Below are 56040 nucleotides of genomic sequence, written 5' to 3'. Positions count from 1 at the left end.
GAACGCGGGGCTTTTTTGTTCTTGCTCCTTCCCCCGCCTGCGGGGGAAGGTCGGGATAGGGGCGAACGGTCAGTTCGCGAGTGATCCGGTCCAGGCGCGACGCCATGCGTTGAACCGGGATCTTTCGCGGGCGGACGTTTTGCCCCCACCAACCCTCCCCCGCGAGCGGGGGAGGGCTAGCAACAATCACTTCCCCGCCAGCGCCGCTTCCACCGCGGCGCGCACGCGCGGATCATCCGCCGTCACGTCGGGCGCGAACCGGTCCACCACGTGCCCATGCCGGTCGATCAGGAACTTCTCGAAATTCCACAGCACGCCCGGCGCCGGATTCGGCGGCGCAAAGGCGCGCAGCTTTTCGCGCATCGGGCCTTCGCCGGTCGCTTCGGGCTGCGCGGTCGTCAGCGCTGCATACAGCGGATGGATCGCCTCGCCGGTGACTGCGATCTTCGAGAACAGCGGAAAGCTGACGTCGTAGCTGAGGCTGCAGAACTGCTGGATCTCGGCGTCGCTGCCCGGCTCCTGGCCGGCGAAATCGTTGGCCGGAAAGCCCAGCACTTCCAGGCCTGCATCGCGCTTCTCGCGGTACAGCGCTTCAAGGCCTGCGTACTGCGGCGTCAGTCCGCACTTGGACGCGACGTTGACCACCAGCAGCACCTTGCCGGCATACGCGCCGAGCGTGGTGGTGGCGCCCTCGATGGTCTTGAGCGGGATGTCGGTCAGCGGTGCGGTCATGGCGGTGGCTCGCGGGTGGAAAGAGCCCCGATGTTAGCGCCGCACATTGACGTCTCGGCGCTCGTCGAGTGGATAGAGCGCAACGAAACCCGTCGAGCGTGCAGGCGTTGGACGTGTCTTCGCGCGCGAGCGCGCTCCTACACGGCGCGCGATGACTTACGGCGTCTGCGCGTCCTCGTTGTCCTCGTCACCCGCCACATCGTCGAGTGCCTCGCCCAGCAGCGCCTGCGCATCGGGGCCGGGCAGCGATTCCACGCCGCGCAGGCGGCGCTCGATCGTGCGGGTCTTGCGGCTGGCTTCGCCGAGGCTCTTGCCGACGGTGGTGATCTGCTTCTCGGCGCGCTCGAGGATGCCGGCGAACTTGCCGAACTCGCTCTTCACCGCGCCCAGCACCTGCCAGACCTCGCTGGAACGCTTCTCGATCGCCAGCGTGCGGAAGCCCATCTGCAGGCTGTTGAGCAGGGCGGTGAACGTGGTCGGGCCGGCCAGCACCACGCGATGTTCGCGCTGCAGCAGATCGACCAGACCGGCGCGGCGGATCACTTCGGCGTACAGGCCTTCGGTCGGCAGGAACATCACCGCGAAATCGGTGGTGTGCGGCGGGCACACGTACTTGTCGCTGATCGATTTCGCCTGCACGCGGATCGCGCGCTCGAGTTGCGCGGTCGAGGTCTTGATCGCATCGAGGTCGCCGTTCTCCTGCGCATCGATCAGGCGCTCGTAATCCTCGCGCGGGAACTTGGCATCGACCGGCAGCCACACCACCGTGTCGTCGCCGCGCCCGGGCAGGCGGATCGCGAAATCCACGGCCTCCGCGCTGTCGGGCTTCACCCGCACGCTGCGCGCGTACTGCTCCATGGTGAGCGTCTGCTCGAGGATGTTCTCCAGCTGCACTTCGCCCCAGCCGCCGCGGTCCTTGACGTTGGTCAGCACGCGCTTGAGATCACCCACGCCGGTCGCCAGCTGCTGCATCTCGCCGAGGCCGCGCTGCACCTGTTCCAGGCGCTCGGACACGATCTTGAATGACGCATCGAGGCGCGTATTGAGCGTCGTCTGCAGCTTCTCGTCGACGGTCGCGCGCATCTGGTCGAGCTTGCTGGCGTTGTCGGCCTGCAGGCGCTGCAGCTGCTGCTCCAGCGTCGTACGCATCTCGCCGATGCGCTGTTCGTTGCGCTGGGTGAGTTCGTTGAGGCGTGCGCCGAGTGCATCGGCGAAACGCTGCTGCTGCTCCGCGCCTTCGGTGCGCGTCTTGCGCGCGTCTTCGGTCAACGCCGCGCGCAGCACGCCGAGGCGCTCGTCGGTGGTACGGGTGAACGCGTCGAGTCGGGCATCGGTGCGCGTGGTGAATTCGTCCAGACGCTGGTCGGTGCGCGCGGCGACGGCCTGCAGCTGTGCGCCGAAGGCATCGATGCGCTGGGCCTGCGAGGCAGCGGACGCATCGAGTTGCTGGCGCAGTTCGCCGCGGCCGTCGCGCTGCTCCTCGCGCAGCACGCGCTCCAGAGCTTCGCCGCCTTGAGCGGGCCGGCGCAGCAGCAGGACGACGAGCAGCCCGGTCACGATGGCGACGAGCAGGAGGATCAGCGAGAGCAAGACGAGCGTGGGATTCATCCGGTGATTCTAGCGGGCGCCGTCTCAGCGGCTGCGCCTGCATGCGAAACTCGCATGCCTGATGGAGCGCGAGGCAACGACGATGCAGCGCAACCGGTCGATCGACGAGGCGAAGCGGCGATTCACCCGACCGGTGGTGATGGTCGGCCGCTGCCTGCTGCTGGTCGGCGCGGGCGTGCTGGCCGCGATCCATCTGTTCGCCACCGATGGCGAGGCGCGCGATCTTGGCCGCATCGTGGGCGGCGCCGTGGTGGTGGTCGGTCTGCTCGTCTACGTCTCCGGTCTCCTCGTGTCGACGCGCGCACGCCGCTGATCCTCGGCTTTTCACCGGAGACGCCGATGTCCGATCTGCCCCCATTGCCCGCCCTCGCGCCGGGCCGCTACCGCCACTACAAGGGCCGCGATTACGACGTCATCGGCGTGGCGCGACACAGCGAGACGCTGGAACCGGTCGTGGTGTACCGGCCGCTGTATGGAGAGGGTGCGCTGTGGGTGCGGCCGCATGCGATGTTCGTCGAGATGGTCAATGTTGATGGCCTCAACGTGCCGCGCTTCGCGCCGGTCGCTGCGCCGCCGCCGGATGTCCGCTGAGCCGGACTGCGCCTGGCCCGACGTGATGGACTATCGTGCGGATTCACGCACCGCACGGAGCAGCGACGCATGACCGGGAATACACTGAGAACCGCGACGCTGGCCGTCGTCCTTGGATTGCTCTGCGGCTGCGTCGGCAACGGTGGTGACCGGGCATCGACGGCCGCATCCGTCGGCGATGCAACGCCCGGCGTCGATACCGGCACGCTCGACGGCGCGCCGTACCGCGTCGAGATTCCCGTGGACTGGAACGGCGAGCTGGTCGTGCTGCTGCACGGCTACGAGCCGCGCGGCGTGTCGCGTGCCGACCCGTGGCCGGCGAACGAGGCGACGCCGCTGTTCCTCGCGCGCGGCTATGCGGTGGCCGAAAGCGGCTACGCATCCCAAGGCTGGGCAGTCGCCGACGCGATCGCTGACAGCGAGCGCCTCCGTGCGCACGTCGCAGAGCGTCACGCGCCGCGGCGCAGCTGGCTGGTCGGCTTCTCGATGGGCGGGCAGATCGCGCTCGCGAGCATGGAGCGTCACGGTGCGGCGTACGACGGCGCATTGTCGCTGTGCGGTGCGAACGTGCCGGCCACGCAGGTGTTCGACGATGCGCTGCGCTCGCTGGTGGCGTTCGATTACTTTTTCCCCGACGCGGGCCTGCCCGGTGCCGGCCTGTCCGATCCCGACGCGCCGCCGCTCAACGACCTGCCGGCCGATCAGATCGCTTTGATGCAGACAGTCGGCACGGCACTGGCGAGCGACCTCGCGGCCGCAGCTACGCTGGCGCAGGCGCTGGAAGTGCCTGCCGACGGTCTGGTCGGCGCACTCGGCCTGCATGCGTTGCTGTTGCGCGAGATGACCGCGCGGGCAGGCGGTCTGCCGGTCGACAACCGCGAGACCATCTACAGCGGGTTCGGAGACGATGCGGCGTTCAACGCCGGCGTGCGCCGGTATTCCGCGGATGCGGAGGCGGTGACGTACCTCGCCGGTGTCGCAGATCTGCGCGGGACGATCGGCAAGCCACTGGTCCTGCGCTACAACCAAGAGGATCCCACGATCCCGCCGCGCTATCACGGCGTCTACCCCGCGCTGGCCGCCGAAGCCGGCCGTGCAGACCTTGTTACCGTCATGCCGCCTGCAGGCGAGGGGCACTGCGCGTTCGCCCCGGAACAGATGCTCGAAGCTTTCGATCTGCTGCTCCGGACTGCGGGCTGAGCACGAACGCGGGCCCAACATCGGCGCGCAGATTTCCCAGCGCGCCGTGGATCGGCTTCCTGCGCGATCCCGACGGCAGTCTGGTGGGACTTATGAAAGAGAGACGCGGCAACGTGCCGCCCGCCGGCTGATCGCGCACCGCCCTGCCAGCGCGCTGTGCGCGCTGGCAGGAAGTCGACATCAGAAGTCCCAGCGCGCCGACAGGGTCACAGGAACGGAGAACCGGCTGCCGGTGTCGTTGATCGAGGCCAGGCCGAGACCACCGATCGCGCTGTCGTTGTCCTTGAGATCGGCGATGTAGCGGACGCCGCTGGCGAGGGTGACGCTGAAGCGCTCGCTGAGCGGCATGATCACGCCCGCATCCAGCCCGCCGGTGGCGATCCAGCCCGAATCGTAGAACGGGGCATCTGCGATGGTGATGCCCGCATCCGGGATCGAGAACGTCGCGCGGATCTCGTCGACGCGGGCGGCGCCGGCGCGCGCGCCGACGAACGGGCGTGCATAACCGGGCGTGCCGAAGTAGTAGCGGTACCCGATCTCGGCCGACACCGCCTTGTAGTCGCTGAAGGTGCCGAAGACCGGCAGCTCGGTGGCCAGCGCCGGCACGAAGGCCCCGCCCACCTGCACCGTCCCGTCGTCGGCCTCGGTCCGGCGCACCTGTCCGAACAGCTCGGAGCGGTCGTCGAACGCGTAGGCGAATTCCACGCCCACCGTTTGGGCCATGTCGTAGATGCGGTCGTGCTCGCGCGCGCCGATGCGCAGTTCGGCGTTCACGCCGGCCAGTGCCGGATTCAGGGGGCCGAGGTCCGGCACGGCGGCGACCGCGCCGTCGTGGACTTCGCCGTTGACCGGTATGTCCACGCCGCCGACCAGCGACATCGAGAAGCGACCGGCCTCAGGGCCGGCCGCGTGCGCCGTGGTTGCCATGAGAGCCGCGAGAGGTGCAGTGAGCCAGATGCCCATGGGAATCTCCGGATCAGGAAAGGGTGGCCACACGCCACTCGACATGTGGTTGCCGATTCCTACGCCGCAGCGAGACGTTCGGATTCCCTGGATGCAGAACAGCCGACGGCGATCTGCGTGGAGCCCCTATTCATGACATCGGCGGATACGCGTTCCGTGTCATCTGCCGCCGGCGGCATCACCATCGGGCTGTCTTCCGGGCCGGAGGCTGGCATCTCCGGCGCCGGGAGGTCCGCGCAATGTGCGGGCGCCGCCTGCGGCGGCTCGCGACGGAAGCGTCCGGCGCTGCGTTGCCGGACGCATCGCGCGTCTGGAATCAACCCGCGGTCGGGACAGGCGCGCTCGCGGTGATGATCTTCGCGTCGCGCAGATCCGACCACACTGCCGCCGGAATCGCGACCGACATCGATTCGATATTCGCGGCCACCTGCTCGGCATTACGCGAGCCCGGCACGATCGCCGAGACCACTTCCGGTGCATTGGCGAACTGCAGCGCGACGGTGCGCAGATCGACGCCGTGCGCGCGCACGATTTCTTCGGCCTTCGCACGCTTCTCTTGCGCGTCCGGCGGCACCGGCTGCGAGCCGTAGAGATAACGATCGCGACCGGCGAGGAAGCCGGCCAGCAGCGGTGAGCCGACGATCACCGAGATGCCGCGTGTGGCGAGGTTCGGGAAGGTGTGTTCGAGCGCCTGCGCGTGGTCGAGCAGGGAGTACTGGCAGGCGAGCAGGAAGATGTCAGGATCACTGACCTCGATCGCGCGCATCGCCGGGTCCGGCGTGTTGACGCCCATGCCCCAGGCCTTGATCAGGCCTTCCTCGCGCATCTTGGTTAGTTCCGGGAACGCACCGGTGCGCGCCTGCTCGAAGTATTCGAGCCAGCGCTCGCCCATGTCGCCGTTGTCGGGCGACAGGTCGTGCACGAGCACGATGTCGAGCGAATCGATGCCGAGGCGCTGCAGGCTGTCCTCGACCGAACGGCGCGTGCCTTCCGCGCTGTAGTCGTAGCGGTAGGCGAACGGCGGCGGATCCTTCCAGCTGACTTTCGGTGTTTCTTTCGTCGCGGTCAGCAGCCGGCCGACCTTGCTGGAGATGACGTACTCCTCGCGCGGTTTCTGCCCCAGCACGTGGCCGAAGCGTCGCTCGGAGCGGCCGAGGCCATACCAAGGCGAGGTGTCGAACAGGCGCATGCCGCCGTCCCAGGCGGCTTCGAGCGTGGCCTGCGCGTCGTCTTCGGTGACCACCGCCCAGTTGTTGCCGATCGGCGCGCCGCCGAGGCCGACACGCGCGGTCGGCCGGTACTTGCGGCCCCCTGCGGGATTGGTCGGCAACGGGCTGGCGCTGCGACGGCCCTGCGTCGGCAGGACGTCACCGGGCGTGGTCTGCGCGCTGGCGATCAATGGCGCGGCGGCGAGGGTGGCGGCGCCGAGCGCGGCGGCGGACAGGAAAGTGCGACGTGAATGCATGGGGATCTCCGGCGGCAGGGTTGCGACCATCGCCTCCCGGCCGTGTGGCCGCCCTGCGTCGATGCCCGCGAACGCACACCGTGCCAGTCGCGGCGACGAGGCCTTGTGAACCGGCATCCACACCGACGCGGGAATGCGCGCCGCGCGTGGGGGTCTGCGTACGATCTGCGCTCGATCCGCGGCGGTGACGACATGGGCTGGATGGGCATTTCCGATCTGCCGACCTTCGTGGTGGCGGTGCTCGTGCTCCTCGCGATTCCGGGGCCGGGCACGTTGGCGCTGCTGACCGCGACGGCGCGGGGCGGCGTGCGCGCCGGCTACACGGCATTCTTCGGCCTGGCGCTCGGCGACCAGATGCTGCTGTGGCTGGCCGCGTGCGGCGTGGCGGCATTGCTCGCCGCCAATCCGATGCTGTTCCGCGGCGTGCAGTGGCTCGGCGCGGCGTATCTGGTGTGGATCGGCGTGCAGCTGCTGCGCAACCGCGGCGACGGCGCGGGCATGGTGTCGCTGGGCAGCGGCCACTGGTTCCGCCAGGGCGTGCTGATCACCCTGCTCAATCCGAAGGCCGTGCTGTTCTACATGGCGTTCTTTCCGCTGTTCATCGACCCGGCGCAGCACCGGGGATTCGCGACGTTCGCGACGATGTCGGTGCTGATTTTCGTGCTCGGGTTGCTGTACTGCTCGCTGCTGATCCTCGCCGGCCACGCGCTGCGTGCGCGGGTGGCACGCGATCCACGGATTGCGACGTGGTTGCGGCGGGTGGCCGGTGCGTGCCTGGTCGGGTTCGGGGTGCGACTCGCGTTCAACTGAGGCGTGCGCAATGCATCGGAGTATTGAGTCGTGGCGCGGCTTCGCGCGCGAGCGCGCTCCTACAGAAGCCGGAGAATCACGTCGGCGAAACCTGTAGGAGCGCGCTCGCGCGCGAACGCACCGGCGCCGGGCGCGCTGCGGTCACGGACGGCACGCGATTCGCGAATTGCGACGGGCTACCGGGTGCGCTGGTCGGGTGTGGGGGGCGGCTCGGGTTACGGAAGGGCGCAATGCATCGGGGTAGCTATTTGCGATGCGGGTTCGCGCGCGAGCGCGCTCCTACCAACGGCGGGCAATCACGCAGGCGAACACTGTAGGAGCGCGCTCGCGCGCGAATGCACCGAGCGCCGGCGCAACTCCACCTGCATGCGCATGCGCATGGGCGTTCGCTGCAGACGTGGTGTAGCTAGGCACCCGTCTGCGTCGCCGGACGCCTCAACGCAATTCCCGCTCCAGCCAATCGACGACCCGCTGTTGCAGATCGACCTCATGCGCCTGTTCGTGGAACCAGTGCGGACCACGTGGATAGGTGACAAGTTGGACCGGCGTGCCATTGAAGCGCAATGCGCGATGGAACATCTGCGCCTGCGACAGCGGCACGCGCGCGTCGGCTTCGCCGTGCAGCAGCAACACCGGGACGCGCACATCTGCTGCGTGCTGCGCCGGCGACTGCGCGTCGTAGGTCCTGCGTTCGCGCAGCGGATCGCCGAAGTAGCCGGGCAGGTAATCCGGCACGTCGTTGGTCAGCGCCGCGCTGGCGAGGTCGAGCACGCCGGCGCCGACGATCGCAGTGCGGAACCGGTCGCTGCGCGCGACCGCCCAGGCGGACAGATAGCCGCCATAACTCCAGCCGCCGATCGCGAGGCGTGTCGGGTCGATGAGGCCTCCCGCTTCCAGCATGTCGATGCCGTCGAGCACGTCCTGCAGCGGGCCGTCGCCCCAGTCGCCGCGGGCGAGTTCGGCGAAGGCGGTGCCGTGGCCTTCGGAGCCGCGCGGGTTCGGCAGCAGCACGGCGTAGCCGCGTGACGCGAGCAGCTGCGCCCATTCGTGCCACGAGCCCTGCCAGCCGGACCACCACGCCCACGCCGGACCGCCGTGGATCTGCACCAGCGTCGGCAGCGGCGTCGTGCCATTCCAGTCGGGCGGCGTGACCAGCAGGCCGCTGATCGCGCGTCCATCGCGCGAAGACCGCCATTCGAGTTCGCGCACGCGGCCGAGCGCCCAGTTCGCGACCTGTGGCTGGTGATCGCTGCGCTGCGCGAGTCGCGTGCCGTCCCAGGTCCAGACATTGCCCGGGCTGTCGTCACGCAGGCCGAGGTAGGCGATGCGTCCATCGGCGGACGCGGTGAAGCTGCGATACGGAATCTGCGGTTGCGCGACTTCGGTGGCTGCGCCGGTGGCCGCATCGAGCCGCAACAGCGCACCCCGCATGCCGCGTTGGCCCTGTCCGAGCAGCGTGGCGTCGGTCTGCCAGCGTGCGAGCCACAGCGTGCCGGGCCAGGCCTCGCCGAGCGCGACCTGCGTGCCGCGCGCGATGTCGTGGACGATCGGCGTCGCGACCATGCCATGTACACCAAGCCGGCCGAACAGCAGGCGCGTGCCGTCCGGCGACCACTGCAGCGGATGCGCGGACGCGTGCGGTTCAAGCACATCGCCGATGCGGCCGCTGTCGACATCCAGCAGCACGACGGCCGAGTCGTACCAGAAGTCGTTGAGCGTGGTGCCCGACGAGCGACGCAGCGCCAGCGTGCGGCCGTCGGGCGACCAGGCGAGGTCGTGGATCTGCATCCCGGTCGGCGTCAGCACGCGCGCCGCGCCGGTGGCGAGGTCCTGCACCCAGACGCGCGAGAACCGCGTCGGCTGGTCGACGACGACGGCATCGTCCTTGGCCGCGAGCCGCGCAGTGTCTTCGGGCGACGGTGCATCGGTCGCGAGCCAGGCGAGGCGGCGGCCATCGGCGGACAGATCGAAGCTGGCGACATCGGTCGCGGCGCGTGTCAGCAGCGTGGCCGCATCGCCGTCGGCGTCGACGCGCCAGACCTGGGTCGCGCCGAGTGTTTTTCCGCCGGGTACCGGCCGGTCCGACAGGAACAGCAACTGCCGCCCATCGCCCGACCAGCGCGGTTGGCGATCGCTGGCCGCGGCAGGCACGGCAATGGCGCGCGGCGCGGCATCGCCGTCGAACGCCACGCGCCACAGCTGCGTGCGCGGCGGCTGGCCGTCCGGACGCGGGGTGCCGACGGTGTAGGCAATCTCCCGGCCATCGGGACTGAGTCGCGGATCGTCGACGGCGGCCAGCGCGGCGATGTCCTGCGGCGTCGGCACGTGCGTGCGCGCCGCAGGCGCCTGCGCGGTGGCGAGCGGCGCCAGTGACAGCAGGGCGAGCGACAGCAGCAGGCGTCGGATCATGCGCAAGCGTCCTGCGTGACGGCGAGATGGGAGCGCAGCCAGCCTGCGCCACGCGACAACGCGTCGCGCGCGATCTCCGAAGTCGACATCGCCTCGATGAAGCTGTGCGGCGTGCGTGGATATGCATGCGCATCGACGTGGACGCCGGCCGCGCGCAAGCGCGTCGCCATGGTCGCGTTCTGCGCCGCGAGCACGTCGCGCTCGCCCCACAGCAGCAGCGTCGGCGGCAACTCGTGCAGTTCGGCGTGCGCAGGGACGGCGTAGCCATCACGGCAGGTCGACGCATCTGGCCCGAGATACGCGCGCCAGTAGGCCGCCATCTCGTCGGCGCTGAGCATGTCCTCGGCAGTGCCGAGCGTATGCACCGAGTCCGCATCGAGCGCGGTATCGAAGGCGCCGTAGAGCAGCAACAGCGCTTCGATGCCCGCGTGCGCGCCGACATCGCGCAGTCGCAGTGCGGTCGCGAGCGCGAGATTCGCGCCAGCGGAATCGCCGCCCAGGGCCAGCCGTGATGCGTCGAAGCCGAAGGCCTCCGGCCGTTCCCGCAACGCGCGGATCGCGTCGATGCACTGCTCCAGCGCGACCGGATACGGATGTTCGGGAGCCAGCGCATAGTCCACACCGATGACGACGACACCGGCGCGCTCGGCGAGTTCGCGCATCAGCCGGTCATGGGTGTCGAGGCTGAAGAGACACCAGCCGCCGCCGTGCAGATACACCAGCGCCGGCGCGCGCGCGGAGCTCCCCTGCGGCCGATGCACGCGCACTGTGAATCCGCCTGACTCGCCGGCGATCCGATGCGTCGTGGTCTCCGCCATCACCGGGCCGCCCGCGCGCCACGGCGTGCGCACGGCCTCTGCGATCGCGCGCTGCTGCGGCCAGTCGAGGGTGCGGCCGTCGGCGAGGCGCGCGCCTTCACTGCAGACCGTGTGCACGAACGCGCGCAGTGCCGGATCCAGCGCGTCGAGACTCACGCTCATGCGGTGCGGTCCGCGTCGAAAGCGCGCATCCAGTCGACCAGCGCGTGTTCGCCGCCACTGACCAGGCCTGCGATCAACTGTGCGAAGTCGTGCGGCGCTTCATCCTGTCCCAGCTTGAACGTGGCGCGGGTTTCGATGATCCGTCCCCGCAATGCGGTGACGCCCTGCGCGAGCCTCGCGTAGCGTTCGCCCATTTCCGGCAATGCCCATGCATTCGGACGGCCGGCTTCCATTGAATTCACCATCGCGTCGAGTTCCTCGGCGATGTCGGCCGCGTCTTCGCTGCAGTCGACGTGCAGGGTGAACGCGGCGGCGGCGTAGTTCCAGCTCGGTGCCTGGGTGCGATCGTCGAGCCAGCTCGGCGACACGTAGGCGTGCGGCCCGATCACCAGCGCGTAGGCAATCGGATCACGGCGCAGCCGCGCGACGTGCGGATTGCGACGCGCGACGTGTCCTCGCAGCGCGACCAGACGGCCCTCGGCATCGATCTCGGTGCGCAGCGGCAATGGCGTGAACGCAGCATCGTCGCCGCCGGGGGAGACCAGCCATGCGAACGGCTGCGCGTCCAGCAGGCGTAGCACGTCGCCATCGTGGCGGGGGGCGTATCGGGAATCGCGGGCGTGGCCCATCAGCGTGTGTCCTGTGTGGCGGCCACCGAGATCGGCGGCCAACGGTCGCACCACGGCGCGGCCGATTCCAGCTCGAAGGCGAGTGCGAGCAGCGTGGCTTCGTGCCCGCGATCGGCGGCGAACTGCAGGCCGATCGGCAGGCCGTCGCGGCTGTGGGCGAGCGGCAGCGAGATCGCCGGGGTGCCGGCAAGATTCTGCAGCGGTGTGTAGGAGATCCAGTCGAACATCGCCGGCATCAGCGTGTCGAAGTCGCGATCCGGCGCGAGTGTGCCGAGCGTCGGCGGTGGCGTGCGCAGCGTCGGGCACAGCAGCACGTCGTGGCGCGCGTGGAAGTTGGCGAACGCCGCCGGCAGGGCCGCAACCGTCGCCCAGGCCTGTTCGAGTTCCGGCACGCCGCAGTGCGTCTCGTGCCAGTGTGCGAGGCCGCGCGTCCACGGTTCCAGCGCACGTTCGGCGAAGGCCGCGCCGCCCTGCGCGACCGCGAGTTCGACCGCATCCGCACCGAGCCGCGACCACAGCGTATACAGCGCCGCCCACACCGCTTCGCCCGGCAGCGGCCAGGCGACCGGCTCCACGTGGTGGCCGAGCGATTCGCACAGACGCGCGGCGGCGTCGAGCGCGGCGGCAACCTCGGGATCCGGCGCCAGGCCCGGCAGCGCATCGACGACCAGACCGATCCGCAGGCGGCGCGCATCCGGTCCAGTCACCACGGCCGGCGCAGCTGGATGCGCGGCGGCGAACGCCCACGCGGTATCGCGCACGCTGCGCGACATCAGGCTGTCGGCCACGATCAGATCCTCGATCGCGTGGCGCCCGCGCACCGGCACGCAGGCCCCACGTCCGGGCTTGAGGCCGACGACGCCGCAGGCCGATGCGGGAATCCGGATCGAGCCGGCGCCGTCGCTGCCATGCGCCAGCGGCACGATGCCGGCCGCAAGCGCCGCGCCGGCGCCGCCGCTGGAGCCGCCCGGCGAATGCGTCAGCGACCACGGATTGGCAGTGACCGGGCCGAGCAAGGGCTCGGTGGACCCCATCAGGCCGAACTCGGGCATCGCACTCTTGCCGATCGCGACGAGGCCAGCGGCTTCGAAGCGCCGTACGAAGGGCGAAGCCTCCTCCGCGCTCGCTGGCGTGCTACTGCGGCTACGCGAACCGCCACGCGTCGGCATGCCCGGCACGCGCAGCGAATCCTTCGGCAGCCACGGCACGCCGGCCAGCGGTGTGGCGGTGTCGACACCGACGGCGTCGAGTGCGCGGGCGTGCTGCCGGGCCGCATCGAACGCGGTGTGGCTCAGCGCTCCGAGGACGGGATCGAAATGGCGGGCGCGGACGATCGCCGCCTCGGTGAGGTCCAGCGCGCCCAGCGCGCCGCGCTGACGCAGCGCGGCCTGGGCGTGGGCGTCCAGCCGGCCGAGCGCCAGTGCATCGGCGTGGCCGGCCGTGGAATCGAACACGGTCATGGGAACAGAAATCTCCGGCCGCAATGGCGGTCGTGGTCGGGTAGCCGGCGCGGGCCGGCGTGTGGATCGCGCATCGTCAGTAACGCCAGTGCACGGTCATGCCGACCGTGCGCGGCCGCACGATGCCTTGGCCGATACCGTTGACCTCGGACACGCTGCGGGTGATGCCGCGGGTGTCGCCGAGATTGCTGCCGAACAGGGTCAGATCCGTGGTGCCGAATGTCATGCGGTAGCGCAGGTCGACAGTGTTGTAGTTGCCCTGTTCGTTGCGCACCGCGCCGGGTACGGCCGAGTTGAGGTCGCTGATGCCACTGCCGATGTACTGGTGGGCCAACGTCAACGTCGGCGCGAAGCGTGTGTCGAAGCGGTAGCTGAGCACGTTGCTGACGGTCCAGTCGGCCGAGCCCGGCAACTGCGAACCAGCCGGCGCGGTGCCGGCGAACAGGATGTCGAGATCCTCGTCGAGGCGCGCCTGCTGCCAGGTGGCGGCCAGCGTCCAGTCGAAAGCCTCGACCGGGCGCCACGTGGTCGCCAGTTCGATGCCGCGGCTGTAGGCCTTGCCGCCGTTGCTGGCGTAGTTGAAGAAGTCCGGCGTCTGCAGGCGCAGCTGGATGTCGCTCCAGTCGACGTAGAACAGCGTCGCGTCGACCAGCCAGCGGCCGTCGGCCCAGCTGGTGCGCGTGCCGAGTTCGTAGTTGATCAGGCTGTCGCTGGTGGAGCCGGCGGGAATCGGGAACGCGCTGAGCCCGGGGGTGTTGGGTTCACCGAAGCGGAAGCCTTCCGACACCAGCGCGTAGAGCATCAGATCATCCGACGGCGTCCACGTCAGCGAGGCCTTGGGATTGAAGCCGTCCTCGTCGGTACGCGAGCGGGTGACGATGGGATCGCCGGGATACGTCGAGAAGCCGACCTGCGTGGTCTGCGCATCGACGCTCGTGCGGAAGAAGCGGCCGCCGAATGTGGCCTTCCACTGGTCGTTGAAGTGGAAGGTGCCTTCGCCGAACACCGCAAGTTCGGAACCGTCGAGATGGCTGTAGAACGCGTTGAACGTGGAGCCGTCGGGTGCGATGACCGCGCCGCTGCCGGGGCCGAACAGCGACGAGCGGTCGAACGCACCGGCTGCGCCGGCGGCGCCGATGGTTTCGTAGAGATCCTTGTCGGTCTGGAACACCATGCCGCCGACCAGCCATTCCAGGCGCTGGTCCCCGGGCGATGCCAGACGCAGTTCGAGGCTGCGGCCGGTGCTTTCGCCGCCCGAGGCGATGAACAGCGGCGTGTCGAGATCGAGATCGAGGTCGGCGTTGTAGGCGCCGCGGATCGGGGTGAAGTCGAACTGCCAGTCCTGCTGCTTGTGCTGCTGCGACAGCAGCGCGGTCAGCGTCGCGAAGCCCAGGTCCTGATCGAGCCGCAGGCTGTGCACGGCGACTTTCGTATCGGTGAATTCGGGAATCGCGGTGTCGCGTTCGAACTCGCCGAGCCCGGCGATGCGGTAGCTGTTGTCGTCGGCGTCGGTGTCCTGCCACAGGCTCAACCAGCTCAGCGTGGTCGCCTCCGACGGCGTCAGCGTCACCGACAGGCGGCCGCCGGCGGTGCGGCTGTCGTTGCTGCCTGTGCGGCCGAGGCCGATGTTGTCGAGATAGCCGGGATCGTCGCGGTACTGCCCGACCACGCGCACGGCGAGGATGTCCTCGGCGATCGGCAGGTTGACCATCGCCTTGCCGCCGAAACCGATATCGGCGTTGCGGGTCTGGCTGGCGGTGGCTTCCACAGCCGCGTCGAAGCCGGTTGGGTCGGCGACGTTGGCCACATAGTTGATCGCGCCGCCCATCGAGGCCGAACCGAACAACGTGCCCTGCGGGCCGCGCAGCACTTCGACGCGGTTGATGTCGAAGGCGTCGATGTCGGGAATGACGATGCTGAAACCCGGCTCGGTCAGCGGCACTTCGTTGAGGAAATAGCCGGTCGTCGTCTGGCCCTGCACGTTGCCCGAGCTGGTCGCGATGCCGCGCATGACTACGTGCGAGACGCCCGGCTGGTAGCTGTTGAACACCACGCCCGGCGTGCGCTGGATGTAGTCGGCGAGCGATTGCGCGCCGAGATCCTCGAGCTGCTGGCCGGTGACGGCCGAGACCGAACCGGCAATCTCGCGTACCGATTCGTTGCGCTTGCCGGCGGTGACGACAATCGCGTCGAGATCCGTGGTCGATGTCGGCAAGGCCGACGCACCGGGCGTGGCGTCCTGGGCCAGGGCCGGCGCTGCGATCAGCGGCGTGCACAGGCAGACGAGGCGGATGGCGTGGGTCAGTCGTGCGGTGGTGAGCGGTTGCATGGAGGATCCCCGGGTGGCGGTGGCTGGATGCGGACCAGACCGATGCGGTGTCGGGGCCTCCCTTCCCGGACCGCAACGCTGACGACCGAGTAATAGAAGACGGGCGCCACCGCGTCCAGCAGAATCCACGGGGTGCGTTTGCGTGATAAGTCATTGATGCGAAATGTAAACTGCGGATCCGACGCCGCACATGCCACGGAATGATGCGTCGAATTACGCAGGATCTGCGTCGTCGCCCCGGAAATTCGATACGTTGTACGCCGGCCGCCACGCGCGGCCGTCACCTGATCCGCCGTGGAGCGCGCCATGTCCCTCCGTTCGCCCGACCGCACCGACCTGAAGATCCTCGATGTGCTGCAGCAGGATGCACGGATCACCAACCACGCCCTGGCCCAGCGGGTCGCGCTGTCGCCCAGCGCCTGCCTCGCGCGGGTGCGCGCGCTGGAGCAGCGCGGCCTGATCCGCAGCTACCGCGCGCACGTCGCCGTCGACCGCATCCGCTCGGCGACCATCGTCATGGCCCAGATCAGTTTCCAGAAGCACGCACTGGAGGAGTTCACCGCGTTCGACCGCTGCATCCTGGCGATGCCGGAAATCGTCGAGGCCAGCCGCGTGTCCGGCGCCTACGACTACATGCTGCGGGTGATCGTGCACGATGTGCATCACTGGAAGGACATCGCCCGCTCGCTGCTCAGCGGCGACTACGGCGTGGAGAAGATCGTCTCTCACTTCCTGATGGACGAGGTCAAATCCTTCGCCGGCTATCCGCTGACCGACGACGAGCCGGCGCGCGGCTGACGCCCGCACGCTGGTTGCCCTGTTTTGTAGGAGCGCCCTCGGGCGCGAGCCTTTCGCAGGAATGGCCGCCGGGATCGACTGGCAATGCCGCATCGCGCGCAAGCGCGCTCCTACAGACAAGCCGTATCGCAGGCGCGTCCGCTGCATGGGCGCGGGGGATCAGGAGACCCCCTGTAGGAGCGCCCTCGGGCGCGAGCCTTTCGCAGGAACGCCGGCCGGGGTCGACCGGCGATGCCCCATCGCGCGCGAGCGCGCTCCTACAGACAAGCCGCATCGCAGGGTGCGTCCGCTGCATGGGCGCGGGGGATCAGGAGACCCACTGTAGGAGCGCCCTCGGGCGAACTTTTTGCAGGGACGGCGGCCGGGGTCGACCGGCGATGCCCCATCGCGCGCAAGCGCGCTCCTACAGACAAGCCGCATCGCAGGCGCGTCCGCTGCATGCGCGCGAAGGACCAGGAGACCCCCTGTAGGAGCGCCCTCGGGCGCGAGCCTTTCGCAGGGACGGCGGCCAGGATCGACCGGCGATGCCCCATCGCGCGCAAGCGCGCTCCTACAGACAAGCCGCATCGCAGGCGCGTCTGCTGCATGGGCACGAAGGACCAGGAGACCCCACTGTAGGAGCGCCCTCGGGCGCGAGCCTTTCGCAGCAAACGCCTCCTGTTCGAAGACAACGCCCCCACCACTACTGCAGCGTGACCGCGAGATCCCGGTTTGCCAGCGCTGCGTTGCCGCTCGCGTCGCGGGCGGTGATGCGCACGATGTAGTCGCCCGCGGGCAGCGCGGCCGCGTCCCACAGGCCGGGCTCGAGGCGACCGTCGCGCACGGTGTTGGTGACGACGTAACGGAAACGCGTGCGTGCGGCGCCGTGCACGGTAATGCCGCTGTCGCCGGCGTAGGCGACGCGCACGGCCTCGCGATGCGGTGGCATGCGGTCGAAGACGATGGTCATCCGCGGCACCTCGAACCCCGAGGCCGGCGTACCGTCGGCGGTCAGGATCTGGTAGCCCAACGCATGCAGACCAAGCCGGCGCCGCGCGAGGTTGCCATCGACCTGGTCCCAGGCCTCGACCACGATCTGCAGTCCGCCACTCGCGCGCGGTACCACGATGCGGCCGTTCTCGCGTGTCGTCAGCGGTGCATCGAGCGCGTCGCGCAGTTCGATGGCATCGATCCGCGGCGCCACGGTGTCGACGAAATTGCGGAAGCCGAGCGCCACCGCATTGCGTTGATACCCGGACGGACCGACGACCAGATGCACGTGGGCCTGCGCGTTAATCGTGCCGATCGCATCGCCCGCTCGGACATGCATGCCGCGCGGAATACGCACGCGCATCGGACGGCCGTCGTCGCCGGCGATCAGCTGGAAACGCGGATCCAGCGCCTCGCCGCGCGGCGTGCGGCCGACGCGCATGTGCATGTAGGTCACGTCGTCGATCGTCAGATGCTCGGCCTGGTCGCCGAACCCGCTCGCGGCATACGGGCTCGCGACCTTGGCATCGGCAATCGCCAGCACCGGACTGCCGACATCCCCGCGCACATCGAAGCCGGCGTGCAGATGGCTGCGCGATTCGCCGCGGAAGTTGCCGCGCACCTCGCCGAGCGTGCCGACGACCTCATGCCAGCCCTCCTGCGGGGCCAGCGGCCAGCGCCCGCGCGTCTCCGGCAGGGCGGTATCGGGCGCGGGGCCGACCGCGACGTTCAAAAGATTCTGTTTCGCACCCGCGCGGCGCACCTGCGCGATGCGATGCACGCGATACGCCGCGGCATCGGCGACCCACAGCCGTCCGAAGCGGTCGAACGCCAATCCAGCCGGACGCGCGAGGCGCTGCGCCATGTCGCGACCGGTCAGCACGCGCGCACGCCCATCGGCTTCGATCTGCAGCACGCGACCCTGCGCGAGTTCACCGACATACAACCGCTGCTGCGCATCGAGGGCGATGGACACCGGCGAGACGGGCGCCGCGTCGGGCTCGTCGCCATGCAGGGCCAGCGTCGTCGTCGTGCCGTCGGGCGCAATGCGGCGCAGCGCGTGGTTGCCGGTGTCGGCGATCCACAGCGCCCCCGTCGCATCGAATGCGAGTCCGCCCGGCGTATCGAAGCGCGCCTGCGCGCCGGGGCCGTCGACGAATCCCGGCCGCCCATCGCCGGCCAGCGTGCGCACAGTGCCCGCCTCGATCACGCGGATGCGGTCGTTGAACCCGTCGGCGACGAACACGCGGTCCATCGCATCGACCGCCACGCCGGTGGGCGCATGGAAGCGCGCCTGCGCGGCCGGGCCATCGACGAAGCCTGCCTCGCCTGTGCCGGCCAGCGTGGTCACCGTTCCATCGGGCGCGATGCGACGGATCGCGTGGTTGCCGGTGTCGGCGACGTACAACACACCGCTCGTATCGATCGCGAGACCGGATGGTGTGTGGAAACGCGCGTCGGCGCCGCGGCCATCGACGAAGCCTTCGAGACTGCCGGCGAAGGTGTCGACGCGACCATCGATGTGCACGCGGCGAATGCGGTTCGAGGCGCCGCCATCGGCGACGAACGCAGTGCGATCGGGCGCTACGACGATGCCGAACGGATCGTCGAACCGTGCCTCGGCGCGCGCACCATCGCGCGCACCGCGATGGCCGTCACCGGTCACGTGTTCGATCCGCGCCGGCAGGCCCGCGGGCGGCGGGCCGAGATCAGGCCGCTCAGACGTGCGCCATTCCCACAGAAAACTGGCGACGAGCGCCGCAACGGTCAGCGCCGCGATGCCCCACAGTGCCCAGCGCGCGCCAGGCCGCAAGCGCCGGCTCATGCCCTCGTAGGCGCGCGCTTGCGCGCGATGGCGCGTTCGGGGGGAGACCCAGTCGCACGTCCCCGCAAAAGGGATGCGAGCAACAGCGCCGCGCCTCCGAGGTGCCGCATCAGTCGACGACGCGGCAGAACACCGCCTTCAGATATCGCGACTCCTGCACGTGCGCCATGAACGGATGATCGGCGCCCGCGCCCGAGACCTTGAGGATCTGGATCGTGCGATTGGCATAGAACGCCGCGCGCCGCAGCATGTCGAGGAACTGTTCCTCGCTGACCAGTCCCGTGCACGAGAACGTCGCCAGCAGGCCGCCCGGCTTGACCACGCCGAGCGCCAGCTTGTTCATGTCGAGGTACTTCTTCAGCGCCGGAATCACCTGCTCGCGGTCACGGGTCATCTTGGCCGGGTCGAGCACGACGACGTCGTAGCGATCACCTGCGTTCGACGCATCGCGCAACCACGGGAAGATGTCGGCTTGCACGAACTTGATGCGTGCATCGTTGAGCTTCGCGTTGCCCTTGGCGATCTCGATGACGTCCTCGTCGATGTCGATGCCGACGACCTCGCTGGCGCCACGCACCGCCGCATACACGCCGAAACCGCCGGTGTTGCAGCACAGGTCGAGCACGCGCTTGCCGGCGACCTGGCGGCTCAGCCACTCGCGGTTCTCGCGCTGGTCGGCGAAGAAGCCGGTCTTGTGCGCGCCGGCCGGGTCGGCACGGAAGCGCACGCCATGCTCGGTGATGATCGACGGATCGGCGGGCACGCTGCCGCGGTAATCGAAGCTCTCCTGCTTCTGCACGTGTTCGTCGGCGAAGCTGTGGAAGCGGCAGCCGGGGAACTGTTCGGTCAGCGCTTCGTAGATCCACTCACGATGGCGGAACATGCCGGCGCTGAAGAACTCGACGACCAGCAGATCGCCGTAACGATCGACGACCAGGCCCGACATGCCATCGCCTTCGCTGTGCACGACCCGCCAGGCATTGGACACCTCGTCGAGTTTGAGCACATCGCGGCGCAGCGACACGGCCTCGGCGATCTTGCGCGAGAACCAGCCGGCATCGACCGGCACGTCGGGATGGGTTTCGAGGATGCGAACGGCGATGCGCGAATGGCCGTTGTAGAAACCGCGGCCGATCCACTCGCCCTCGACGCCGATGACATCGACAATGCTGCCGGGCTTGGGGCGTTGGGTCGGCTTTTCGACCAGGCGCTGGAAGATCCACGGGTGGCTGGAACGCCAGGCGTTCTTCAGGTGTACGGTCGGGTAGGGTGCGTTCATCACGGCATTTTACCCGCCCGCTTGATTGTGCCGCGCGTCATGCGCACAATCCGCCCCCGAAGGGGAGTAGCTCCCGACGTGCAGGCCGTCATTTCGAGCAGCAATGCTCCGGTCGCACGGCAGCCCGCCGGGCTGTGAGCAAGACCTTCGCCGCAATGGCGAAGGCGTGTCCCCGGATTCCGATTCCACGGTTCCCGAGACGTCCGCGCCTGCGGTCGTCCTCCACCTGTCCGGGAACTTCAATGGAAACGATTGGCAACATCTGGTTATGGGCCGGCTTCGGCGGCCTGGTCGTGGTCGCGCTGTTGGTCGACCTAGTGCTGATGCGCCACGGCGGCGCGCACAAGGTCACCTTCAAGGAAGCGCTGTGGTGGAGCCTGGGCTGGGTGGCCCTGGCTCTGATCTTCAACGGCGGTCTGTGGTGGTATCTGCATGAAACCGCAGGGGCTGCGACCGCGAACCGCGTGGGTCTGGAATTCCTGACCGGCTATCTGGTCGAGAAGGCGCTGGCGGTCGACAACATCTTCGTCTTCCTGATGTTGATGACCTACTTCGCGGTGCCCGAGGAACAGCGTCAGCGCGTGCTGATCATCGGCATCCTGCTGGCGATCGCGTTGCGCGCCATCCTCATCTTTGCGGGCGCGGCGCTGCTGGCGCACTTCCACTGGCTGCTCTACGTCTTCGGCGCGTTCCTGCTGCTGACCGGCGCCAAGATGTGGTTCGCCGCGGGCAAGGAACCCGATCTCGAGCACAACCCGCTACTGCGCTGGATGACCGCGCACGTGCCCTTCGTGCGGCGTTACCACGGCAGTGCGTTGTGGCTCGGCCGTCCTGGGCGGCGCAAGTTCACCCCGTTGTTCATCGTGCTGGTGATGATCGGCATCACCGATGTGATCTTCGCCGTCGATTCGATTCCGGCGATCTTCGCGATCACCACCGATCCCTTCATCGTGCTGACATCGAACGTGTTCGCGGTGCTGGGCCTGCGCGCGATGTTCTTCCTGCTTGCCGGCATGGCCGAGCGTTTCCACCTGCTGCCCTACGGCCTGGCGATCGTGCTGGTGTTCATCGGCAGCAAGATGCTGCTGATCGACGTCTACAAGATTCCGGTGCTGTGGTCGCTGGGCGTCGTGGTGGTAATCCTGGCGGCCACGGTGGCGCTGAGTCTGGCGCGGCCGCCGAGGTCGATGCCCGAAACCTGACGCGCGACGACGTCAGGTGGGCGTGGGCATAGCGACCTCGACATCGCGGTCGATGACGCGGTTGCGGCCCGCGCGCTTGGCCAAGTAAAGGCGTCGATCGGCCATCGCCAGCAGGGCGTCGAGGTCCGGCTCCCGGCCCTCGCGGACATGGGCGATGCCGATCGACAGCGTCACCGCGGTGGCCACGCCGTCGACGACCGGCGGCGACGCGGCGACCTGGGCGCGCAGACGTTCGGCGCGCTCGGACGCCTCGCCGAGGCCACCACCGGTCAGCAGCATGCAGAACTCGTCGCCGCCGAACCGGCCGACGACCTCGTCATCGCGGGCCGCGGCCCGCAACTGCGCGGCGACGTGGGCCAGCACACCGTCACCGGCCGCATGGCCATGCGCGTCGTTGATGGCCTTGAAGTCGTCGACATCGATCATCAGCAGGGCCGCCAAGCCGTCGTCGTGTGCACGCGCAAGGCGTCGCTGCGCGAGTTCGAAGAAGGCGCGCCGGTTGTGGATGCCGGTCAGCGCATCCTCGGCCGCGAGGCCTTCGAGCCAGCGTTGCTGGCGTTCAAGCTGCAGCAGCAGGAACGCGAATGTGGCGAACACCGGCGCCACCAGGAAGTACGCGAGCGCCAGTTGCTGGCCGGGGGTGATGCCGGCTTCGAAGGTCGGGCCGGATTGCGGATTCAAGGCCTGCTCGGCGAGGCGGTAGAGGCAGACCAGCGCCGCGCCGACGAACAGCACGACCAGTGCACGTTCGGGCCACGCCCGCCGACCGCGGCGACGCAGTGGCGCACGCCCCGCCAGCAGCACGGTCAGCAGCGCAGCGGTCCAGAACATCGCGATGCGCATCTCCGGCGCCTGGCCCGGCACCAGCAACGCCAGCAGCAGGAGCAGTGATGGCAGATAGACCAGCGCCCACGGCCACGACGTGCGCACGGGTGTCGTCGGCAGGCTTCGCAGCAGGGCCCGCAACATCGCTGCATAACCGGCCACCAGCAGGGCACAGGCGATGGCCTGGACGGCTCCGCCCAGCACCGAGGGCGGCACCGCGAACATCGGCCAGGCCAGCGTCTGCAGCGCGAGGCCGACCGTCCATTCGCGCAGGCCCGCGTGTTCGCGGATGCGCTGCTCGCGCAGCACCATCCATGTCATCGCGGCCAGCGACACCGCGAGCAACACGAACATCGCCAGCAATGTGATTCCCCAGGCATCCACTGTTGACGCACGCTCGGGTCTTCGCCCCAACCGGGCGGGGCGACACGGTAGCGTGTGACGCGTGCGCATGTGTTTCGCCTGCGTTGTGCGCGCCGCGAAACGCGACGCCGGTCACCCGGCTTGCAACCGCGCGATCCGTCGCCATCCTGGGATGCATGCATCTCGACAGTCCCGACGACACCCCCGATTCCGACCTCCAGCGCGCGCGCGACAAGCGCCGTCTCTCGAATGCGCTGAAGACGAGCGTGCTCTTCGTGCTGCTGCTGTGCATCGTGTTCGGCGTGCAGGCGGCGATGGACTGGCGCTTCCTCGCGGTGAAACCCGGCGAATGGAGCGGTCTGCTCGGCCTGCTGACCGCGCCGCTGCTGCACGGCTCGCCCGAACACCTGATCGCCAACGCCAGCGCGCTGCTGCTGCTCGGCTCGCTGGCGCTGGTGGTCTATCCACGCGCCACGCTGCGCGGCCTGCCGCTGATGTGGCTGGGCTCGGGCCTGGGCGCGTGGCTGATGGGCAATCCCGGCTCGCATCATCTCGGCGCCAGCGGCGTGACCCACGGCCTGATGTTCCTGGTGTTCGTGCTGGGCCTGCTGCGCCGCGACCGGCCGTCGATCGCCGCCGGCATGATCGCGTTCCTGTTCTACGGCGGCATGCTGCTGACGGTGCTGCCGCAGGAGCCGGGTGTGTCCTGGCAGTCGCACATGGGCGGCGCGATCGGCGGCGTGCTGGCCGCGTTCTGGTTCCGCCATGCCGATCCGATCCCGCCGCGCCGTCGCTACAGCTGGGAGATCGAAGAGGAAGAAGCCGCCCGCGCCGAACTCGAACGCCGCGACACGTACGAGCCGCCCGCGCCGCACGACGTACCGGTGTTGTGGGAACGCCCGACGGAGGAAGAACCGCGCGGGGTGGTGCTGCGGTTTCCGGATCGGCGCGGTGGGCGTAGCGAGGAAAGCTGATTTCCGCAGGGTCCGGTTCGCCGCATAAGCCCTCCCCCGTCTGCGGGGGAGGGTTGGGAGGGGGCGAACGGCCAGGCCTTGGGAAGTTCTCTCAAGCGAAAAGTTCGAGCGCCAGGCTTTCAGCTCGAAACTCGCGAGCATCGATCGATGGTTTGCCCCCACCCAACCCTCCCCCGCCAGCGGGGGAGGGCTCAAGCCAAAGTCAAAGCCGCTCCCGAGCCTGTCGACACCTTCTCCAATGCACTACATTGGTGCAATGGCCGACGAAACACCCCCGCCGCAACCCTTTGATTCGCTGACCACGCCACTGGTCTGGGCCGATGCCGACGGGCGTATCCGCACCTGCAATGTGGCCTTCGCGCGCTGGCTCGGGGTGGGGCGCAAACGCCTGATCGACCAGCCGCTGGCCGCGCTGGAAGTCGACGGCGACGTCCTGCGGCTGGCTCTGCGCACGCCTGGCGATCCCGCCGATGGCCCGATGCGCGTGCGCAGGCTGGTGCTGGCCTTCCTGGGTGGCGAGCCGCGCTTTGCCGACGCCTGGCTCTCACGCGAGGCCGATGGTGGGCTGCTGCTGGAAGCGCACCCGGTCGACGAGTTCCCCGGCGCCGATCCGACGCTCGCGATGCCGCTCGCACTGTCGGCGGCGCTGCGCGGCCTGGCCCACGAACTGCGCAATCCGCTAGCCGGCCTCAAGGGCGCGGCGCAACTGCTGGCCCGGCGCGTCAGCGATGGCGAATCGCGTGAACTGGTCGCCCTGGTCGACACCGAAGTGGCGCGGCTTGGCACGCTGGTCGACCAGCTGCTGTCGCCGCGTGCGCCCACGCCGCATCGCGCGCTCAACATCCACAGCGTGCTGGAACAGGTGCTGCGCCTGGCCGAAGCCGACGCCGGCTGGGCGGTGCGCATGATCCGCGACTATGACCCCAGCCTGCCGGAACTCTCCGGCGATCCCGACCGCCTCACCCAGACGATCTGGAACCTCGTCCGCAACGCGATCCAGGCCGGCGCCGCCAACATCACCCTGCGCACCCGCGCCGCGCTCGGCGTGCGGATCGGCGACGCGGTGCATGCGATGGTGTTGCGGCTTGAGGTCGTCGACGACGGCCGCGGCGTGCCCGAGGACATGGTCGAGCAGATCTTCCTGCCGCTGGTGTCGGGGCGCCCCGACGGCAGCGGCCTGGGCCTGGCGATGGCGCAGCAGGTCGCCCGCGAACATCGCGGCGCGCTGGTCTACCGCTCACGCGCCGGACATACCGTTTTCACCCTGCAGCTCCCGTTCCCGGTCGAAGACGAGGCAGCCGCCAACGCGCCGGAGGCGCCCGCCGCATGAGTACGCCCGCCCCGCGCATCTGGGTCGTCGACGACGACCGCTCCGTCCGGTTCGTGCTGGCCACCGCGCTGAGCGAAGCCGGCTACGACGTGTCCGGTTTCGACAGCGCGCAGGCCGTACGCGATGCACTGGCCAAGCGGCCGCCGCCGGACATGCTGTTCACCGACGTGCGCATGCCCGGCGATTCGGGCCTGCAACTGCTCGATGGCCTGAAGCAGAAACATCCGCAGCTGCCGGTGGTCGTGATGTCGGCCTATACCGATGTCGCCAGCACCGCCGGCGCGTTCCGCGGCGGCGCGCACGAGTTCCTGTCCAAGCCCTTCGATCTCGACGAAGCCGTCGCGCTCGCCGCGCGCGTGCTCGGCGACCACGACACCGCGCCCGACGACGCCCCGCAGCCGACCGGCGACAGCGACGCGCTGGTCGGCGACACCGCCGAAATGCGCCAGCTGTTCCGCGCGATCGGGCGCCTGGCGCAGGCGCCGGTGTCGGTGCTGGTCACCGGCGAAACCGGCACCGGCAAGGAGCTCGTCGCACGCGCGCTGCATCGCGAGTCGCCGCGTGCGCGCAAGCCCTTCGTCGCGCTCAACACCGCGGCGATTCCGGCCGAGCTGCTGGAGAGCGAACTGTTCGGCCACGAGGCAGGCGCGTTCACCGGCGCGTCGCGCCGCTACATCGGCCGCTTCGAACAGGCCGATGGCGGCACCCTGTTTCTCGACGAGATCGGCGACATGCCGGCCTCGCTGCAGACGCGCCTGCTGCGCGTGCTGGCGGAGGACGAGTTCTTCCGTGTCGGCGGGCGTGAACTGATCCGCGTCGACGTGCGCGTGATCGCGGCGACGCATCAGGATCTCGAGCGCCTGGTCGCCGACGGCCGCTTCCGCGCCGACCTGCTGCATCGCCTGGATGTCGTGCGCCTGCGCCTGCCGCCGCTGCGCGACCGGCGCGAGGACGTCGGCCAACTCGCCGAACGGTTCCTGCAGGCCGCGGCCGAGAAGCTCGATGCGCCGCCCAAGCGCCTCGGCCGCGCCGCGTTGCAGCGTCTGCGCGAACACGCCTGGCCGGGCAACGTGCGCGAACTGCAGAACCTGTGCTGGCGCCTGGCCGCCCTGGCGCCGGCCGATCTGGTCACGCCGCAGGATCTCGACGGTCTGCTGACCGCGCGCGCCGCGCCGGACCCGGGCGATGCCGCGCTCGCCGCGAGCGAGTGGGACGACGCGCTGCGCGCCTGGGCCGATACGCGGCTGCGCGCCGGTGACGACGACATCCACGCACAGGCCCGCGAACGCCTGGACCGCGCGCTGCTGGAAACCGCGCTGGTGCACACCGGCGGGCGCCGCGCCGAGGCCGCCACCCGGCTGGGCGTCGGCCGCAACACGCTGACCCGCAAACTCGGCGCGCGTCGGCGTCGCAGTTGAACATCCTTCATCGACGCGCCGCGTGCGCGGACTAGAGTGGCCGCCATGAACCCTATGACCCGATTCCCGATCCTCGCGGCCGCTGCCGCGACCCTGCTCGCCGGCTGCGCCAGCGCGCCCCGCCCCGCTGCGCAGACGCCCGCGCCGGTCCCCGTCGTCGCGGTGGCCAGTACCGGCACCGCGCAGGGCGCGATCGCCAACCTCGCCTCCGCGTCCGGCTCGCTGGTCAGCGGCCGCCTCGTGCTGTCCCCCGATGTCGGCGGCGTGCGCGTCCGCGGTGAAGTCGGCGGCCTGGTCCGCAACGGCACCCACAACCTGCGCCTGCACACCCGCGGCGACTGCAGCGCGGTCGATGCGATCAGCGCCGGCCCCGAGTTCGATGCACAGCAGGGCATCCCTTCGACGCAGCCGGATTCCGGCGAGCGCGGCCGCATCGTGGCCAACGGCCGCGGCGTCGCCACGCTCGATCTGCTGTTGCCCGGCGCGGTGCTCGGCGGCGGCGCGGCCAATGACATCGTCGGGCGTGGGCTGCTGATCCTGGGCGCGACGCCCGGCGCGATCAGTGCCCGCGTGGCCTGCGGTACCGTCCAGGTCCCGTAGCGGCCGCGGCTTGCTCACGCGGTGGAGACCTGGCCGCAGGGATGCTGGCCGCCGCGATACCGCGCGTGTCAGACGCGCCCCATCCGATCCGAGGAGAGCTTCATGCGCCATTACCGATTCCTGATGCCGATCCCCGCCGCGTTGGCCCTCGCGCTGGCCGCCTGCGGCGGCAGCGCCGAAACCACCAACACCGGTGACAACGCAGCCGCCGAAGCCGATCGCGCCGCCGAAACCACGGCCGCCACTCCGCCTGATGCGACGCAGACGATGGCCGCGGCCAGCGCCATGGCCACCCTGCAGCCGACTGCCGGCAACCAGACCGCGGGCGAACTGCGCTTCGCGGTGGTCAACGGCCGCATCGAAGTTACCGGCACCGTGACCGGCCTGCCGGCCGGTGGCACCCACGGCTTCCACGTGCATGAAACTGGCGACTGCAGCGCGCCTGACGGCAGCAGCGCGGGTGGCCACTTCAATCCCGGCAGCACCGATCACGGTCGCGTCGGACAGGGCGATCACCACGCCGGCGACAGCGACAACATCGTGGCCGGTACCGACGGCACCGCCGAGGTCAGCGGCTGGCTCGAAGGCGCGACCATCGGCGGCGGTGGCGCGGACGACATCGTCGGCAAGGGCGTGATCGTCCACAAGGACGCCGACGACTACGAGACGCAGCCGACCGGTAACGCCGGTGATCGTCTGGCGTGTGGCGTGATCCAGGCGGGATAAACGCTCGCGCTATCGCGTTATAGGAAATGCGCTGGCGCCCGTCTCCCGGAGGAGGCGGGCGTTTTCTTTTGCGCCGTGTGCTGGTGTTGGACGCTGGCGCATCAGCCGGCGTGACGCAACGCCTCTCCTTGTGGGGGAGGCCGACGCGCGTTGCGCGTCGGGTGAGGGCGGGGTTCTGCCTTCGCATTTGGTTCCTAGGAAGGGTCAAGCGCGCCGGAACCCATCGCCGTGATGTTGAATTCGCTGACGTCGTCAGCCCTCACCCCAACCCCTCTCCCTAGGGGAGAGGGGCTTAGATCTCGGAGGAAGCGGGGCTTGGATGGCGAGCGCCAAGTTCGCGTTGACCCGTGAGTCCGCTGCTTGGAGCCCCTCTCCCTCCGAGAGAGGGGTTGGGGTGAAGGTGCGTCTCGCGCTTCTATTCAACAAGCACAGCCCGCGCCCGTGGCGAGTCAGCGCAACGCCGCCACAGGATCCTGCTCTGGCGCCACATGCACGAACACCACCGGCACGCCGTGCGCCTGCAGCACCGCGGACAATTGCCGCTGCCGCGCCTCATACATCGCGAAACCTTTCGCCAACCGGCCATCGTCCGATTCGTCTGACGCGCACCGGCGCCGCCAGTCCTCGGGCGCCAGCATCGCGATGCGCACTTCGCCATCCACATGCCGCAGCAACGGCTCCGGCGGTGCGTCGAGCCAGGCTTCGGACTCGGGCGCGAGCAGCGCGGTTTCCAGGACGTCCCACAACGGGTCCAGGCCCTGGTTGCGGTACTGCATCGCGGTCATCGCCAGCAGGTCGTGCAGGGTGAGGTAACGCGCGTGCTCGATGCGTGCGCCGAAGGCTTCCTGTGCGCACAGCGCGGTATCGGCCTGGGCCATGCCGAGGTCGAGCAGCATCGATTCCATATGCGCCGCGACGGCTTCGGTGGCCGCCGGTTCGCCGACGAACAGATACGGCAGCACGCGCAAGCGGCCGCCAGCGAGCTGCGCATCGGACTGGAACGGCAGCGGCACCGCGCCAGCCGCATCCGCGCCGAACGCGATGATGCGCGGCCCCTGTCCGGACTGCGGCGCACGCACGCGCAGTTCGTCGAGGCGACGGTGCACCGGCCAGCCCGGCCGCAGCAATTCGGCGGGATCGAAATGGGCGGCGGCGAACGACAGGTCGAGCTCGCGCACACCCGGCACCAGCGCGCCGAGGTCGCGGCCGAGCAGCTTGGCGAGCTCGCCAGCGGCCTGCTGGCCCAGCGCGTCGCGCGCGGGCGTGGAATCGTCGCTCAGTTCGAGCGCGAGCACGCCGAGCACCTGCGGGGCGGGAATTTGTCGGGAAATGTCGGGATCTGCGGTCATTGGCCGTGCACATCGTCAGCGATAGACTCATTCACATTATGCCTGTCCCGGCTCCGGGACATTCCCAAGCCACTCATCCCGAGGTCATTCCGATGCTGCTAGGTCGTCCCGTCGCCGTGCTCGGTGGTGTTCGTATTCCGTTCTGCCGCCAGAACACCGCCTACGCGGACGTCGGAAATCTCGGCATGTCGGTGCGCACGCTCGGGGCACTGGTGGAGAAGTTCGGCCTGCACGGTCAGCAGCTCGGCGAAGTCGCGATGGGCGCGGTGATCAAGCATTCCAGCGACTGGAATCTCGGCCGCGAGGCAGCGTTGTCGTCGGGCCTGTCGGCGCTGACGCCGGGCATCACCTTGCAGCGCGCCTGCGGCACGTCGCTCGATTCGATCATCACGATCGGCAACAAGATCGCCGCGGGCCAGATCGAGTCGGGCATCGGCGGCGGTTCGGACACCACGTCCGATGTGCCGATCGTCTACGGCCGCGCGCTGCGCCATCGTCTGCTCGCGGCGAATGCAGCGAAGACGCCCAGGGACAAGCTGGCTGCGTTCAAGGGATTCCGCCTGCGCGAACTCAAGCCGGATTTTCCGGGTGTCGCCGAGCCCCGCACCGGCAAGTCGATGGGCGAGCACTGCGAGGACATGGCCAAGGAATGGAACATCGCGCGCGATTCGCAGGACGAACTCGCCGTCGCCTCGCATCACAAGCTGGCCGCCGCCTACGAGCGCGGCTTTTTCGATGATCTGGTGGTGAGTTTCCGCGGCGTCTCGCGCGATAACATCCTGCGTGCGGACACCTCGCTGGCGAAGCTGGCGACCCTCAAGCCGGCGTTCGACAAGGTCTCCGGTCGCGGCACGCTGACCGCCGCGAACTCCACGCCGCTGACCGATGGCGCCTCCGCGTGTCTGCTGGCCAGCGACGCATGGGCGGCGACGCACGGGCATGAAGTGCTGTGCCACATCCGCGACGCGCATGTGTCGGCGGTCGATTTCGTGCACGGCGAAGGCCTGCTGATGGCGCCGACCGTGGCCGTGGCCGAAATGCTCGCCCGCAACAATCTGACGTTGCAGGATTTCGACCTCTACGAAATCCACGAAGCGTTCGCCGCGCAGGTGCTGTGCACGCTGCGCGCGTGGGAGAGCGAGGACTACTGCCGCACGCGTCTGGGCCTGGACGCGCCGCTCGGCCGCATCGATCCGGTGAAGCTCAATCCGGTCGGCTCGTCGCTGGCCGCGGGTCATCCGTTCGCGGCGACCGGCGCGCGCGTCGTCGCCACTGCCGCTAAGCAGCTGAAGGAACGCGGCGGTGGCCGCGCACTGATCTCGATCTGCACCGCCGGTGGCATGGGCGTCGTCGCGATCCTCGAACGCTGATCGCAGGGAGCGTCGTCATGTCCGTGTTCCGCATTCCGGGCCGTCTTGGTCTGCTCGCTGTCGCCGTGTGCGCGCTCGCCGCGTGCGGGCAGGAAGACGCCGAAGTGCCGCAGCCGTCGACTACATCTGGTCCGCAGCTGGTTTCGGCGCCGCCGCCGCGTGATGCCTTGCCGGACTGTCCGCGCCTGGCATCCGCACTCGGCGACATGGTCGCCGGTCTCGATGCCGTCGACGACGCCGGCACCCGGCAGGACACGCCAGAGAGCTACGGCATCAGCTGCGCCTGGCGTTCGCAGGCGGATGGCGCAGCGGTCGGCGCGATCGTCATCGTCGACAATGAACCGCTGACTGCCAATGACATGCAGCGGGCGGGCATGTATGTCGAGGATCCGCGCGTGTCCGCGCTGAGCGGTTTCGTCGCGATTCCCGATGCGCTGCTCGATGGCAATGCGCCGCTCGGGCCTGTCGGCCCACAGGTCATCGTTGGACCGCTGACGGTCACGCTGGCCGGCAACGGGCGCGGGCGTGCCGCGGAACTCACGCTCGACCAGGCGGTTGATGGCGCAGTGGCGGTGCATCGGTCGATGCGTTGAGGGATGCGTCGCTGGATGACGCAGATCGCGCCGACTCAGCGGCGTTATGAAGCCAATCTCCTTCCCCCGCGTGCGGGGGAAGATGGGATGGGCGAACGACAGGCCGTGACCGTGTTGAGACCCGCACCCACTGGACGGATCGTCAGATCACTCCGGGATCTGACGGTAAATCTCCACCCAAGCCTCTACCCGTAACGGACGCACAGGGCAGGGCTCAAATGCCGCTGCGTCTTCAGAACCGGTCCGTCGAGCGCGGCGGCGCATCGCCATGCATGTACGGCAGACCCTGCGCATCGCGGGTTTCGGGTTCGATCAGTTCGTCGCGCGGCGCGATCGGCGGCGGAGCAAGCGCGACCACCGGTTCATTGCGCGCGGCGCGCAGGGCGTTCGCGTAGCACAGGCGCGCATTGCGTTCATCGCCGTCCGCGGCGTAACCGTCGCCCAGCTGCACCCAGGCATCGCTGCCGGCGCCCTGGTCGATCGCGCGTTGCAGGTAGTCGCGGGCATTCGGCCAATCGCGCTGCATGTGATGCAGTCGCGCGAGGCCGAGCATCACGCCCGGGCTCGACGGATGCGCGTTGAGCCAGCGTTCCATGCGCGACTGGCGATGCGCCGGATCACCGACTTCCAGCGAGGCGTAGCGGGCTGCGACACGCTCGTCCCAGCGCGCATCGAGCGAAGTTTCCAGGCTCTTGAGCGCGGCGTCATTCCAGCCCAGAGCGACCGCGCGATCGGCGTAGGCCAGTACCACCGGCGTTTCGGTGCGGATGTGCTTCGGCAGCGCTTCCCAGCGTTCGGCGAGGACATTGGCATCTGTCGCTTCGTGCAGCGACGCGGCGGCCCAGCGGATCTCGCGGATCTCCAACTGCGCGTCGGGCAGCGCGTTCTGGCGACGCAGCGCGCCGAGCAGTCCGTAGGCCTCGGCGGCGTGGCCGGTCATCGCCCAGGCATCGGCACGCAGCGCCAGACCACGCGGCGGCAACGGCTGCGCGGTTGGCGTGTCGAGCGCGGTCAGCGCGTCGATCGGGCGTTCGTCGAGCAATGCGAGTTCGGCGAGCGCGATCGCGCGCGTCGCCGGATGGCGGTCACCGAACTTGTCGAGATGCGCACGCGCACCTGCTTCATCGCCACGCCCGATCGCCGCCTGGGTCGCGGCGATGCGCGCGGCAGGCTCGTAATGCGGGTTCTCATCGGCCGACTGCGCCAGCAGCTTTTCGGCGCGGGCGTAGTGACCTTGATGCAGCGCATCGAGGCCTTCGCCGATACGGCTCTGCGCCTTGGTTTCGCGATAGCGGCCCCAGCTGCGGAACGGCAGCAGGATCAGCGTGACCAGCAGCCAGACCACGACCATCGCCCCGAGCAGCATCGCGATCGCATTGATGACCGTGGTCGTGTAGTCGACACCGCCGCGGCGGACCAGCACGTAGCCGGGGTCACCCGACATCAGCAGTTGCGCGGCGAGCGCGCCAAGGAGGGCGATGACGATCCAGACCAGCAGGGCACGGAGCAAGGACATGGCGGATTTCCGGATGGCGCGGGGGACAAGAGCGCTACGGTGCCAGATGCCGTCGTGACGGGCCCGTCGCGGGCCGGGTCGTCCATTCAGCTGGCTAGTTGATCCGCCAGCGCGGCGGCCAGCAACGATGCGGGACGTGCATCCTTGGCCTGTCGGATGTCGGCGAATCCGGCGTCCCGTGCGAGATCGGCAAGCCGCGCGCTGGCAGCGAGCACGCGCGCCTCGCGCAGCCGCGCGGTTGCATCGGGCGACAGCGATGCGAGCGTGCGCGACAGCGCCTCGCCGCTGCTCAGCGGCAGCAGCCACGGCGCGGGCAGTGCCAGCAGACGTTGGATGCGCGCGGACGATGGTGGCATCGGCACGCGCCTGTAGACATCGGCGCGGCGCAGGTCCGCCCCGGCCTCGACCAGCGCCTGTGCAATGACCCCACGCCCGCCGGGCGCGGTGACCAAGCCGACGCTGCGGCCCGCCACCGCCGACAACTCGGGAAGTGCGAGAAGACCTTCGCTGTCCATGCGCGTGGGCGCACGAACGCCGACGATGCCGACACGTTCGAGTGCGGCCGCAGTGCCTGCGCCCACCGCGAGCCATGCCTGCGCGTCGCGTGCGTGCAACGCGTGCAGCGCCGAGGCCGCCGCGACGGCCGGTGGACTGGTGAACACCACGACATCGGCCGCGAGCGCGCGTCGCAAGGTCGACCGGATATCCGCATCGTCGCGATGCACGATGCGCCAGGGCGAGAGCGCGAATGTCCGCGCGCCCAGACGCGCAGCTTCGCGGCGCAGGCCTGAATGTGCACCGGCCGGCCGTAGTGAGATGACGTAGTATCCCGCCAGATGCGGGAAAGCCGGCGCGGCATGCATGCGCCAAGCTTGGTGGCTGCGGTGTTGCGGCGCAAGCCGGACGACCGCACCCCCACAGGATTCCGCATGACGCTCGACGATTCGCTCCGCGCCCTCGAGGCGTATTACGGTTCGATGCCGCCTGTTGCGGCGATGGACGTGTCCGTTGCCGGTTACGACGGCGATTCACTGCGCCTGCATGCGCCGCTGTCCTCGCACGTCAACGACAAGGGCTCGGCATTCGGCGGCAGTCTGGTGTCGGTGATGACGCTTGCGGCCTGGGGTCTGGTGACGCTGCGCGTCGAGCAGGCCGGCCTCGATGCCGAGGTGTACGTCGCCGATTCGACCGTCCGCTATCGCGCGCCGCTGCTCGCCGATCTGGAGGCCGAAGCCACGCTCGACGAAGCCGGTGACTGGTCGACATTCGCCCGCACCTTGCGCGCGCGTGGCCGCGCGCGCGTCGCGCTCACGGCGCGCATCGCATTGCCCGACGGCGGCACCGCGACGGAGATGCAGGCGCGTTACGTGGCGATCCGGCGGCCGACTGCCGACGCCTGATTCCCGGTCGCCGCGTCACCCGGCCGGCATGCCGTGCTTCGCTGTGGACACCGACCAGGACCCAGGCGGAGCTTGGCGGACATGCAGTCGATATCGGCACTCGTCTGCGTCATTGCGGCTGGAGGCGCGCAGGCCGAGAAGCCGCCTCGCGATGGCACTTGCGCGCGTCGCCGCCGTTGCCAAGAATCCGCGCTCCTTCCACGCTTGCGATCCCCGGGGTCGTCCTATGCGCCATCCGTGTATGAGTTGTGGGGCCTGCTGCAGCCAGTACCGGGTGTCCATGCACTGGATGGAGACGGATGCGTCCGGCGGAGTCGTGCCGCATGCGCTGACCGAGGCCTTCGGTCCGCATCAGGTCGTGATGCGCGGCACCTGGGAATCGCAGCCGCGCTGCATCGCGCTAGATGCCGAGATTGGCATGTCTTCGCGCTGTTCGATCCATGCGGTGCGGCCGCAGGCCTGCCGCGATGTGCAGGCGTCATGGGAATTCGGTGAGGCGAGTCCGCAATGCGACCGGGCGCGCATCGCGCATGGACTGCCCGCGCTGGGCGAAGCCAACTGGATGCCGACGATCGACATGGTGCTCGTCGATGCAATCGGCGCGGCGCCGTCATCATTCGATGGCGTTACGCCGGCGGTCTGATTCCAGCATTGCCCAGGGCGGCGACGCGCGTCCGGACCTGCAGGGCAATCGGTGTCGTTGCGCGCGACCGGACCTGCGTGTCCGCGTGCACTGCCTGAGTCGATATCAGCCGTCGCCGCGCGTCAGGCCAGCTGGCACCTCAGAGCGGATTCGCATCCAGGAACGTGCGGATCGCCGGCACCAGCACCGCATGCTTGTCCTCGAGCACGTAATGCCCCGCATCCTCGAACGCCATGACCTCGGCCTGCGGCAATGCCGCGCGAAAGCCGGCAAGGAAATGGTGGTCGAACACGAAATCCTTGAGTCCCCAGCCCATGAAGGCCGGGCGGTCGGCGTATTCGGGCAGACGCTTGCCGGCCGCTTCGAGCAGCGGCCAGGCACGATCCTTCGGGCCGAGCGGGATGTCCTGCATGAAACGCACAGTGCTGATGCGGTTGGCCCAGGTGTCATACGGCGCGACATAGGCGCGGCGCACATCGGCCGGCATGCGCGTCTCGACGCCTTGCCAGGAGGCACCTGCAGAGAACGCATTGAAACCGCGGATGATCCACTCGCCTACTGTGTAGTCGCGGCCGAGCGCGATCTGCCACGGCATCGGCTTGTCGCTCGGCAGCGGAAATGCGGCGGTGTTGGTGATCACCAGCCGCTTGACCTGCGGCATGTGTTCGAGCGCCCAGCCGAAGCCGATCATGCCGCCCCAGTCGTGGACCGCCAGCGTCACTGGACCATCGATGCGCAGGTGCGCGAGCAGGGCGCCGATGTCCTCGACGCGCGAGGCCAGCGTGTAGTCGTAACGCGGCACTGCGCCGCGCGCATCGTCGGGCTTGTCCGACCAGCCCATGCCGACATGGTCGGGCACGATGCAGCGGTAGCGGTCGCGCAGGCCGAGTACGAGGTGGCGCCAGTAGTAACTCCACGACGGATTGCCGTGCAGCATCAGCACGATCTCACCGTCGCGCGGACCTTCGTCGAGGTAATGCATGTGCACGCCGGGGCGTGCTTCGAAACGGTGGCCGTCGAATGGATAGTCGGGAAGCTGCACGGATTGCACGGCCGGGGCTGCGATGAATGCGTTGCATTGTAAGCGTCGTAGGCGCGCGCGACGGGTCAAACGTAAAGACGCGTCTTCACAGTGCTGAAGCTTCACTGCTTATGTTCGGCGAAAGACAGTGACCGAAAATGCATCGGCGTATGCTGGAAACATGAATACGGCCCTACGCAAACTGGATGTGGAGCGTCATGACCTGCGCCATTTTCTGCGCGCGGAAACCTCGGATCTGCATGCGCGCGTCGATGCGTGTTTTGCGGATGGCTTAGGCACGCCGCTCACCTATGGGCGCTATCTGGTGGGCATGCAGAGGTTCGCAGCCGACTTCGAAGTCGTGATCGGTGCGGTGCCCCGGGCGTCCTATTGGCTGTCCGGCGATCTGCACGATCTGGCGCTGGCGCCGCTGCCACCTTCGGGTGTGCGGGGTTATGCCATCGACGCCGATACGCGGCTGGGCTGGGAGTACGTGATGGCTGGCAGCAGCCTGGGCGCTCGCCATCTGTTGCGTGGCGTGCAATCGCTCGGCCACGACGAACGCTCGGGTGCGCGATTCCTGGCGCGGCACGCCGGGGGCGATTCCTGGCGCAACGTGCTCGATCGCCTCGCCGCACGTTCGGCCCTTACAGATCTGCCGTACGACGATCTCCTGCAGGGTGCGCGTGATGCGTTTCTGCTGGTCCAGTCGTGCTTCGAGCGGGCCTTCGCTGCAATGCCCGCGCCTCAACAGGAGCCTGCTGCATGAATCCAGCGCTTGAACGCGCACTCCAGGACTGCGCCAACGAACCGATCCACCTGTCGGGGGCGATCCAGCCGCACGGGTATCTCATCAGCTGCCAGCTGCCCGACTGGACCATCCGCCACGTCTCGGCGAACGTCGAAACACTGACCGGCTCGCCGCCGGAAGACATGCTGCGGCACTCGCTGCGCGAGTTTCTGACCGACGATCTGATCCAGGCGATCGCCGAGACGATCGGCTTCGGTGAGCCCGGCTCGCCACCGCAACGCGCCGCGGTCGGCAACATCGGCCCGATGGCCAATCTGTGCGATATCAGCGTGCACGTCGCCGACGGTCTGGTGCATATCGAAGTCGAGCCGCAGCCGCGCAGCGCCGGCGAGCGCTCACCGACGGTGGTCGCGCAGACGATGATCGCCCGTGTCGCCGGTAGCGACGACATCCACGATTTCAACCAGCGGGTTGCCGAGCAGGTGCGTCTGCTGACCGGCTATGACCGTGTGATGGTCTACCGCTTCCGCCCCGACGATTCGGGCGAAGTCGTTGCCGAATCGCGCGATGCTGCGTTACCGGCGTATCTGGGCCTGCGCTACCCGCAGTCCGACATTCCGGTGCAGGCGCGCATGCTGTATCTGCGCAACCGCATCCGGGTGATTCCGGACGCCACCTACGTGCCGGTGCCGATCCTGCCCGATCGCGACAGCCACGGTGGTCCGCTCGATCTGGCCCAGATGGCGTTGCGCAGCGTGTCGCCGGTGCATCTGGAATATCTGGCCAACATGGGCGTGGTGGCCTCGATGTCGATCTCGATCGTCTCGGGCGGCCGGCTGTGGGGGCTGATCGCCTGTCACCACCGCACGCCCCGGCGCGTGCCCCCGGGCGTCCGCGCGGCGGCCGACATGTTCGGCCTGTTCGTGTCGATGCGCATTGCCTCGCGCGAGCAGCAGGACGCCGTGCTGCTGGAGGAGCGCGCGCGCACTGCCCGCGACACGCTCGCCTTGCGTCTGGACAACGCCTCCGATCCGCGGCTTGCGCTGCAGAGCGAACTGGACCTGCTCAACCGCGCGGTCGAGAGCGACGGCGTCGGCCTGGTGCAGGCCGGTCACTGGTACAGCGCCGGCCGTGCGCCGGATGAGACGCGCCTGCCCGTGTTGCTCGACTGGCTGCGCCGGTCCAACACCGGCACCGGCGCGGTCAGCACCGAGCGGACAAGCGACTGGAACCCCAGCAGTCCGGAGGATGCCGACGGCATCGCCGGCGTGCTCGCGCTGCCGCTGGATCTCGCCCGCGAAGAGTGGCTGTTCTTCTTCCGCTGCGAACAGGTCGAGGAAGTGCGTTGGGCGGGCCGTCCGGACGCACCGTTCCTGATCGATCACGACGGCAACAAGATCGGCCCGCGCGCGAGTTTTTCCGCCTGGCACGAAACCGTGCGCGGCAGCAGTGCCCCGTGGAGCGATGCCGATCGGCGCACCGCCGGCCGCCTGTACGCAATGCTGCGCGAGCGCTATCGCCGCGGCGCGCTGCATGCCGAGCTCGGCGACATGGGGGCACGGCGCGTGCGCCTGGATGTTCGCGAACAGAGGACGCGTCTACTGCAACTCTCGGAGCTGCTCGAAGGCCTCGTGCATGTCAGCCCGCAGGAGGCGACCGAGCTGTCGGAGCGGATCAACAAGCTCGAGCGCGATCTGCAGTCGATGATCGGCACGACGAACGTGGCGAACGCCGACTAGCCGCTGCTGCACCCGGTCTCCGAGTACGAGAAAAGCGCCTTCGGGCGCTTTTCTCATCACGGCGCGACGCTCCGGCTCTGCTGCGAACCCGTTGATTGCGCGGCTCCATCACGGCTTGGCAATGGGACCTCTGGAGCTTCAGCCGGACCATTCATGTCGACGGGATCGACATGAGGTCAGCCTCGTGTCGAAAAACGGAAAAAAATCGACAACGGAGGCATTGAGATGCTTTGCCTCTTGCCTCTATTCCGGATGCGGCGACATCGCCCCAGAGTTCACGCGAACCTGCCCACCACGCATGAAAAAGGCCGGACAAGCCGGCCTGTTTCGATGATCACGACACGCGTGGTGGGCTTACCACTCCACCTCGGCCATCGTGCAGTTCAGGCCCGACCCGATGCCCAGCAGCGCGATGCGGTCGCCCTTCTTCAGCCGGCCCAGTTCCTTGAGCTTGCTCAGCACGATCGGCACCGAGGCCGGGCCGATGTTGCCGTGCTCGCCGAAGATCGTGTGGACCTTGGCCGGATCGATGCCGAAGGACTGGATGAAGGCGCCGGTGTGCACCTTGCTGACCTGGTGGATCACGAACTGGTCGAGTTCGTCGACCACCCAGCCCATCGCCTCGCGCGCGGCGACGAAGGTCTTCTGCGCGAGCTTCATGCCTTCCATCAGCAGCATGCGGGTATCGGTGACCATGCGGTCGAGATTGCCGCGGCACAGGGTGTTCCACTCGGTCGCCGAGCGCGTGACCCCACCCTTGTAGCGCGGGGCGTCGGGCAGCAAGTCGGCGCGCGCGAGCACCATCGCCGCCGAGCCGCAGCCCAGGGTCAGTGTGGCCAGCTCGTTGCGGAAATCCTCTTCGGTCGTCTCCGGGCGCAGCAGGCGCTCGATGGTCTTCTCGTAGGCGAGATTCGCGGTCTCGCCATCGACGATCATCGCGTAGTCGATCTCGCCCAGCTCGATCATGCGGCTGGCGACATCCATGCCGTTGACGAAGGCAAGGCACGCATTCGCCAGATCGTAGTTCTGGCAGGTATCCGGAATTCCGAGGTTGCCGCCGACGATGCTGGCGGTGGACGGCTCGAGGTAGTCACGGCTGACCGAGGTGTTGACCAGCAGGCCCAGCTTGCCGACGTCGATGCCGGCGTCTTCCAGCGCCTTGCGGCCGGCCATCGTGGCGGCGTCCGAGGCCTGGACCTCGTCGTCCCACAGGCGACGGGCGTGGATGCCGGCGATGTCCTTGAGCACATCGGTCTTGATGCCGAGGCGGTCGATGGTCGGCTTCAGCCTGGCGTTGATGGCGTCGCTGGTCACGCGGTTCGGCGCATCGACATGGGCGAGGCCGGCGATGGCGACGTTCTTGAAGAGCATGGGCTGGGCGCCGGATCTGGCAAAGGAGCCGCATAGGGTAACCGCTTCGGCGGGGGGACGCATGACGGGGGGATCACGCAAAACCCGGGCGCCGCGGGCCTGACGCCAGTGCCGGGACAGGCGGCAGGCGCCCAGGAAAGCGCGCGTCCGGCGTCCATCCGGGGACCGGCCTCGGGGCTCGGCAGACCCAGCCTGGACGTCGCATTGCGCGCATGCCGATCGCCAGCACCATCGTGGGAGTCCGGTTCCGCCGCAGGCAGGCGACGACCTGCTTGCCGCGCGTGATCCGGAGGCGAGCACGTCCGGGTGGCCCTCCAGCCCCGGTACGCGGACAATGACGGGCCCGCCTGAAGCGCGGCACGTGTCCCGAACCCAGAGGTGTCCATGTCCGCTGCAACAACCGCGTCCAAACTCGAACAGCTGCGCGACCTCTCCGTGGTCGTCGCCGACACCGGTGACGCCGAGGCCATCGCGCGCCTGAAGCCGGTCGACTGCACGACCAACCCGACGCTGGTGCGCAAGGCGCTGGACCTGCCGATCTATGCCGATCTCGTCGATCGCGAGCTCGAGCGGGCCCGGGATCTGGACGGCGATATCGATACGCGCGCGCGCCAGGTCGTCGACCGCCTGACGGTCGGCGTCGGCCGCAAGCTCTCCAGCCTGGTGCCCGGCCGTGTGTCGACCGAGGTCGATGCCGACCTGTCGTTCGACACCGAGGCGACCATCGTCAAGGCGCGCCAGTTCATCGACATGTATCAGGACGTCGGCGTGCCGCGCGACCGCGTGTTGATCAAGATCGCCGCGACCTGGGAAGGCATCCGCGCGGCGGAAGAACTGCAGCGCGAGGACATCGACTGCAACCTCACGCTGATCTTCAACCGCACCCAGGCGATCGCCTGCGCCGAAGCCGGCGCGTTCCTGATCTCGCCGTTCGTCGGCCGCATCCTCGACTGGCACGTCGCCCGCGGCGAGACGCCGGCGACGATCGATGACGATCCGGGCGTGCGCTTCGTGCGCGAGGTCTACGCCGAGTTCAAGCGCCGCGGCTCGCCGACCGTGGTCATGGGCGCCTCGTTCCGCTCGACCGAACAGATCGAGGCCTTGGCGGGTTGCGACCGCCTGACGATTTCGCCGGACCTGCTGGAAAAGCTTGCCGCCGAGCATGGCGAGCTGCCGCGCAAGCTGCATGCAGGCGACGACGAGGGCGCGATCGCGCCGCCGGTCGATGCCGCGCGTTACGCCGCCGACCTCGCCGCCGATCCGATGGCGACCGAGAAGTTGCGTGACGGCATCGCCGCGTTCGCCAAGGATCTGGATGCATTGCGGGCGACCATCGCCCAGCGCCTGCAGGCCAGCTGACTTGCGTTTGTGTGTGCCCGGCGGCATGCGCATTGCCGCGTGCGGCGCGCTGCTGTCGATGCTGTCTGCCTGTGCGCTGCCCGCGCGCGAGACGACGCCCGACGCGGCCGTGGTCGTGCCGGAAAGCCGACCCGGCGTGACGATCGGCTATCTCGACGCACCCGCGTTCGACAGTCGCGCGCTGTTGCCGGCGCCGCCCGCGCCGGGTTCGGCTGCGCAGGCGCATGACGATGCCATCGCCGCACGCAGTCTCGCCCTGCACGACACCACGCGCTGGCGCCAGGCCGCGGTCGATGCCGATCTGACCTTCCCGGCCGCCGAGCCGCTGTTTGCCTGCGCGCTCGGTGTCGAGATCAGTGCGGCGCGTACGCCGCATCTCGTACGCCTGCTGCGTCGCAGCCTCGCCGATGCGTCGAACGCAGGCCGCGCGGCCAAGGACCACTGGCAGCGCGGGCGCCCGTTCGTGCGCAATGCCGCGCCGGTGTGCACACCCGAAGACGTGTCCGGGCTGACGACCAGTGCCTCGTATCCGTCCGGCCATGCGGCGATCGGCTGGGCCTGGACACTCGCGCTGGTCGAACTCGCGCCCGAGCGCAGCGATGCGCTGCTGCAACGCGGCCGCGCCTTCGGCGAAAGCCGGCTGGTCTGCAACGTGCACTGGTACAGCGACATCGGCGCGGGCGAGCGCATCGGTGCGGCGACCTATGCACGCCTGCAGGCGTCGGCGGAATTCCGCACCGATCGTGACGCCGCGCGCGACGAGATCGCCGCGCAGCGTGCGGCCGGCGCGATGCCCGCGCATTGCGATACCGAAACCATTGGTCTGCGCCAGTCGCCGATTCCGGCCGCGGACGCACGCGACTGATCGTGTCGAACCTGCCTGCTCCCGACGTGCCTGCGTCCGACCCGCGCCCGCAGCCGCCCGAACCGCCGCTGCCCAGCGACTGCTGCGACAGCGGCTGCGCAGTCTGTGTGCACGACAGCTATGCCGAGGATCTGCAGTACTACCGCGAGCAGCTCGCGGCCTGGCGCGCGCGGCATCCCGGCAAAGACTGATCGCGGCATTCAGTCGAGCCAGCGCAGCGCAGGCATGCGCGGCCGCACACGACGATCGAACCCGCACCCGAACACCACGACCAACGAACGCGGGCGTCGGCGGCACCCGCAGACTTCGGAGGACGGGCTATGGAAGACGGGCCATCGTCAGAACCGCGGTGTGGATGCGCGTCGCCTGGGGGATGCGGTCAGAACATCGCCCGCAGTTCGAGATCGACGCTCCGCGGCTCGCCCAGATAGACCATCTGCGTGCTGATCGCATGCAGCACGTAGGTCCGGTCAGCGAGATTGCGACCGCGCAGAGTGACCGCCAGTTGCGGCGCGGCCTGCCAGCGCAGGTGCGCCCCCCACAGTGCGTAGCCGGCGGTTTCCAGTGTGTTGGCGTTGTCGGCATATCGGGACGCGACCGCGCGCAGATCGGTGCCAATCGACCAGCGCGGCGAGAACGCGTAATCGATCCAGAGGTTGCCTACGCGCGACGGCGTGTTGGCCGGACGGTTGCCCGCACGCGACACCGGCACGCCGGCCGCGGTCTCGAAGAAATCGTCGAGCCGCGCATCCACCCACCCCGCGTTCGCCTGTACCTGCAGCGCCTGCCACGGCCGCACCTCGAGCGTCGCCTCCACACCGCGCGCCGACTGCTGCCCGACCGGCAAAGTCTGTCCCGGATTGTCGGGATCGGCGATCGCAAGGTGCTCGCGCACGATGCGGTACGCGGCCAGCGTGGCCGTCCCGCGCCCCTGGGCGAAGTCGGTCTTCGCGCCTGCCTCGACCTGCCGGCCGCGGCTGAGGTCGAAATCGCGCAGCGCCGAGAATCCGGCCGTCGACAGGATGCCCGCCGGTGGATCGGCGGCCGTGCTGGCCTGCACGTAGAGAGTGCTGGCCGGCGTGAGTTCGATGCTCAGCCCGATGCGTCCCGTGGTGGGCGCGTAGTCGTGCGACCAGCGGGCAGGACTGGTTGCGGTGGGCGCTCGATGGTTGACGACATCGAGATCGATGCGCTCGTGGCGCAGGCCGGTCATCAACGACCATTTCGGCCCGAAACGCGTGAGGTTTTCGGCCGACATCGCGACCGTGCGCACGCGGTTCGTCGCACCCGGCACGTGGTCGGGCATGGCCCCGGGAATCTCCAAGAAGCTTCCAGGCGTATGGGCGTCGATCGGCACCAGATCGATCTCGCCCCCGATCGACTGCGGAAACCGCGTCTGCCGGTTCTGGCTCAGATCGAGTCCGGCCGTCCATTGCGAGGTCTTGCCCGCCAGCGTGCCCGTGCGATGCCAGTCGGTGCGGTTGCCGGTCACCTGCTGGTCGTGACGTTGCTGCAGCGCGCCCGAGCGCGCGATGCCACCACGTGCGGCATCCCAGCGGTAGCTTTCGACATTGCGGTAATCGCGCAACGCGTCGTAGTGGTAGAGCGTGTTGACCACGCGGCCGGACGTGCCGCCGTCCCAGGCCAGCACGGAGCGGCCCCACATCACGTCCTGGCCGTAGAAGCCGTCGGCGACGTTGTAGTTGCGGCCCACGCTGCCAGGCAGCGCGTCGAGCCGCCCTGTGCGTGCGATCACGGCCGGTGAGCCCCAGTACACGCGCCGGTTGTCCTCGTGCTGGTACTCGAGCGCCACCGTGTGCGTCAGCGTCGGCGTCAGGCGCGAGGCGAGCGAAGTGGCGACCGTCCAGCCTTCGCGACGCTCGGCGTCGACCCAGCCGCTGCGCGTGCTGTAGGCGGCATCGACGCGCAGCGCCTGCGCCCCGAGGTCCGCGCCGAACCGCTGGTTGAATCCGCCGGCCAACACCCGGCTGTCATGCGCGCCGGCGCTGACGAGGCCACCGATCGAATCGGCGCCGAAGTCTGCCACGCGAGTGACATAGTTGATCGAGCCGCCCACCGCGCCGGCGCCGTAGAGAAAGCTCGACGGGCCGCCGATCGCTTCGACGCGCTCGTAGATCCACGCATCGACGGGGCGCGCGGCGATGGACGCGTACTTCACGTCGATGCCGTTGAAGAGCTGGGTGATCTGCGCGCCCGAGAAACCGCGCCAGGTGACGGTGTTGCCGTGGCCCGGCGGCGAGGCGACGACCAGCCCGGGAATCGCGAACAACGCTTCCTGCGTGGAACGCACGCCTCGGGCCTCCAGAGTGGACCGGTCGATCTGGAACACCGAGGCGGGTGTCTCGCGGTCCGACACCTGCAGGCGCGAGGCGCCCGCAGCAGTGCGGTCGAGCGTGGAACGCGTGCCACGCACTTCGATGCCGTCGAGCGTGGTCGCGGTGTCATGGACCGGCGACTGCGCGTGGGCCGCGGTGACCAGCCCGGACAGCAACAGGCAATGGATGGCGATGCCAGCACATTGACGGCGATCTGGCATGGCATCGGCGACGGCTGTGGGCTCGGGGCACGCGTTGAGGTGCGGGAACACGGCGTCGGGCGCGACGGCACAACGCGTGGCAATCGGGAGAGACATGTCGGAATCCATGATGCAGGGCGGCACGGCACTGCCGTGCGCGCAGGGAGGCGCCGCGCAGAGGCGCGTGCGTCACAAGGTGCGATGTCCGATCCGCTGGATCGGCGGCGCCGTGGTGTCGCCCGGCGGGCCGGGCGGGCGCGTCAGGCCGCGAGCGGTGGACCGCGGGAGCCGAGGCCGCAAGGATGGCGTTCGACCGGACGGAACGCATGCGCAATGCGCGCGCGATGGGGAATCCGCTGCAAGCGCGCGATCGCGAACCACAGCATCGCGAGCAGGGCGGTGGCGAGCAGCGGACAGTAGCCGCAGTCCTGCATGTCGAGGTGCTCCGACGGCGCAGGGCGCGGTGCTGCGTCATCAAGCAGGCTGTGGGGATCGACGATGCTGACGAGCGTGTCGCTGCCCATCGTGCACATCTCCATCAGGATCATCCGCGGCGAGGCGTCCTGCGCATGCGCGAGCCGGCCGAGCGACGGCAGCAACGCCAGCAGCAGCACGGCCGTCAGCGACAGCCAGGCGAATGCATGCTGCAAATGTCGGCATCTGTGCATCGGGATCAGTCTATCGGTGCAAGCACCACAATCCGCATCGCGTCGGTGCGACCGTTGGTCGCATCGGCGCGAAGGTAGGGCCCAAGACCGAGTCGAGACAGCTTCGCTACAGGCCCTCGCTCACCTGCGTGCCGCCCCGGCGGGACTCGATCGCAGTCTCGGCCGGTGCGCCGATCCTGCGCAGTTCGCGCTTCAGAAGCGGCAGGCCGCGTTCGAGTTCGGACAGTTCGACATCGATGCCCACCCATTCGATGGTGGGTGTTCCATCAGGCGCAGACGGCCCGAGCTGGCTGCCGCCACCGGTCACCTCGCCAAGCCCTGCGCCTCTCAATGCCGCGTCGATCGGGTCTTCGTATTTCTCGCCCCGTGCGACCGGCCAGATCGCTTCGGGGATCCGGACGAAGACATCGACCGGCCCCTGCGCACCTGCCTCGGTCGAGCGACTCTCAGATCCCGTCAAAGCGATCCCGATGCCGACGATCAGCAGAGAGAGCATCCGCTTCCTTTCCATACGCGCTCCTTGCGTGGACATGCGCTGACGGTGCAGTGGCCACGTGCACAGGCGTGTGGTGAATATCGATGCGCGTCGTCCAGCTCTGCGCCCACCCGGCCTGGGTGATCGCGCGGCCCGTCGGTCCTCACGCCATCAACAGATGGAATATCACTGTCAGAACGCCGGAATCACCGCATCGCCGTATTTGGTCTGGATGAAGGCCCGCACCTCTTCGCCGGTCAGCGCGGTGATGAGCTTCTGCACGCGCGGGTCGTTCTGCTTGTCGGGGCGGCCGACGAGGAAGTTCACGTATGGCGAGTCCTGGCCTTCGATCGCCAGCGCATCCTTGCCCGGGTCGAGACCGGCGTCGAGCGCATAGTTGGTGTTGATCAGCGCCAGGTCCACCTGGTCGAGCACGCGCGGCAGCATCGCCGCATCGAGCTCGCGGAACTTCAGGTTCTTCGGATTGGCGGTGATGTCGCGCAGCGTGGCCATCGCGTCGCTGGGATCGCGCAGCGTGATCACGCCGCTCTTGTGCAGCAGGATCAGCGCGCGGCTGTTGTTGCTCGGATCGTTGGGGATCACCACGTCGGCGCCGTCGGGCACCGCGTCGAGCGATGCGTAGCGGCGCGAGTACGCACCGAAGGGTTCGATGTGCACACCGGCCAGCGTCGTCAGGTCGGTGCCGCGGTCGCGGTTGTAGGCGTCGAGGTAGGGCTCGGTCTGGAAATAGTTGACGTCGATCTGGCCCTGCGCGACCTGGTCATTGGGCTGCACGTAGTCGTTGAAGATGCGCACCTGCAGGTCCACACCCTGCTCTGCGAGCAGCGGCTTCACCACGTCGAGGATCTCGGCATGTGGCACCGCGGTCGCGGCGATCGTCAGGCGTTCGCCGTTCGCGCCGGATCCGCTGCCGCCACAAGCGGCGAGCGCGGACAGCAGCAGGGCGGCGGTGGCGAGTCGGGGCAGCAGGGCCATGGCGGATCCGGTGAGGCGAGGGGCCGACCAGTATCGGCGTCCGCGCCTGGGGATCGAGTGCGAGGGTGGAAATCAGTGTGTGGTCGAGCGATCGGGCGGTCAACGTTGCACCCGATCCTTCCCCCTCTGGGGGAAGGTGCCCGAAGGGCGGATGAGGGCGCTTTTTTCAACGCCTGCCGGTAAAGCCCCAACCCTCACCCGACGCGCTGTGCGCGTCGACCTCTCCCGGAGGGAGAGGTGTTCATTGCTTGCTAGACCTACCGCCGGGTGAACCGCGCCACCAGCCGGTCGCCGACCATCTGCAGCACCTGCACCATCACCAGCAGCGCGACGACGGTGACCACTGCGACATCGGTGCGCGAGCGCAGGTAGCCGTCGCGATACGCCAGATCGCCGAGGCCGCCCGAGCCGATCGCACCGCCCATTGCGGTGAAGCCGATCAGCGCGATCGTCGTCACCGTCGCGCCGGCAATCAGGCCGGGCAGCGCTTCGGGCAGCAGCACGCGCATCACCAGCTGGCGCGTGGTCGCGCCCATCGCCAGGCTCGCTTCGATGACGCCGCGTTCGACCTCGCGCAGCGCGGTTTCCACCAGCCGCGCGTAGAACGGCGCCGCGCCGACGACCAGCGGCAGGATCGCGCCACGCACGCCCAGCGAGGTGCCCATGGCTTTGAGCGTGACCGGGATCAGCACGATCATCAGGATGATGAAGGGCACCGAGCGCAGCAGGTTCACCATCAGCGACAGACCCGCGTACAGCGCCGGCCGCGCGTGCAGCTGGCGCGGTCCGGTCAGAAACAGCAGCACACCCAGCGGCAGACCGATCAGCAGCGTCAGCGGCAACGAGCCGGCCAGCATCAGCAACGTGTCGATGGTGGCCTGGCCGATCTCCACCCACTTGCCGGCATCCACATTGGGCAGCAGTGGCGTGCTCATCGCGCGATCGCCTCGACATGCACGCCGGCATCTGTGAAATGCCGCGCGGCCTCGTCGGCGCGTGCGCCGGTGATGGCGAGTGTCAGCTGGCCGTAGGGCATGCGTTTGATGCGGTCCACGCGGCCCGAGAGGATGGTGTAGTCGATGCCGGTCTCGCGCGCGACACGGCCCAGCATCGGCTGCCAGGTGGCATCGCCGGTAAAAGTGAGTTTCAGCAGGCGGCCCTCGACATGCGCGATGTCGTCGCGCAGCGCGGCCTCGTCGACGTCCTCGGATTCGGCGACGAAGCGCCGCGTCGTCGCGTGCTGCGGATGCAGGAACACCTCGGCCACTGGGCCGCTTTCGACCAGATGCCCGGCATCGAGCACCGCGACGCGGTCGCAGACCCGGCGCACGACGTCCATCTCGTGGGTGATCAGCACGATGGTCAGGCCGAGTTCGCGATTGATGCCGTCGAGCAGCTGCAGGACAGAGGCTGTGGTCTGCGGATCGAGCGCGCTGGTGGCCTCGTCGCAGAGCAGGATCTTCGGCTCCGTCGCCAGCGCACGCGCCACGCCGACGCGCTGTTTCTGCCCGCCCGAGAGCTGCGCAGGGTACTTGTCGCGATGCGCCTCCAGGCCCACGCGCACCAGCAGTTCTTGCGCGCGCGCATGCGCTCGCGCCTTCGCGACGCCGGCCAGGCGCAGTGGAAACGCGATGTTGTCGATGACGGTTTTTGACGACAGCAGATTGAAGTGCTGGAAGATCATGCCCACGCGCCGGCGCAGGGTCCGCAGGCCATTGGCGTCCAGCGTGTCGAGGCGCTGGCCGTCGACGGTCAGCTGCCCGCCGCTCGGTGTCTCCAGCCCGTTGATCAGCCGCAGCAGCGTGGATTTGCCCGCGCCGGAATGACCGACGATGCCGAACACCTCGCCGGCCTGGATCGTGAGATCTAGCGGATGCAGCGCGACGGCCTCGCGTCCGGCGGCAGAAAACGACTTGTGGATGCCTTCGAAACGGATCACGGCGGCAGGTCTGGCGGGTGGCCGCGCAGCCTAGCAGGGCGGGGGCTGCGGCGTGACCAGGCCTGCGTCTGACGCAGATGCGGCATGCGCGCGCAGCGTCGTCCAATCCGTTTGCGGTTGCGTCGACGGCCCCGCGCGGCACGTGGCGCTATCATCACGGCCCCGGGTCTCCACCGATCGCATAGGACGTACGCACGTGGCCGTGAATCAGGAACAGCTGAACAGGATCAAGTCGGGTCAGGGCTTCATCGCCGCACTCGACCAGAGCGGTGGCAGCACGCCAAAGGCGCTCAAGCTCTATGGCATCGAGGAATCGGAGTACGCGAATGACGCGGAAATGTTCGGACTCGTCCACGCGATGCGCACCCGCATCGTCACCAGCCCCGCCTTCAGCGGCGAGCGCGTGTTCGGCGCGATCCTGTTCGACCGCACGCTCGACGATGCGTTCGAAGGCCAGGGCGCCGCCGAATACCTGTGGCAGGTCAAGGGCGTCGTGCCGTTCCTGAAGATCGACAAGGGTCTGGAAGACGAGGCCAACGGCGTGCAGCTGCTCAAGCCGATCCCGGGCCTGTCGGACCTGCTCGCGCGGGCCAAGGCCAAGGGTGTGTTCGGTACCAAGGAACGCTCGGTCATCAAGCAGAACAACGCCGCCGGCATCGCCGCGGTGCTCGACCAGCAGTTCGAACTCGGCCAGCAAGTGCTCGACGCGGGCCTGGTGCCGATCATCGAGCCGGAAGTCGACATCAACGCCGCCGACAAGGCCGACATCGAAACCACGCTCAAGCAGGGCCTGCTCAAGCGCCTCGACAAGGTGGACCCGGCGACGCCGGTGATCCTCAAGCTCACCCTGCCCGAGGTCGACGGCTTCTTCCGCGAACTGGTCGACCACCCGAGCGTGCTGAAGGTCGTCGCCCTGTCGGGTGGCTACGCCCGCGACGACGCGAATGCGCGTCTGGCGAAGAACCCGGGTGTGGTCGCGAGCTTCAGCCGCGCGCTGACCGAAGGCCTGAGCGCCAAGCAGAGCGATGACGACTTCAACGCGTCGCTCGACAAGGCGATCGAGTCGATCTATCGCGCATCGGTGGCCTGATTCGCCCCAGCGGGATTGTCCTCAAGAGCCGGCGCAGATGCGCCGGCTTTTTTTTGGGTGATCGACAGCAGCGCGTCCCAGCTCCGCATCTTGTCCGGGACGACTGGCCCGGTCGATGCAGTTGCGACAGGTCGTGAGCCTGCGCTTGATGTCCGGAATCCGGCGCGGTGCCGCAGCGGGGAGTCGAGTCGCGGGTCTGCTGGGACGGGGTCTTGTGCAATTCCCGAGCCGCATGGATCAGCGGGACGTGAAGCCCGCGGCGCGGTCGCGTGAACGATTACGCCGCGAATGTTAGGACGCGGTTTCCGTGAAGCGAAGGGCTTCGCGACAACGCCGACGACTGCATAAACGTGATCGGCGTCAGCCGTCCGATTACACCCCGGATTGCGCGGGATGGTCATAGCGTTCGATCCATCGAGGCACACGCCTGAGGATCAGAAGATGTCACAGCCGATATTCGTCACCCATTACATGGTGCGCCGCCCGAAGGCGGGACGTCCGGAAGCTCCGCATCCATTTGAAACGCGTATCGGCAAAAGCACGCGCGCATCGATCGATCAGCGTGCGCAAGTGCAGGCGCTGTCCCGGACCCGGCACGCCCCCGCTGCGCGTCGGGCGGGCTGACGGGCGCGATATCGATCGGGCGGCATCGCCCGTTGCCAATCGTCCTGCACGCGCCTGAGTGCATTGCACCGGCGTCCGACGCGGCGCGCCCCAGACCGCCACGCAGCGCACAGGCCACGTCATCGACGCTTGCTATGGTGCCGGCTCCCTTGTCGCCACACGGACCGTCCGATGAAAGCCGCGCTCGCCCTGTTCGCCCTGATTCCCGGTCTCGCCCTCGCGCAGGTACGCGACGAGCGCGCGGGCCCGCCGGCGCAACCGCCGGGCTGGTCGCTCGGTGTCGCCATCGCCGCGGCCGATAGTCCTTATGTCGGCGAGGGTGCGCGCGTGCTGCCATTTCCGACGTTCGCCTACGAAGGCGAACGATTGTTTCTGCGCGGCATCGCCGGCGGCATCCACCTGGTCGACACCGGTGCGTTTCAGCTCGATGGCCTCGTGTCCGCGCGTCTGGACGGTTTCGATATCGACGATCTCAGCGCGTCGGGTCTCGCCGACAACGGCCTCGATGCGCGCCTGCTCGACGATCGCGATCACGGTCTCGACGCCGGCATCGGCGCGTCGTGGTCCGGCAGTTTCGGCCGCGTGCGCGTACATGCACTGGCCGACGTCACCGACACCAGCGGCGGTCACGAATTCGGCGTCGAGTACACCTACATGCTGCGCTCGGGCGCGTGGACGATCCTGCCCAGCGCCGGCGTGCGCTGGATGTCGAAGGACCTGACCAACTACTACTTCGGCACGCTCGACGCAGAAGTCGCGCGCGGCGTCAGCCGCTACAACCCCGGCTCCGCCGCCGTGCCATCGCTGAGCGTCGCCGCCACGCGTCCGCTCGGCGAGCGCTGGAGCTTCATCGGCGGGTTCACCTATCGCTTGCTGCCGGACGAACTGTCCGACAGCCCGTTGCTCGAACGCGATGCCGACGGCATTCCCTCGCTGTTCGGTGGCGTCAGCTACCGGTTCTGATACTGACACGTGGCGGTTCGCACGCCATGTGTCTGAGAACCGAAGAGATGGCCGGACCAGCCGCGATCAGGGCGCCCGGCGTTAGCCCGATGTCAGGCAGGGTGCGGACAGCAACGTCGCGAGCGCGGTGTCCGCGCCCAGGTCTGCGAAGTAAGGGCCGCTCGCCTTCAACTGGATGCTGCCCTTGCCTACGCCTGCGTCATAGCGAACACGCACGCGGACACCCATACGGTTGATGCTGGCGAAATCGCCAGTCTCGAGAACGCCCGCCGGCCCATCCCGGAGAGTCACGTCCTCCCAGGTGGCATGTGTCTGTGCCCGGATCGTGGCTTCGACACACTTGAAGACGACATCGGACGGTGTCCCTGGCTGCATGGAGAAGGCGCCGCTTGCAGAAGGTTCGAAAAAGCAGCCGCCGAGCAGGCAGGCCGCCGCAGCCGCGAGCACGGTAAACGGTCTCAAGGCCCTGGTAGACGCGCCTTGGCGTCTGGCGGCGCCATGGCGACGCGCGCAGTGACTAGTCGCCTGGGGTGGGCAGCGGCGCCCCTGACCATCGCCACGCATGGCGCTTCAGCCGTGTGACTTCATGACGAAGGCCTCGAACACCGCCAGCGTTTCCGGACTGACGTGATGTTCGATGCCTTCGGCATCGCGACGTGCGATGTCGGGCGGCACGCCCAGCGCGACGAGGAAGGATTCGACGGTCTGGTGCCGTACGCGGCTGGCGCGGGCGAGGGTTTCGCCGGCGTCGGTCAGGAACGCGCCACGATAGGGCTTCTGCAGCACCAGCCCGTCGCGCACCAGGCGCTGCAATGTGCGTGCGACGGTGGGCTGGGCGACGCCGAGGCGTTCGGCAATGTCGACCTGGCGCGCGCGGCCGGTGGTGGCGAGCAGGTCGGAAATCAGTTCGACGTAATCCTCGACCAGTTCGGCGCGTCGCGCCTCGCGCACCTGACGGAAATTCTCGACGTGCACCTGCGCGTCCGGCAGGCCCGCGTCGCGGGCGGCCTGGGCGGCGGCCTTCTTTCGAGCGGTCATGGCAGAGGTCCCGGGGACACCGTGCGTATTGTCACCGATCACGCGCTGGCGACTGCCGGATGGTCATGTGCGGGCGGCGCGACGCACGCTGTCCGATGGACTGACGCCGCATCCGGGCACGCGTGAGTCAGTCCTTGCGTTTGAACACCGCACGGATCGCCGCGTAGGCGATACCGATGCCGAGCCCCAGACCGATCCATTGCAGCAGGGTGATATCGCTCATGCCGCGTCACCAGATGGCGCCGGCAACTGCGCGACCTGCGCCGGGCGGCCGCGTGCATCCAGCGCGATCATCACGAAACGTCCGCGCGTGCACAGCTCGCGGTCGCCGCTGAGCAGGTCCTCGGCGATCAGTTCCACTTCCACCTGCATCGACGTGCGGCCCACTTCGACCACACTCGCGATGATCTCCACCAGTTGCCCCTGTTTGATCGGCAGCTTGAAATCGACCTGTTCCGAGCGCGCGGTCACCACCGTGCGGCGCGCATAGCGCGACGCGGCGATGAAGGCCGCCTTGTCCATCCACGCCAGCGCGGTGCCGCCGAACAGCGTGCCCAGATGGTTGGTGTGATCGGGGAACACGATCTCGAGCATGCGGGCTTCGGTCGTGGGGGCGTCGTCGATGCGTGGCGTCATGGGGTCTGCTGTGCTGGCGCTGCCGGTGAGGCCACGTCGCGGTGGCGTGCCAGTCTATCGCCACGCACGCGGCACCGTGAATACGGCACCCGCCAGTGCACGCTGGACATTCGTTTGTGTGAACAGGCGCAGGACTGAATTTTCGCTGACGCACCTAGGGCTACAACGAGGGGCGCCGCGTCGATGTGCGCCCTAGGCTGGAGGCAACCAGCACGGATGATGCCGCCATGACCCGGATCGCCAATGCGCTACCGCTCGCCGAGTCGTTCGCGCGTGCGGGGCAGAACACACCCCCGCCTGCAAACAGCACCCTGTCCCGGCAGGGGGAATCGTTGGCCGACATTGCCTCGCGGACCGGCACGGCCGAATCGGCCCTGCGGACCGCGAACCCCACATTGACGCCGTTCGATGCATTGCCGATGGGAACCACGGTAACGATGCCTGCGCTGGCGTACGAAATTGCGACGTCGGATCCCGTGGTCATGGCGGGGCCGGGCCGCGGCAGCGACACGCTGTCACCTTCCGAGACGCTGGACGCGATCGAAGGCCTCCCCGAACCGAACGTCCGCGATCTGCCCCCGCAGCTGCCCGACGACGACAAGCGCCAGATTCTCCAGTACCGCCAGGACGCGCAAGACGCACAGATACTGGACATGGCCGAGACGGCGTTGGCCGACGCAGAGCCGCCGCAGCTGTCGGACTACTCGGCACTCCCGCCCGCCACCGCGCAGGCCGAGTACCAGATGGCGCTGGATCAGTACAACGCTGATATCGGCGAGTTGCGTGACATCGTGGCAGACATCCGCCAGCGCCAGCTCGAAGCGGATCCGGCGTTCCAGGCGCTGCCGGAGACGCAGCAGCAGGCCATCATCGCCCTGTTGCGCGATCCGGAATTCCAGTCGCTGCCGGTGGACCAGCAGCAGGCCGTCCTCTCTGCGCTGCGTGACCCGGCGTTCCAGACACTGCCGGCGGACCAGCAGCAGGCGGTCATGGCGGCGATGCTCGCGGGTGAGTACTACATCACCGGCGTCTCCACGGTCGAGAATCACGGATTCCATTCGGGCGACGCCGACGCGGTGTGCTTCGACATCCTGATCGACGGCGAGACCACGCCGGTGTTCATGCCGGTCGAAACGGACCCCACGCTCAACTACCACGGCCTCGACGAAGTGGCCAGCGGTCTGGTGGCGTTGGATCCGCAGTCGCGCGAGCGGATCGAACGCGTGGATGTGAATCCCGGACAGAACCCGGCAGACGCGTACTGGGAGCGGGAATACAACATGCCCGGTTTCCGCTCCTACATGACCGCGGGCGGGGAGGGCATCGTGTCGATCTATCCCACCGACAACGCGCAGTCGCAGACCTCGCTTAATGGTGGACTGCAACACGAAGTGGGACACATCGTCTCCAAGCAGGAGTTCGGTGACACGGATGCGGGGTGGGCGGAGTGGGAGGCGGCGATGGAGGCCGATGGCCAGTCCGTCTCCGACTACGCGGACGCCTCGCGTGACGAGGATTTCGCGGAGACCTACAAGCTCTATATGTCTGTCATCGGCACACCGGAGGAAGCGGCGGCACGCGAGCAGTTCCCCGAGCGCTTCGCGATCCTGGACGAGATGACCGGCAATGGCTGAGTTCTCTGATCCCCATGCATCCGGTGTCAGGCGGCCCCCGGCTGCTTTGACGTCCGCAGGGCGGCGCCCCACGATGCGCCCGATGCGCCACTTCACATGCCTGCTGCTGCTCACGGCCCCCGCACTGGTGGCGTGTGCAAGCTCGTCGCCCGCCGCACCGGACACCACGCCCATGACCACTTCCGCTTCGTCCGCCTCCACCGAGCGTCCAGCCGACGGCGCCTACATCGGCCGCATCGACGACACGCAGCAGAGCGTCTCGCTGCAGATACGCCCCGACGACAGCGCGCGCGTCGTGGTGGTGTACGCCTTGCACACACCACCGGCCATGGTCGAGGAATACGAAGGGCAACTGGTCGAGCGCGAAGGCGGCTGGTGCCTCGAACCCGCGCCGAAGTCCGTGCAGCCCTGCCTCGATCTGTCCGGCGAGCTGCCGGCGCTGACGCGTGTCTCGGGCGAGCGGATCGACATGCGCCGCGTCGAGCGTTGACACGCAACGCGTGCCCTCAGCGCGTCTCGCGCAGGCCTTCGGTGAACGCGAGAGGCCTCGTGATTGAGAGGCGGTCGGCGCGACAACAGCGCGCCGAAGGAGGATGCCTCAGAGGTTGGTCGACACGGCCTGTGCGATCTGGCCCGGCGCCTGGAAGCCCGGCAGGCGCGCAGCCTCGGCGCCGTCCTTGAACAGTGCGAGCGTCGGCGTCTGGCGCAGGCCGAGATCGCGGAAGAAGTCCTCGCCGATCGTTTCCATCTTCACCTTGAGCAGCGCGACGCCGGCGGCGTCCTCGCTCGCGGCGAACTTCGCCAGCGACATGTCGAGCATCTTGCAGCCCGGACAATCGTCCTTGTAGTAATCCACCAGCAGGCGCGGGTGCGCAGCAAGGGCGGCGGCGTAGTCGTCAGGCGTGGAGGCGTGGAGCGTCTGCATGGGGGATGTTCTCGAACGGTGCGTTGGCTAAAGCAAGAATGGTGTCGGTCCAGCGTTGAATCTTGGTGGCGTCGTGTGCGCCGTGCGGCATCTGTTCGATCTCCAGCCGCGGGTAGGGCGTGTTGAAGAACGCGCCCATGCGCCGGGCCGCGCCGCAGTAGTACTCCTCGCCCCACTGCGTCTCGCCGGTGCCGAACACCGCGACGCGGTCCGGCTTGCCGACCGCGGCGACGAGGTCTTCGATGAAACGCTTCATCTCCGGTGGCGTGCGCCCGGCATTGATGCTCCAGCTGCCGAGCACGTAGAGATCATGCCCGGCGCCATCGGGGCAGACCTTCGCCAGCGTCTGGATGTCGGCATCGATCCAGGTGACGGCATGGCCCAGTTCTTCGCACCGCGCGCAGATCGCACGCGCGACATCGCGGGTGTTGCCGCTGAGCGATGTGTGGGCGAGGAGGATGCGCATCAATCTTCGTTCTTCTGCTCGGCGTGTTGAGCTGAATCTACGTTTAGGTCAAATTTCCAACTGCATGCCATGCAAGAAATAGCGTTCTCATTGTAAAGCGTCGTCAGCGACTCATCGGAGCTAAAGATTTCCGTTTGGCATGATGGGCAACTCAAACCCACCTCAAGTAGCGATGACTTTATTACTGCAAGTGCGCCAGCTGCTTGGCTGCTATGCGGGCCAGAATCAAGCCAATGCGCAAAGCCGATTAAATTATGAATGTGTGTAAGGTCTATTCCTTCTTCCCGCTTGGCAAATGTGGATAGAAGGCCTTCCACGATTTCAACCGTGTGAAGCAGGATTATCGGTAAATAAGAATATAGGCCGTTCCATTGTGAGTAGCGCGCGCTTTCGTCAGAAAAAACGAAGTTGAAGTTGGCGGGCTCAGTTTCTAAAAACCGAAAGCTTGTCACAAGGTGATTCGCTTTTTGAAACAGATTCTCAAAACCTAACGAAAACTGCTTGTTGTAACGGAAGTCGTAGATCAGGTCGGCATCAAACCAGTGGCCTGAGTTGGTCTTCTCGACTGCGCGCCGAACAATTTCCCTC

General features: G+C 68.4%; 53 protein-coding genes (1 of these 53 running past the window's edge). 24 read left to right on the top strand and 29 right to left on the bottom strand.

Annotation, left to right across the window (positions count from 1 at the left end; all coding sequences use genetic code 11):
• Window positions 1-186: 186 nt before the first annotated feature.
• Window positions 187-732, bottom strand: coding sequence for a glutathione peroxidase (locus J2W68_RS03385; protein WP_310232805.1), 546 nt, complete (start codon window positions 730-732; stop codon window positions 187-189).
• A 156-nt stretch (window positions 733-888) separates the two neighbouring features.
• Window positions 889-2340 carry a DNA recombination protein RmuC gene (gene rmuC, locus J2W68_RS03380; RefSeq protein WP_310232803.1) on the bottom strand — a complete coding sequence of 484 codons (1452 nt, stop codon included), beginning with the start codon at window positions 2338-2340 and terminating at the stop codon, window positions 889-891.
• A gap of 61 nt (window positions 2341-2401) precedes the next feature.
• Between rmuC and J2W68_RS03375 the strand changes: the two genes are divergently transcribed.
• From J2W68_RS03375 to J2W68_RS03365, 3 genes are all read left to right on the top strand, one after another.
• Window positions 2402-2653: a hypothetical protein gene (locus J2W68_RS03375; RefSeq protein ID WP_310232802.1), complete on the top strand. Its 252-nt coding sequence runs from the start codon at window positions 2402-2404 to the stop codon at window positions 2651-2653.
• 26 nt (window positions 2654-2679) lie between these two features.
• Window positions 2680-2931 (top strand): DUF1653 domain-containing protein, encoded by a 252-nt coding sequence (locus J2W68_RS03370; protein ID WP_310232801.1) that lies wholly within the window; start codon window positions 2680-2682, stop codon window positions 2929-2931.
• A gap of 69 nt (window positions 2932-3000) precedes the next feature.
• Entirely contained in the window at window positions 3001-4131 is a 1131-nt protein-coding gene (locus J2W68_RS03365) for an alpha/beta hydrolase family protein (protein ID WP_310232800.1), read from the top strand.
• 180 nt (window positions 4132-4311) lie between these two features.
• Here the strand turns inward: J2W68_RS03365 and J2W68_RS03360 are convergent, their stop codons facing one another.
• Both J2W68_RS03360 and J2W68_RS03355 read right to left on the bottom strand, forming a co-directional pair.
• Window positions 4312-5094 carry an autotransporter outer membrane beta-barrel domain-containing protein gene (locus J2W68_RS03360; protein ID WP_310232799.1) on the bottom strand — a complete coding sequence of 261 codons (783 nt, stop codon included), beginning with the start codon at window positions 5092-5094 and terminating at the stop codon, window positions 4312-4314.
• 316 nt (window positions 5095-5410) lie between these two features.
• Complete coding sequence (locus J2W68_RS03355) at window positions 5411-6559, bottom strand: aldo/keto reductase (RefSeq protein ID WP_310232798.1); 1149 nt, start codon at window positions 6557-6559, stop codon at window positions 5411-5413.
• A 201-nt stretch (window positions 6560-6760) separates the two neighbouring features.
• Between J2W68_RS03355 and J2W68_RS03350 the strand changes: the two genes are divergently transcribed.
• On the top strand, window positions 6761-7369 hold the full coding sequence (locus tag J2W68_RS03350; protein ID WP_310232796.1) for a LysE family transporter: 609 nt from the start codon (window positions 6761-6763) through the stop codon (window positions 7367-7369).
• Window positions 7370-7804: 435 nt separating this feature from the next.
• On the opposite strand, the gene J2W68_RS03345 is transcribed toward J2W68_RS03350, so the two are convergent.
• From J2W68_RS03345 to J2W68_RS03325, 5 genes are all read right to left on the bottom strand, one after another.
• On the bottom strand, window positions 7805-9778 hold the full coding sequence (locus J2W68_RS03345) for an alpha/beta hydrolase family protein (RefSeq protein WP_310232794.1): 1974 nt from the start codon (window positions 9776-9778) through the stop codon (window positions 7805-7807).
• On the bottom strand, window positions 9775-10758 hold the full coding sequence (locus J2W68_RS03340) for an alpha/beta hydrolase (protein ID WP_310232793.1): 984 nt from the start codon (window positions 10756-10758) through the stop codon (window positions 9775-9777). Before J2W68_RS03340 ends, J2W68_RS03345 begins: the two co-directional genes overlap by 4 nt.
• Window positions 10755-11387, bottom strand: a complete 633-nt coding sequence (locus J2W68_RS03335) for an FMN-binding negative transcriptional regulator (RefSeq protein ID WP_310232791.1) — start codon at window positions 11385-11387, stop codon at window positions 10755-10757. Before J2W68_RS03335 ends, J2W68_RS03340 begins: the two co-directional genes overlap by 4 nt.
• On the bottom strand, window positions 11387-12847 hold the full coding sequence (locus tag J2W68_RS03330; protein WP_310232789.1) for an amidase family protein: 1461 nt from the start codon (window positions 12845-12847) through the stop codon (window positions 11387-11389). Before J2W68_RS03330 ends, J2W68_RS03335 begins: the two co-directional genes overlap by 1 nt.
• 76 nt (window positions 12848-12923) lie before the next feature.
• The gene (locus J2W68_RS03325; RefSeq protein ID WP_310232787.1) at window positions 12924-15176 is read right to left on the bottom strand and encodes a TonB-dependent receptor; all 2253 of its coding nucleotides are present in this window, start codon (window positions 15174-15176) and stop codon (window positions 12924-12926) included.
• 306 nt (window positions 15177-15482) lie between these two features.
• On the opposite strand from J2W68_RS03325, the gene J2W68_RS03320 reads away from it, so the two are divergent.
• Window positions 15483-15974, top strand: a complete 492-nt coding sequence (locus tag J2W68_RS03320; protein ID WP_310232785.1) for an Lrp/AsnC family transcriptional regulator — start codon at window positions 15483-15485, stop codon at window positions 15972-15974.
• Between the two features lie 682 nt (window positions 15975-16656).
• Here the strand turns inward: J2W68_RS03320 and J2W68_RS03315 are convergent.
• A complete protein-coding gene (locus tag J2W68_RS03315) occupies window positions 16657-18768 on the bottom strand; it encodes a gluconolaconase (RefSeq protein ID WP_310232782.1) in 2112 nt (703 codons plus the stop codon).
• A 109-nt stretch (window positions 18769-18877) separates the two neighbouring features.
• Window positions 18878-20047: a class I SAM-dependent rRNA methyltransferase gene (locus J2W68_RS03310; RefSeq protein WP_310232780.1), complete on the bottom strand. Its 1170-nt coding sequence runs from the start codon at window positions 20045-20047 to the stop codon at window positions 18878-18880.
• 242 nt (window positions 20048-20289) lie between these two features.
• Between J2W68_RS03310 and J2W68_RS03305 the strand changes: the two genes are divergently transcribed.
• Window positions 20290-21249: a TerC family protein gene (locus J2W68_RS03305; protein ID WP_310232778.1), complete on the top strand. Its 960-nt coding sequence runs from the start codon at window positions 20290-20292 to the stop codon at window positions 21247-21249.
• Between the two features lie 12 nt (window positions 21250-21261).
• Here J2W68_RS03305 and J2W68_RS03300 read toward each other — a convergent pair whose 3' ends face one another.
• Entirely contained in the window at window positions 21262-22458 is a 1197-nt protein-coding gene (locus J2W68_RS03300; RefSeq protein ID WP_310232777.1) for a GGDEF domain-containing protein, read from the bottom strand.
• Between the two features lie 155 nt (window positions 22459-22613).
• Between J2W68_RS03300 and J2W68_RS03295 the strand changes: the two genes are divergently transcribed.
• The 5 genes from J2W68_RS03295 (at window position 22614) to J2W68_RS03275 (ending at window position 27485) form a co-directional block, all read left to right on the top strand.
• Complete coding sequence (locus tag J2W68_RS03295; protein WP_310232776.1) at window positions 22614-23411, top strand: rhomboid family intramembrane serine protease; 798 nt, start codon at window positions 22614-22616, stop codon at window positions 23409-23411.
• Between the two features lie 256 nt (window positions 23412-23667).
• Window positions 23668-24741, top strand: a complete 1074-nt coding sequence (locus J2W68_RS03290; protein WP_310232998.1) for a two-component system sensor histidine kinase NtrB — start codon at window positions 23668-23670, stop codon at window positions 24739-24741.
• On the top strand, window positions 24738-26159 hold the full coding sequence (gene ntrC, locus J2W68_RS03285) for a nitrogen regulation protein NR(I) (RefSeq protein WP_310232773.1): 1422 nt from the start codon (window positions 24738-24740) through the stop codon (window positions 26157-26159). The genes J2W68_RS03290 and ntrC overlap by 4 nt, the downstream gene beginning before the upstream one ends.
• A 45-nt stretch (window positions 26160-26204) precedes the next feature.
• Window positions 26205-26759: a superoxide dismutase family protein gene (locus J2W68_RS03280; RefSeq protein WP_310232771.1), complete on the top strand. Its 555-nt coding sequence runs from the start codon at window positions 26205-26207 to the stop codon at window positions 26757-26759.
• A gap of 102 nt (window positions 26760-26861) precedes the next feature.
• Entirely contained in the window at window positions 26862-27485 is a 624-nt protein-coding gene (locus J2W68_RS03275; protein WP_310232770.1) for a superoxide dismutase family protein, read from the top strand.
• 449 nt (window positions 27486-27934) lie between these two features.
• Here the strand turns inward: J2W68_RS03275 and J2W68_RS03270 are convergent, their stop codons facing one another.
• Window positions 27935-28816: a hypothetical protein gene (locus tag J2W68_RS03270; RefSeq protein ID WP_430539661.1), complete on the bottom strand. Its 882-nt coding sequence runs from the start codon at window positions 28814-28816 to the stop codon at window positions 27935-27937.
• A 110-nt stretch (window positions 28817-28926) separates the two neighbouring features.
• Here J2W68_RS03270 and J2W68_RS03265 point away from each other — a divergent pair, with 110 nt between their 5' ends.
• Both J2W68_RS03265 and J2W68_RS03260 read left to right on the top strand, forming a co-directional pair.
• A complete protein-coding gene (locus J2W68_RS03265; protein WP_310232767.1) occupies window positions 28927-30204 on the top strand; it encodes an acetyl-CoA C-acetyltransferase in 1278 nt (425 codons plus the stop codon).
• Window positions 30205-30221: 17 nt separating this feature from the next.
• Window positions 30222-30797 carry a hypothetical protein gene (locus tag J2W68_RS03260; protein ID WP_310232765.1) on the top strand — a complete coding sequence of 192 codons (576 nt, stop codon included), beginning with the start codon at window positions 30222-30224 and terminating at the stop codon, window positions 30795-30797.
• A gap of 232 nt (window positions 30798-31029) precedes the next feature.
• On the opposite strand, the gene J2W68_RS03255 is transcribed toward J2W68_RS03260, so the two are convergent.
• Entirely contained in the window at window positions 31030-32313 is a 1284-nt protein-coding gene (locus J2W68_RS03255) for a heme biosynthesis HemY N-terminal domain-containing protein (RefSeq protein WP_310232764.1), read from the bottom strand.
• An 86-nt stretch (window positions 32314-32399) separates the two neighbouring features.
• Window positions 32400-33176 carry a uroporphyrinogen-III synthase gene (locus J2W68_RS03250; RefSeq protein WP_310232763.1) on the bottom strand — a complete coding sequence of 259 codons (777 nt, stop codon included), beginning with the start codon at window positions 33174-33176 and terminating at the stop codon, window positions 32400-32402.
• A 66-nt stretch (window positions 33177-33242) separates the two neighbouring features.
• On the opposite strand from J2W68_RS03250, the gene J2W68_RS03245 reads away from it, so the two are divergent.
• Both J2W68_RS03245 and J2W68_RS03240 read left to right on the top strand, forming a co-directional pair.
• Window positions 33243-33713 carry a YiiD C-terminal domain-containing protein gene (locus J2W68_RS03245; RefSeq protein ID WP_310232761.1) on the top strand — a complete coding sequence of 157 codons (471 nt, stop codon included), beginning with the start codon at window positions 33243-33245 and terminating at the stop codon, window positions 33711-33713.
• A 226-nt stretch (window positions 33714-33939) separates the two neighbouring features.
• Complete coding sequence (locus tag J2W68_RS03240; protein WP_310232760.1) at window positions 33940-34356, top strand: YkgJ family cysteine cluster protein; 417 nt, start codon at window positions 33940-33942, stop codon at window positions 34354-34356.
• Window positions 34357-34495: 139 nt separating this feature from the next.
• On the opposite strand, the gene J2W68_RS03235 is transcribed toward J2W68_RS03240, so the two are convergent.
• Window positions 34496-35398 carry an alpha/beta fold hydrolase gene (locus tag J2W68_RS03235; protein WP_310232997.1) on the bottom strand — a complete coding sequence of 301 codons (903 nt, stop codon included), beginning with the start codon at window positions 35396-35398 and terminating at the stop codon, window positions 34496-34498.
• 160 nt (window positions 35399-35558) lie between these two features.
• On the opposite strand from J2W68_RS03235, the gene J2W68_RS03230 reads away from it, so the two are divergent.
• Both J2W68_RS03230 and J2W68_RS03225 read left to right on the top strand, forming a co-directional pair.
• Complete coding sequence (locus tag J2W68_RS03230) at window positions 35559-36146, top strand: biliverdin-producing heme oxygenase (protein ID WP_310232758.1); 588 nt, start codon at window positions 35559-35561, stop codon at window positions 36144-36146.
• Window positions 36143-37867 (top strand): GAF domain-containing protein, encoded by a 1725-nt coding sequence (locus tag J2W68_RS03225; RefSeq protein WP_310232757.1) that lies wholly within the window; start codon window positions 36143-36145, stop codon window positions 37865-37867. The genes J2W68_RS03230 and J2W68_RS03225 overlap by 4 nt, the downstream gene beginning before the upstream one ends.
• A gap of 354 nt (window positions 37868-38221) precedes the next feature.
• On the opposite strand, the gene J2W68_RS03220 is transcribed toward J2W68_RS03225, so the two are convergent.
• Window positions 38222-39238 (bottom strand): 3-oxoacyl-ACP synthase III, encoded by a 1017-nt coding sequence (locus tag J2W68_RS03220; protein WP_310232755.1) that lies wholly within the window; start codon window positions 39236-39238, stop codon window positions 38222-38224.
• A gap of 384 nt (window positions 39239-39622) precedes the next feature.
• Between J2W68_RS03220 and J2W68_RS03215 the strand changes: the two genes are divergently transcribed.
• From J2W68_RS03215 to J2W68_RS03205, 3 genes are read left to right on the top strand one after another with little or no spacing between them, the layout of a single operon-like run.
• A complete protein-coding gene (locus tag J2W68_RS03215; RefSeq protein WP_310232753.1) occupies window positions 39623-40597 on the top strand; it encodes a transaldolase in 975 nt (324 codons plus the stop codon).
• Between the two features lies 1 nt (window position 40598).
• The gene (locus J2W68_RS03210; protein WP_310232751.1) at window positions 40599-41462 is read left to right on the top strand and encodes an acid phosphatase; all 864 of its coding nucleotides are present in this window, start codon (window positions 40599-40601) and stop codon (window positions 41460-41462) included.
• Between the two features lie 2 nt (window positions 41463-41464).
• Window positions 41465-41653, top strand: coding sequence for an oxidoreductase-like domain-containing protein (locus J2W68_RS03205; protein WP_310232750.1), 189 nt, complete (start codon window positions 41465-41467; stop codon window positions 41651-41653).
• 188 nt (window positions 41654-41841) lie between these two features.
• Here the strand turns inward: J2W68_RS03205 and J2W68_RS03200 are convergent, their stop codons facing one another.
• The 6 genes from J2W68_RS03200 to J2W68_RS03175 all read right to left on the bottom strand — a co-directional run bounded on the left by J2W68_RS03200 (window position 41842) and on the right by J2W68_RS03175 (window position 48076).
• Window positions 41842-44115, bottom strand: a complete 2274-nt coding sequence (locus J2W68_RS03200) for a TonB-dependent receptor (RefSeq protein ID WP_310232749.1) — start codon at window positions 44113-44115, stop codon at window positions 41842-41844.
• A 143-nt stretch (window positions 44116-44258) separates the two neighbouring features.
• Window positions 44259-44666 carry a DUF2946 family protein gene (locus J2W68_RS03195; RefSeq protein ID WP_310232747.1) on the bottom strand — a complete coding sequence of 136 codons (408 nt, stop codon included), beginning with the start codon at window positions 44664-44666 and terminating at the stop codon, window positions 44259-44261.
• Window positions 44667-44772: 106 nt separating this feature from the next.
• Window positions 44773-45162, bottom strand: coding sequence for a hypothetical protein (locus tag J2W68_RS03190; protein WP_310232746.1), 390 nt, complete (start codon window positions 45160-45162; stop codon window positions 44773-44775).
• Between the two features lie 171 nt (window positions 45163-45333).
• Window positions 45334-46137, bottom strand: coding sequence for a MetQ/NlpA family ABC transporter substrate-binding protein (locus J2W68_RS03185; RefSeq protein WP_310232743.1), 804 nt, complete (start codon window positions 46135-46137; stop codon window positions 45334-45336).
• Window positions 46138-46394: 257 nt separating this feature from the next.
• Complete coding sequence (locus tag J2W68_RS03180; RefSeq protein ID WP_310232741.1) at window positions 46395-47072, bottom strand: methionine ABC transporter permease; 678 nt, start codon at window positions 47070-47072, stop codon at window positions 46395-46397.
• Window positions 47069-48076 carry a methionine ABC transporter ATP-binding protein gene (locus J2W68_RS03175; protein WP_310232739.1) on the bottom strand — a complete coding sequence of 336 codons (1008 nt, stop codon included), beginning with the start codon at window positions 48074-48076 and terminating at the stop codon, window positions 47069-47071. The genes J2W68_RS03180 and J2W68_RS03175 overlap by 4 nt, the downstream gene beginning before the upstream one ends.
• 196 nt (window positions 48077-48272) lie before the next feature.
• On the opposite strand from J2W68_RS03175, the gene J2W68_RS03170 reads away from it, so the two are divergent.
• Both J2W68_RS03170 and J2W68_RS03165 read left to right on the top strand, forming a co-directional pair.
• Window positions 48273-49166 (top strand): fructose bisphosphate aldolase, encoded by an 894-nt coding sequence (locus tag J2W68_RS03170; protein WP_310232738.1) that lies wholly within the window; start codon window positions 48273-48275, stop codon window positions 49164-49166.
• Window positions 49167-49961: 795 nt separating this feature from the next.
• Complete coding sequence (locus J2W68_RS03165; protein ID WP_310232737.1) at window positions 49962-50753, top strand: MipA/OmpV family protein; 792 nt, start codon at window positions 49962-49964, stop codon at window positions 50751-50753.
• Between the two features lie 81 nt (window positions 50754-50834).
• Here J2W68_RS03165 and J2W68_RS03160 read toward each other — a convergent pair whose 3' ends face one another.
• The 3 genes from J2W68_RS03160 to J2W68_RS03150 all read right to left on the bottom strand — a co-directional run bounded on the left by J2W68_RS03160 (window position 50835) and on the right by J2W68_RS03150 (window position 52427).
• Entirely contained in the window at window positions 50835-51215 is a 381-nt protein-coding gene (locus J2W68_RS03160) for a hypothetical protein (RefSeq protein ID WP_310232735.1), read from the bottom strand.
• Between the two features lie 108 nt (window positions 51216-51323).
• On the bottom strand, window positions 51324-51791 hold the full coding sequence (mntR, locus tag J2W68_RS03155) for a manganese-binding transcriptional regulator MntR (RefSeq protein ID WP_310232733.1): 468 nt from the start codon (window positions 51789-51791) through the stop codon (window positions 51324-51326).
• Between the two features lie 219 nt (window positions 51792-52010).
• Entirely contained in the window at window positions 52011-52427 is a 417-nt protein-coding gene (locus tag J2W68_RS03150) for an acyl-CoA thioesterase (protein ID WP_310232731.1), read from the bottom strand.
• A gap of 227 nt (window positions 52428-52654) precedes the next feature.
• On the opposite strand from J2W68_RS03150, the gene J2W68_RS03145 reads away from it, so the two are divergent.
• Both J2W68_RS03145 and J2W68_RS03140 read left to right on the top strand, forming a co-directional pair.
• Complete coding sequence (locus J2W68_RS03145; protein WP_310232730.1) at window positions 52655-54061, top strand: LysM peptidoglycan-binding domain-containing protein; 1407 nt, start codon at window positions 52655-52657, stop codon at window positions 54059-54061.
• Window positions 54062-54233: 172 nt separating this feature from the next.
• The gene (locus J2W68_RS03140) at window positions 54234-54551 is read left to right on the top strand and encodes a hypothetical protein (protein ID WP_310232728.1); all 318 of its coding nucleotides are present in this window, start codon (window positions 54234-54236) and stop codon (window positions 54549-54551) included.
• A gap of 108 nt (window positions 54552-54659) precedes the next feature.
• On the opposite strand, the gene J2W68_RS03135 is transcribed toward J2W68_RS03140, so the two are convergent.
• The 3 genes in view from J2W68_RS03135 to J2W68_RS03125 are tightly spaced (each overlapping or abutting the next) and all read right to left on the bottom strand, a layout consistent with a single transcriptional unit that may run on beyond the window.
• Complete coding sequence (locus J2W68_RS03135) at window positions 54660-54986, bottom strand: thioredoxin family protein (RefSeq protein ID WP_310232725.1); 327 nt, start codon at window positions 54984-54986, stop codon at window positions 54660-54662.
• On the bottom strand, window positions 54958-55452 hold the full coding sequence (locus J2W68_RS03130; protein ID WP_310232723.1) for a flavodoxin: 495 nt from the start codon (window positions 55450-55452) through the stop codon (window positions 54958-54960). The genes J2W68_RS03135 and J2W68_RS03130 overlap by 29 nt, the downstream gene beginning before the upstream one ends.
• Window positions 55452-56040, bottom strand: the 3' portion of a protein-coding gene (locus J2W68_RS03125; RefSeq protein ID WP_310232721.1) for a hypothetical protein. It continues 275 nt past the right edge of the window; only the last 589 of its 864 coding nucleotides appear in the window; the start codon falls outside the window, past its right edge; the stop codon is at window positions 55452-55454. The genes J2W68_RS03130 and J2W68_RS03125 overlap by 1 nt, the downstream gene beginning before the upstream one ends.

The organism is Luteimonas terrae, from assembly GCF_031457535.1.
GTDB lineage: Bacteria > Pseudomonadota > Gammaproteobacteria > Xanthomonadales > Xanthomonadaceae > Luteimonas > Luteimonas terrae_A.
The sequence above is the reverse complement of the archived record's forward strand: the minus strand, read 5'-3'. Positions and strand labels throughout refer to the sequence as shown.

Bases quoted from the DNA above. Each gene is read 5' to 3' on its own strand.
- J2W68_RS03385 (WP_310232805.1), bottom strand. From the start codon at position 732: ATGACCGCACCGCTGACCGACATCCCGCTCAAGACCATCGAGGGCGCC.
- rmuC (WP_310232803.1), bottom strand. From the start codon at position 2,340: ATGAATCCCACGCTCGTCTTGCTCTCGCTGATCCTCCTGCTCGTCGCC.
- J2W68_RS03375 (WP_310232802.1), top strand. From the start codon at position 2,402: ATGGAGCGCGAGGCAACGACGATGCAGCGCAACCGGTCGATCGACGAG.
- J2W68_RS03370 (WP_310232801.1), top strand. From the start codon at position 2,680: ATGTCCGATCTGCCCCCATTGCCCGCCCTCGCGCCGGGCCGCTACCGC.
- J2W68_RS03365 (WP_310232800.1), top strand. From the start codon at position 3,001: ATGACCGGGAATACACTGAGAACCGCGACGCTGGCCGTCGTCCTTGGA.
- J2W68_RS03360 (WP_310232799.1), bottom strand. From the start codon at position 5,094: ATGGGCATCTGGCTCACTGCACCTCTCGCGGCTCTCATGGCAACCACG.
- J2W68_RS03355 (WP_310232798.1), bottom strand. From the start codon at position 6,559: ATGCATTCACGTCGCACTTTCCTGTCCGCCGCCGCGCTCGGCGCCGCC.
- J2W68_RS03350 (WP_310232796.1), top strand. From the start codon at position 6,761: ATGGGCATTTCCGATCTGCCGACCTTCGTGGTGGCGGTGCTCGTGCTC.
- J2W68_RS03345 (WP_310232794.1), bottom strand. From the start codon at position 9,778: ATGATCCGACGCCTGCTGCTGTCGCTCGCCCTGCTGTCACTGGCGCCG.
- J2W68_RS03340 (WP_310232793.1), bottom strand. From the start codon at position 10,758: ATGAGCGTGAGTCTCGACGCGCTGGATCCGGCACTGCGCGCGTTCGTG.
- J2W68_RS03335 (WP_310232791.1), bottom strand. From the start codon at position 11,387: ATGGGCCACGCCCGCGATTCCCGATACGCCCCCCGCCACGATGGCGAC.
- J2W68_RS03330 (WP_310232789.1), bottom strand. From the start codon at position 12,847: ATGACCGTGTTCGATTCCACGGCCGGCCACGCCGATGCACTGGCGCTC.
- J2W68_RS03325 (WP_310232787.1), bottom strand. From the start codon at position 15,176: ATGCAACCGCTCACCACCGCACGACTGACCCACGCCATCCGCCTCGTC.
- J2W68_RS03320 (WP_310232785.1), top strand. From the start codon at position 15,483: ATGTCCCTCCGTTCGCCCGACCGCACCGACCTGAAGATCCTCGATGTG.
- J2W68_RS03315 (WP_310232782.1), bottom strand. From the start codon at position 18,768: ATGAGCCGGCGCTTGCGGCCTGGCGCGCGCTGGGCACTGTGGGGCATC.
- J2W68_RS03310 (WP_310232780.1), bottom strand. From the start codon at position 20,047: ATGAACGCACCCTACCCGACCGTACACCTGAAGAACGCCTGGCGTTCC.
- J2W68_RS03305 (WP_310232778.1), top strand. From the start codon at position 20,290: ATGGAAACGATTGGCAACATCTGGTTATGGGCCGGCTTCGGCGGCCTG.
- J2W68_RS03295 (WP_310232776.1), top strand. From the start codon at position 22,614: ATGCATCTCGACAGTCCCGACGACACCCCCGATTCCGACCTCCAGCGC.
- J2W68_RS03290 (WP_310232998.1), top strand. From the start codon at position 23,668: ATGGCCGACGAAACACCCCCGCCGCAACCCTTTGATTCGCTGACCACG.
- ntrC (WP_310232773.1), top strand. From the start codon at position 24,738: ATGAGTACGCCCGCCCCGCGCATCTGGGTCGTCGACGACGACCGCTCC.
- J2W68_RS03280 (WP_310232771.1), top strand. From the start codon at position 26,205: ATGAACCCTATGACCCGATTCCCGATCCTCGCGGCCGCTGCCGCGACC.
- J2W68_RS03275 (WP_310232770.1), top strand. From the start codon at position 26,862: ATGCGCCATTACCGATTCCTGATGCCGATCCCCGCCGCGTTGGCCCTC.
- J2W68_RS03265 (WP_310232767.1), top strand. From the start codon at position 28,927: ATGCTGCTAGGTCGTCCCGTCGCCGTGCTCGGTGGTGTTCGTATTCCG.
- J2W68_RS03260 (WP_310232765.1), top strand. From the start codon at position 30,222: ATGTCCGTGTTCCGCATTCCGGGCCGTCTTGGTCTGCTCGCTGTCGCC.
- J2W68_RS03255 (WP_310232764.1), bottom strand. From the start codon at position 32,313: ATGTCCTTGCTCCGTGCCCTGCTGGTCTGGATCGTCATCGCCCTCCTT.
- J2W68_RS03250 (WP_310232763.1), bottom strand. From the start codon at position 33,176: ATGCATGCCGCGCCGGCTTTCCCGCATCTGGCGGGATACTACGTCATC.
- J2W68_RS03245 (WP_310232761.1), top strand. From the start codon at position 33,243: ATGACGCTCGACGATTCGCTCCGCGCCCTCGAGGCGTATTACGGTTCG.
- J2W68_RS03240 (WP_310232760.1), top strand. From the start codon at position 33,940: ATGCGCCATCCGTGTATGAGTTGTGGGGCCTGCTGCAGCCAGTACCGG.
- J2W68_RS03230 (WP_310232758.1), top strand. From the start codon at position 35,559: ATGAATACGGCCCTACGCAAACTGGATGTGGAGCGTCATGACCTGCGC.
- J2W68_RS03225 (WP_310232757.1), top strand. From the start codon at position 36,143: ATGAATCCAGCGCTTGAACGCGCACTCCAGGACTGCGCCAACGAACCG.
- J2W68_RS03220 (WP_310232755.1), bottom strand. From the start codon at position 39,238: ATGCTCTTCAAGAACGTCGCCATCGCCGGCCTCGCCCATGTCGATGCG.
- J2W68_RS03215 (WP_310232753.1), top strand. From the start codon at position 39,623: ATGTCCGCTGCAACAACCGCGTCCAAACTCGAACAGCTGCGCGACCTC.
- J2W68_RS03200 (WP_310232749.1), bottom strand. From the start codon at position 44,115: ATGTCTCTCCCGATTGCCACGCGTTGTGCCGTCGCGCCCGACGCCGTG.
- J2W68_RS03195 (WP_310232747.1), bottom strand. From the start codon at position 44,666: ATGCACAGATGCCGACATTTGCAGCATGCATTCGCCTGGCTGTCGCTG.
- J2W68_RS03190 (WP_310232746.1), bottom strand. From the start codon at position 45,162: ATGCTCTCTCTGCTGATCGTCGGCATCGGGATCGCTTTGACGGGATCT.
- J2W68_RS03185 (WP_310232743.1), bottom strand. From the start codon at position 46,137: ATGGCCCTGCTGCCCCGACTCGCCACCGCCGCCCTGCTGCTGTCCGCG.
- J2W68_RS03180 (WP_310232741.1), bottom strand. From the start codon at position 47,072: ATGAGCACGCCACTGCTGCCCAATGTGGATGCCGGCAAGTGGGTGGAG.
- J2W68_RS03165 (WP_310232737.1), top strand. From the start codon at position 49,962: ATGAAAGCCGCGCTCGCCCTGTTCGCCCTGATTCCCGGTCTCGCCCTC.
- mntR (WP_310232733.1), bottom strand. From the start codon at position 51,791: ATGACCGCTCGAAAGAAGGCCGCCGCCCAGGCCGCCCGCGACGCGGGC.
- J2W68_RS03150 (WP_310232731.1), bottom strand. From the start codon at position 52,427: ATGACGCCACGCATCGACGACGCCCCCACGACCGAAGCCCGCATGCTC.
- J2W68_RS03145 (WP_310232730.1), top strand. From the start codon at position 52,655: ATGACCCGGATCGCCAATGCGCTACCGCTCGCCGAGTCGTTCGCGCGT.
- J2W68_RS03140 (WP_310232728.1), top strand. From the start codon at position 54,234: ATGACCACTTCCGCTTCGTCCGCCTCCACCGAGCGTCCAGCCGACGGC.
- J2W68_RS03135 (WP_310232725.1), bottom strand. From the start codon at position 54,986: ATGCAGACGCTCCACGCCTCCACGCCTGACGACTACGCCGCCGCCCTT.
- J2W68_RS03130 (WP_310232723.1), bottom strand. From the start codon at position 55,452: ATGCGCATCCTCCTCGCCCACACATCGCTCAGCGGCAACACCCGCGAT.